At 29.1% G+C, this 57,671-nt stretch carries 41 protein-coding genes, 2 riboswitches and 2 other annotated features (2 of these 45 running past the window's edge); of the genes, 28 read left to right on the top strand and 13 right to left on the bottom strand.

Annotated features, from left to right (window positions below):
• The 5 genes from clpB to B3B03_RS16765 all read left to right on the top strand — a co-directional run.
• Positions 1-1,990 carry the 3' portion of an ATP-dependent chaperone ClpB gene (gene clpB, locus B3B03_RS16785; protein WP_346848917.1) on the top strand. The gene continues 626 nt to the left of window position 1, outside the view, so 1,990 of the gene's 2,616 nt are visible here — the last part of the coding sequence; the start codon falls outside the window, past its left edge; its stop codon occupies positions 1,988-1,990.
• Between the two features lie 177 nt (positions 1,991-2,167).
• The gene (locus tag B3B03_RS16780; RefSeq protein WP_035132601.1) at positions 2,168-2,323 is read left to right on the top strand and encodes a zinc-ribbon domain-containing protein; all 156 of its coding nucleotides are present in this window, start codon (positions 2,168-2,170) and stop codon (positions 2,321-2,323) included.
• A gap of 197 nt (positions 2,324-2,520) precedes the next feature.
• Positions 2,521-3,963 carry a DEAD/DEAH box helicase gene (locus B3B03_RS16775; protein ID WP_346877860.1) on the top strand — a complete coding sequence of 481 codons (1,443 nt, stop codon included), beginning with the start codon at positions 2,521-2,523 and terminating at the stop codon, positions 3,961-3,963.
• 158 nt (positions 3,964-4,121) lie between these two features.
• A complete protein-coding gene (locus B3B03_RS16770; RefSeq protein ID WP_035132599.1) occupies positions 4,122-4,277 on the top strand; it encodes a zinc-ribbon domain-containing protein in 156 nt (51 codons plus the stop codon).
• 304 nt (positions 4,278-4,581) lie between these two features.
• The gene (locus tag B3B03_RS16765; protein WP_035132598.1) at positions 4,582-4,737 is read left to right on the top strand and encodes a zinc-ribbon domain-containing protein; all 156 of its coding nucleotides are present in this window, start codon (positions 4,582-4,584) and stop codon (positions 4,735-4,737) included.
• Between the two features lie 128 nt (positions 4,738-4,865).
• On the opposite strand, the gene mgtE is transcribed toward B3B03_RS16765, so the two are convergent.
• Both mgtE and B3B03_RS16755 read right to left on the bottom strand, forming a co-directional pair.
• Positions 4,866-6,203, bottom strand: a complete 1,338-nt coding sequence (mgtE, locus tag B3B03_RS16760) for a magnesium transporter (protein ID WP_346877859.1) — start codon at positions 6,201-6,203, stop codon at positions 4,866-4,868.
• A gap of 407 nt (positions 6,204-6,610) precedes the next feature.
• A riboswitch (M-box (ykoK) riboswitch) is annotated at positions 6,611-6,770 on the bottom strand.
• A 142-nt stretch (positions 6,771-6,912) separates the two neighbouring features.
• A complete protein-coding gene (locus B3B03_RS16755; RefSeq protein WP_346848920.1) occupies positions 6,913-8,097 on the bottom strand; it encodes a cation:proton antiporter in 1,185 nt (394 codons plus the stop codon).
• A 145-nt stretch (positions 8,098-8,242) separates the two neighbouring features.
• A riboswitch (Fluoride riboswitch) is annotated at positions 8,243-8,300 on the bottom strand.
• A gap of 161 nt (positions 8,301-8,461) precedes the next feature.
• Between B3B03_RS16755 and B3B03_RS16750 the strand changes: the two genes are divergently transcribed.
• From B3B03_RS16750 to B3B03_RS16740, 3 genes are all read left to right on the top strand, one after another.
• Complete coding sequence (locus B3B03_RS16750; protein WP_035132595.1) at positions 8,462-9,466, top strand: M42 family metallopeptidase; 1,005 nt, start codon at positions 8,462-8,464, stop codon at positions 9,464-9,466.
• Positions 9,467-9,550: 84 nt separating this feature from the next.
• Positions 9,551-10,714 (top strand): iron-containing alcohol dehydrogenase, encoded by a 1,164-nt coding sequence (locus B3B03_RS16745; RefSeq protein WP_346848922.1) that lies wholly within the window; start codon positions 9,551-9,553, stop codon positions 10,712-10,714.
• Positions 10,715-10,958: 244 nt separating this feature from the next.
• Complete coding sequence (locus B3B03_RS16740; protein WP_346877858.1) at positions 10,959-11,720, top strand: hypothetical protein; 762 nt, start codon at positions 10,959-10,961, stop codon at positions 11,718-11,720.
• Between the two features lie 47 nt (positions 11,721-11,767).
• Here B3B03_RS16740 and B3B03_RS16735 read toward each other — a convergent pair whose 3' ends face one another.
• Positions 11,768-12,580, bottom strand: a complete 813-nt coding sequence (locus B3B03_RS16735) for a DUF368 domain-containing protein (RefSeq protein ID WP_346848924.1) — start codon at positions 12,578-12,580, stop codon at positions 11,768-11,770.
• Between the two features lie 235 nt (positions 12,581-12,815).
• Between B3B03_RS16735 and B3B03_RS16730 the strand changes: the two genes are divergently transcribed.
• Positions 12,816-13,988 (top strand): AI-2E family transporter, encoded by a 1,173-nt coding sequence (locus tag B3B03_RS16730; RefSeq protein ID WP_346848925.1) that lies wholly within the window; start codon positions 12,816-12,818, stop codon positions 13,986-13,988.
• A gap of 73 nt (positions 13,989-14,061) precedes the next feature.
• Positions 14,062-14,367, top strand: a complete 306-nt coding sequence (locus tag B3B03_RS16725; RefSeq protein ID WP_051824021.1) for a rhodanese-like domain-containing protein — start codon at positions 14,062-14,064, stop codon at positions 14,365-14,367.
• A 71-nt stretch (positions 14,368-14,438) separates the two neighbouring features.
• On the opposite strand, the gene B3B03_RS16720 is transcribed toward B3B03_RS16725, so the two are convergent.
• From B3B03_RS16720 to B3B03_RS16710, 3 genes are all read right to left on the bottom strand, one after another.
• Positions 14,439-15,491, bottom strand: a complete 1,053-nt coding sequence (locus B3B03_RS16720; protein ID WP_346848997.1) for a flavodoxin family protein — start codon at positions 15,489-15,491, stop codon at positions 14,439-14,441.
• Between the two features lie 78 nt (positions 15,492-15,569).
• The gene (locus B3B03_RS16715; RefSeq protein WP_346848926.1) at positions 15,570-16,829 is read right to left on the bottom strand and encodes a lactate/malate family dehydrogenase; all 1,260 of its coding nucleotides are present in this window, start codon (positions 16,827-16,829) and stop codon (positions 15,570-15,572) included.
• A 14-nt stretch (positions 16,830-16,843) separates the two neighbouring features.
• Positions 16,844-21,697 (bottom strand): cytidyltransferase, encoded by a 4,854-nt coding sequence (locus B3B03_RS16710; protein WP_346877857.1) that lies wholly within the window; start codon positions 21,695-21,697, stop codon positions 16,844-16,846.
• 231 nt (positions 21,698-21,928) lie between these two features.
• Between B3B03_RS16710 and B3B03_RS16705 the strand changes: the two genes are divergently transcribed.
• On the top strand, positions 21,929-22,444 hold the full coding sequence (locus tag B3B03_RS16705) for a phosphatase PAP2 family protein (RefSeq protein WP_346848928.1): 516 nt from the start codon (positions 21,929-21,931) through the stop codon (positions 22,442-22,444).
• Between the two features lie 72 nt (positions 22,445-22,516).
• Here B3B03_RS16705 and B3B03_RS16700 read toward each other — a convergent pair whose 3' ends face one another.
• Positions 22,517-23,818 (bottom strand): ectonucleotide pyrophosphatase/phosphodiesterase, encoded by a 1,302-nt coding sequence (locus B3B03_RS16700; protein WP_346848929.1) that lies wholly within the window; start codon positions 23,816-23,818, stop codon positions 22,517-22,519.
• Between the two features lie 124 nt (positions 23,819-23,942).
• Here B3B03_RS16700 and B3B03_RS16695 point away from each other — a divergent pair, with 124 nt between their 5' ends.
• Both B3B03_RS16695 and B3B03_RS16690 read left to right on the top strand, forming a co-directional pair.
• Positions 23,943-24,677, top strand: a complete 735-nt coding sequence (locus B3B03_RS16695; protein ID WP_346848930.1) for an acyl-[acyl-carrier-protein] thioesterase — start codon at positions 23,943-23,945, stop codon at positions 24,675-24,677.
• Positions 24,678-24,999: 322 nt separating this feature from the next.
• On the top strand, positions 25,000-26,169 hold the full coding sequence (locus tag B3B03_RS16690) for a CD0519/CD1768 family membrane protein (RefSeq protein ID WP_346848931.1): 1,170 nt from the start codon (positions 25,000-25,002) through the stop codon (positions 26,167-26,169).
• 38 nt (positions 26,170-26,207) lie between these two features.
• On the opposite strand, the gene B3B03_RS16685 is transcribed toward B3B03_RS16690, so the two are convergent.
• Both B3B03_RS16685 and B3B03_RS16680 read right to left on the bottom strand, forming a co-directional pair.
• A complete protein-coding gene (locus tag B3B03_RS16685; RefSeq protein WP_346848932.1) occupies positions 26,208-27,173 on the bottom strand; it encodes a hypothetical protein in 966 nt (321 codons plus the stop codon).
• A gap of 205 nt (positions 27,174-27,378) precedes the next feature.
• Positions 27,379-28,098: a hypothetical protein gene (locus tag B3B03_RS16680; RefSeq protein WP_346877856.1), complete on the bottom strand. Its 720-nt coding sequence runs from the start codon at positions 28,096-28,098 to the stop codon at positions 27,379-27,381.
• Between the two features lie 255 nt (positions 28,099-28,353).
• Here B3B03_RS16680 and lepB point away from each other — a divergent pair, with 255 nt between their 5' ends.
• The 5 genes from lepB to B3B03_RS16655 all read left to right on the top strand — a co-directional run bounded on the left by lepB (position 28,354) and on the right by B3B03_RS16655 (position 35,152).
• Positions 28,354-28,860 (top strand): signal peptidase I, encoded by a 507-nt coding sequence (gene lepB, locus B3B03_RS16675; RefSeq protein WP_346848934.1) that lies wholly within the window; start codon positions 28,354-28,356, stop codon positions 28,858-28,860.
• A gap of 287 nt (positions 28,861-29,147) precedes the next feature.
• Positions 29,148-31,073 (top strand): OPT family oligopeptide transporter, encoded by a 1,926-nt coding sequence (locus B3B03_RS16670; RefSeq protein WP_346848935.1) that lies wholly within the window; start codon positions 29,148-29,150, stop codon positions 31,071-31,073.
• 117 nt (positions 31,074-31,190) lie between these two features.
• Positions 31,191-31,565, top strand: a complete 375-nt coding sequence (locus B3B03_RS16665) for a PqqD family protein (RefSeq protein WP_346848936.1) — start codon at positions 31,191-31,193, stop codon at positions 31,563-31,565.
• Positions 31,566-31,812: 247 nt separating this feature from the next.
• Positions 31,813-32,904, top strand: a complete 1,092-nt coding sequence (locus B3B03_RS16660) for a dipeptide epimerase (protein ID WP_035132568.1) — start codon at positions 31,813-31,815, stop codon at positions 32,902-32,904.
• Between the two features lie 127 nt (positions 32,905-33,031).
• Positions 33,032-35,152, top strand: coding sequence for a HelD family protein (locus B3B03_RS16655; RefSeq protein WP_346877855.1), 2,121 nt, complete (start codon positions 33,032-33,034; stop codon positions 35,150-35,152).
• Positions 35,153-35,198: 46 nt separating this feature from the next.
• Here B3B03_RS16655 and B3B03_RS16650 read toward each other — a convergent pair whose 3' ends face one another.
• Positions 35,199-36,287, bottom strand: a complete 1,089-nt coding sequence (locus B3B03_RS16650) for a PRK06851 family protein (protein WP_346848938.1) — start codon at positions 36,285-36,287, stop codon at positions 35,199-35,201.
• 75 nt (positions 36,288-36,362) lie between these two features.
• Complete coding sequence (locus tag B3B03_RS16645; RefSeq protein ID WP_035132558.1) at positions 36,363-37,541, bottom strand: cation diffusion facilitator family transporter; 1,179 nt, start codon at positions 37,539-37,541, stop codon at positions 36,363-36,365.
• A 153-nt stretch (positions 37,542-37,694) separates the two neighbouring features.
• On the opposite strand from B3B03_RS16645, the gene B3B03_RS16640 reads away from it, so the two are divergent.
• Together B3B03_RS16640 and B3B03_RS16635 are read left to right on the top strand one after the other, a co-directional pair.
• Complete coding sequence (locus tag B3B03_RS16640; protein ID WP_346877854.1) at positions 37,695-38,996, top strand: M18 family aminopeptidase; 1,302 nt, start codon at positions 37,695-37,697, stop codon at positions 38,994-38,996.
• Between the two features lie 294 nt (positions 38,997-39,290).
• Positions 39,291-47,906, top strand: coding sequence for a GH36-type glycosyl hydrolase domain-containing protein (locus B3B03_RS16635; protein ID WP_346877853.1), 8,616 nt, complete (start codon positions 39,291-39,293; stop codon positions 47,904-47,906).
• 45 nt (positions 47,907-47,951) lie between these two features.
• Here B3B03_RS16635 and B3B03_RS16630 read toward each other — a convergent pair whose 3' ends face one another.
• Complete coding sequence (locus tag B3B03_RS16630) at positions 47,952-48,218, bottom strand: hypothetical protein (RefSeq protein ID WP_051824017.1); 267 nt, start codon at positions 48,216-48,218, stop codon at positions 47,952-47,954.
• A 268-nt stretch (positions 48,219-48,486) separates the two neighbouring features.
• Positions 48,487-48,717 (top strand) — a binding site (T-box leader).
• 67 nt (positions 48,718-48,784) lie between these two features.
• Between B3B03_RS16630 and trpS the strand changes: the two genes are divergently transcribed.
• From trpS to B3B03_RS16615, 3 genes are all read left to right on the top strand, one after another.
• Positions 48,785-49,783: a tryptophan--tRNA ligase gene (trpS, locus tag B3B03_RS16625; RefSeq protein ID WP_346848941.1), complete on the top strand. Its 999-nt coding sequence runs from the start codon at positions 48,785-48,787 to the stop codon at positions 49,781-49,783.
• A gap of 381 nt (positions 49,784-50,164) precedes the next feature.
• Positions 50,165-50,695: a hypothetical protein gene (locus B3B03_RS16620; RefSeq protein ID WP_346848942.1), complete on the top strand. Its 531-nt coding sequence runs from the start codon at positions 50,165-50,167 to the stop codon at positions 50,693-50,695.
• A 290-nt stretch (positions 50,696-50,985) separates the two neighbouring features.
• Positions 50,986-52,581 (top strand): peptide chain release factor 3, encoded by a 1,596-nt coding sequence (locus B3B03_RS16615; RefSeq protein WP_346848943.1) that lies wholly within the window; start codon positions 50,986-50,988, stop codon positions 52,579-52,581.
• 39 nt (positions 52,582-52,620) lie between these two features.
• On the opposite strand, the gene B3B03_RS16610 is transcribed toward B3B03_RS16615, so the two are convergent.
• Positions 52,621-52,791, bottom strand: a complete 171-nt coding sequence (locus B3B03_RS16610) for a hypothetical protein (RefSeq protein WP_156964319.1) — start codon at positions 52,789-52,791, stop codon at positions 52,621-52,623.
• A gap of 248 nt (positions 52,792-53,039) precedes the next feature.
• Between B3B03_RS16610 and B3B03_RS16605 the strand changes: the two genes are divergently transcribed.
• The 5 genes from B3B03_RS16605 (at position 53,040) to B3B03_RS16585 (ending at position 57,536) form a co-directional block, all read left to right on the top strand.
• Positions 53,040-53,609, top strand: a complete 570-nt coding sequence (locus tag B3B03_RS16605; protein WP_346877852.1) for an ECF transporter S component — start codon at positions 53,040-53,042, stop codon at positions 53,607-53,609.
• A gap of 145 nt (positions 53,610-53,754) precedes the next feature.
• Positions 53,755-54,021, top strand: a complete 267-nt coding sequence (locus B3B03_RS16600) for a metal-sensing transcriptional repressor (protein ID WP_035132480.1) — start codon at positions 53,755-53,757, stop codon at positions 54,019-54,021.
• Positions 54,022-54,034: 13 nt separating this feature from the next.
• Positions 54,035-56,470, top strand: a complete 2,436-nt coding sequence (locus B3B03_RS16595) for a heavy metal translocating P-type ATPase (RefSeq protein WP_346848945.1) — start codon at positions 54,035-54,037, stop codon at positions 56,468-56,470.
• Positions 56,471-56,634: 164 nt separating this feature from the next.
• On the top strand, positions 56,635-56,838 hold the full coding sequence (locus tag B3B03_RS16590) for a heavy-metal-associated domain-containing protein (RefSeq protein WP_035132469.1): 204 nt from the start codon (positions 56,635-56,637) through the stop codon (positions 56,836-56,838).
• 287 nt (positions 56,839-57,125) lie between these two features.
• On the top strand, positions 57,126-57,536 hold the full coding sequence (locus B3B03_RS16585) for a hypothetical protein (protein ID WP_346848946.1): 411 nt from the start codon (positions 57,126-57,128) through the stop codon (positions 57,534-57,536).
• Positions 57,537-57,604: 68 nt separating this feature from the next.
• Positions 57,605-57,671 (top strand) — a binding site (T-box leader) (it continues 158 nt past the right edge of the window).

The following is a 57,671-nucleotide window of genomic DNA, read 5'->3' as shown; positions in this document are numbered from 1 at the left end:
TATTGGTGAGCCTGGAGTAGGTAAGACTGCCATAGTTGAAGGTTTGGCAGAAAGAATTGTACGTGGAGATGTACCAGAAGGATTAAAAGACAGGATGATTTTTTCTTTAGATATGGGAGCTTTAATTGCAGGAGCTAAGTATAGAGGTGAATTTGAAGAAAGACTTAAAGCTGTACTAAAGGAAGTTAAGAGTTCTGATGGGAAGATAATATTATTTATAGATGAAATTCATACTATTGTAGGTGCTGGAAAAGCTGATGGAGCTATGGATGCAGGAAATCTTATAAAGCCTATGCTAGCAAGAGGAGAATTACATTGTATTGGAGCTACTACTTTTGATGAATATAGACAATATATAGAAAAAGATAAAGCATTAGAGAGAAGATTTCAACCAGTTATTGCAGAAGAGCCTACAGTACAAGATACAATTTCAATATTAAGAGGACTTAAGGAAAGATTTGAAATACACCATGGAGTTAGAATTCATGATTCAGCTATAGTAACAGCAGCCAAATTATCTAATAGGTATATTCAAGATAGGTTTTTACCAGACAAAGCCATAGATTTAATTGATGAAGCTGGGGCTATGATAAGAAGTGAAATAGATTCTCTTCCTACAGAACTTGATATGGTTAGAAGAAAGCTATTTACATTAGAAACTGAAAGAGAAGCTCTGATTAAAGAAAGTGATGAAGCATCTCAAAAGAGACTTGAACAACTTCAAAAGGAGTTAGCAGAATTAAAAGAAAAAAATGATGAAATGACTGCTAAATATGAACAAGAAAAAAGCAAGATTCTTGAAGTTAGAACTTTGAAAGAGCAATTGGATGAAGCTAGAGGTAAGGTTGAAAGGTATGAGAGAGAATATGATTTAAATAGTGCTGCAGAACTAAAATATGGGGTTATACCACGTCTTGAAGAAGAAATAAAGGAAAAAGAAGAAAGCATGCACAATAATTATGAAACAGCCCTTCTCAAAGAAGAGGTTACAGAAGAAGAAATTTCTCAAATTGTATCTAAGTGGACTGGAATTCCAGTAACACGATTAGTAGAAGGGGAAAGAGAAAAACTATTAAGATTAGAGGAGGAACTTAGCAATAGGGTAATAGGTCAAGATGAAGCAGTAACAGCTGTTGCTAATGCCGTAATTAGGGCTAGAGCAGGGATGAAAGATGAAAATAAGCCTATTGGTTCATTCATTTTCCTAGGGCCTACAGGGGTAGGTAAAACAGAACTGGCTAAAACTTTAGCGAGAAATTTATTTGATAGTGAAGAAAATATTATAAGAATTGATATGTCAGAGTACATGGAAAAATATTCAGTATCAAGACTTATAGGAGCGCCTCCAGGATATGTAGGTTATGAAGAAGGGGGACAATTAACTGAAGCGGTAAGAAGAAATCCATATTCAGTAGTTTTATTTGATGAGATAGAAAAGGCTCATGAAGATGTATTTAACGTATTTCTACAAATATTAGATGATGGAAGACTCACTGATAATAAGGGCAAAACTATAGACTTTAAAAATACTATAATAATTATGACTTCTAATATAGGTAGTAGTCATCTACTAGAGGATAGTGGTGTGATTACTGAAAAAACTAAAGCTTTAGTAATGAGTGAAATGAAGAGTAGGTTCAAGCCAGAATTTTTAAACCGTGTAGATGACATTATAATGTTTAAACCACTAAATATTGAAGGTATAAAGAAAATTATAGATATATTTATTGACCATGTTAGAAGAAGATTATATGATAAAAATATAGGTTTAGAAATTACTGACGTAGCTAAGGAGATTTTAGCAACAGAAGGCTATGATCCAGTTTATGGGGCAAGACCACTAAAAAGATATATTGGAAATGTTTTAGAAACCATGATTGCAAAAAAAATTATAGCTGGGGAAGTTTACGATGGATGTAATATTTTAGTAGATGGTAAGGATGAACAAATAGTATTTGAAATAAGTAATAAAGGGATTACTACTGTATAAATAAAGATAAAATAAAATATTTATATAATTACTTGCATTATACGTAAAGTGTATGTTATACTGAGTAAGTGGTTAAACACAAATAAAATTGAAATAAAGATTTAACATATATAATAATTTTCTCCAATTCGAGGATTTGTTAATAATAGGTGGATCTTTAAAATGGAGGAATTGTAAATGGCAGATAGAACATTAACATGCAGAGATTGCGGAAACGAATTCGTATTCACAGAGGGAGAGCAAGCTTTCTACGCTGAAAAAGGATTCGAAAATGAGCCAACTAGATGTGCTGATTGCAGAAGAGCAAGAAAAGCAGAAAGAAATAGAAGATAATTAATATTTAATATTTCAATGAAAGCTATAAGAAGTGATTCTTATAGCTTTTATTTTTGAGCTATATAGAATTAACTATTTATATAAAAAGTATTAATGTATAAAATTTTAAAAATAAGTAGAAATATATATATAAGTCTAATATGATGTGAAATAGGAATAATGATTAGATATTAATTAGATACAAGGAGAAAGTTATGGAAAGTGGATTTAACAAATATAATTTAAATGAAAACATATTACAGGCTCTAAACAATCTAGGGTTTGAAAATCCTTCTGAAGTTCAAGATAAAACAATACCAAGTCTTTTGGATGGAGAAGATATTATAGTAAAATCACAAACTGGAAGTGGGAAAACAGCGAGCTTTGGAGTTCCTATTTGTAATGAAGTTAGGGTAGAAGAGGGAAAAATAACAGCATTAGTTCTAGTTCCCACAAGAGAACTTGCATTACAGGTTAAAGATGATATATCCAATATAGGGAGAATAAAAAAAGTTAGATGTGCTGCTGTTTTTGGAAAGCAGCCTTTTAATGAGCAGGTTAGAGAACTTAAGCAGAGGGTACATATAGTAATAGGAACACCTGGGAGGATAAGTGACCATATGAATAGAGGAAACTTAAACTTTAAGGATTTAACATATGTAATCATTGATGAAGCAGATAAAATGCTAAATATGGGTTTTATAGATCAGATAAGTGATATACTAGATAGAATACCGAAAAAAAGGACAACAGCTCTATTTTCTGCAACAATACCAGAAAGTATCGAGGAGCTATGCACTAATTATATGATAAACCCTAGATTTTTAGAAATAGAATCCAAGATATTTAATCGCGATAAAATAAAAGAATCATATTTAAATGTTGAACATAAAGATAAGTTTAAAGCCTTATGGAAGAACTTATATGCATGCACACCGGATGCAGCTATAATATTTTGTAATACCAAAGATAAAGTTAAAAAAGTGTATGAAGAATTAAAGTCAGAGGGAATTTCAGTAGAACAACTACATGGAGATATGGAACAAAAAATAAGGATTGAAACTATGGAAAGGTTCAAGAATGAGGAATTTAAAGTACTGGTTGCTACGGATATTGCAGCAAGAGGGATTCATGTAGATAATATAACTCATGTATTTAATTATGAAGTTCCAATGGAAAGGGAAAGTTATGTTCATAGAATAGGTAGAACAGGAAGAGCAGGACGGGAAGGAACAGCTATAACTTTAGTTTCTGAATATGAAAAGAAGTATTTGACTTCTATAGAAGAATACTTAGGGTATAGTATTAAAAAGGGGAATTTCCCAAGTGATTTAGAGATTAAAGAAGGTAAGAGTGTATTTAAGGAGAGTCAGAAAGAACTTAAAGTAGGACAGAGAAATAAAAAGAAAGTAATTCATAAAGATATCTTAAAAGTATACATTGGAGCTGGTAAAAAAAAGAAAATAAGGAATATAGATATAGTGGGAGCTCTTAGTAATCTTCCAGATTTGAATGGAGACGATATTGGTATAATAGATATACAAGATAATATTTCTTATGTAGATATACTGAATAATAAAGGTGAGAACTTCTTAAAAAAATATGGAGAGATAATTATTAAAGGTAAAAAAGTTAAAGTGCAAAAATCTAGGAAATAAAATTAAAATATATATTGAATTATTATTATCGCCATGATATACTAAAAGAGTAGTAAATACAAAAATATATTATAAAGATTTAAGATTAATAACACTTTTCTCCAGTTTTAGAGAATCAGTTAGTTAAAAGTAAATCTTTAAAAATGGAGGAATGAAAAATGGCAGATAGAACATTAACATGTAAAGATTGCGGAAATGAATTCATATTCACAGAAGGAGAGCAAGCTTTCTACGCTGAAAAAGGATTCGAAAATGACCCAGTAAGATGTGCTGATTGCAGAAGAGCAAGAAAATCAGAAAGAAATAGAAGATAGTAATATTTAATATTTCAATAGAAGCTATAAGAATTAATCTTATAGCTTTATTTTTATATAAAATTATAATAATTTATTAAAATATAAGGATTGATTTTATATATAGTATATGAGTTATTTAAAAATAAAATAATCCTATAATTGGTATAAAAATGGATATAAGTATTCAAAAAATACTTGAAATTTAACTAGCAAAGTGATAAACTGAAACCATAAAATAAAAAGATTCACATCTATTATAACTTTCTCCGTTTTTAGGGAATTGGTTAATTGAATGTAAATCTTTAAAAATGGAGGAATTAAAATGGCAGATAAAACAATATTATGCAAAGACTGTGGTAAAGAATTTATATTTACAGAGGGAGAGCAAGCTTTCTACGCTGAAAAAGGATTCGAAAATGAGCCAGTAAGATGCCCAGATTGCAGAAGAGCAAGAAAAGCAGAAAGAAATAGAAGATAATAATCTATTTTCTATAGAACTACAGACTAAGGTCTTGTAGTTCTTTTTTTTAGTTAAAGGACTATTCTAAGGCAATTAAAAGATAATAGATTGCCTTAGAATAGTCCTTTATTATATTAAAATATAAATTAAACTGCTAGGTGTAGTAGATTTACGGATAATGTAAAGTATAGAGTTAGTGCAACCGCATCTACTATAGTTGTGATTAATGGGCTTGCCATAATAGCAGGATCTAATTTTAATTTTTTTGCTAAGATGGGTAGTATACCACCTACTATTTTAGCTACAACAACAGTACAGAATAAGCTTATACATACAGTGAAAGAAATTAAAAGGTTAATTTTTTCAAAATAATATATTCTTATAAAATTTACTATGGCAAGAACGGAACCTGTAATGATACTAACTCTTAGTTCTTTAAATATAACTTTAAATCCATCAGATAATTTTATATCTCCTAAGGCAAGACCTCTTATGATAAGAGTTGAAGATTGAGATCCGGCATTGCCGCCTGTATCCATTAACATTGGAATGAAGGAAGCAAGAATAACTACTGAGGATAGGACATCTTCGAATTTTCTTATAATGTTTCCTGTAAAAGTTGCTGAAATCATTAATACAAGAAGCCAAACTATTCTATGCTTAGAAAGAGTCCAAACACTGGTCTTTAAGTATTCTTCTTCATTTGGCTCCATAGCGGCCATTTTTTGGAAGTCTTCTGTGTTTTCTTGGTCTATAATATCTACTATATCATCTATGGTGATTATTCCAACTAATTTTTTTTCATTATCAGTAACTGGGATAGATAACAAGTCATACTTTTTAAATAGTTGAGCTACATTCTCTTGATCATCTAAAGTATTAACATGTATAAATTCAGTTTTCATTAAATTTTCTATTAGCATATTTTCATCACTTAAAATAAGTTTTCTTAAAGAAACAATACCTTCTAGCTCTCTGTTATCGCCTAAAACATAGCAAGTGTGAATAGTTTCCTTATCTATGCCTGTTTTCTTTATATGAGCAATAGCTCCATTTACAGACATATGCTTTTTTAAATCAGCAAATTCTATAGTCATTATACTTCCAGCTGAACTTTCAGGATATTTTAAGAATTGATTTATAATCTTACGAGTATTTTCATCTGTATTTTTTAAAACTTTTTTAACCACATTAGCAGGTAGTTCTTCTAGAAAGTCTATAGTATCATCAATGAATAAATCATCTATAATATTTGAAATTTCACTATCGGTAATAGAGTCAATTATAAATAGTCTTTCCTCGTGGTCTAGATAAGAAAATACATGTGCAGCTTTGTCTTTAGGAAGTACTCTAAAAATTTTAACTACAGATTCTTTATCCATTTCACCTAATAAAGTAGCTATATCTACTACATTCTTTTTTTCAAGAGTTTTTCTTGCATCAATGAATTTTTTTTCATTGATTAGTTTTATTGTGTTTTCCATTGTTACCCCTCCTATTAATTCAATACATTATGAACGTTCAAAATAAGTATTGACTAAAATTGAAAAATTATAATTTCTAGGTTGTAGTGGGTAAAAAACAATGAAGACATAAAAAAAGCATTAAACCTCATGTTTAATGCCTTGATAAATAACTATGTAATATTTCTATCTGTTTATGGACATAAAATTCTTAATGATAGATTTAACTTTGAAAAAGTTAAAGTAAAATTAAATTATGCCATAAAGAGGGTAAGAAGTTACATAGAGTTTTATTTTTGGATTAAACAATAAACTTATTAAATCTTCATTGTCAATATTACTACTACCATCGTCCATGCTTCTTACACCTCCTAAAGTTTATCAAATAAAAAAACCTCCGTAAACTAAAACGCAGGCAAATACTAATAATAGTATGTCTCGTTCAAGTTTTAGCTCTGCAAGGCAATGAAATTGCGTTAGATTAAGCCTTCTTTGTTCGGCAAAATCTGCTAACCAGTTAAGAGTGTTTCCACTCTTTTACGGTAGCAACCCGTATCCTTGTAGTAACCTCACCTACCGAGGTATATAAAATTTTCCACTAAATAATTATATTACTTTATTTAAAATAAGTCAACAGTAAAAGGTGAATTTTTTTAAATCATTTCATTTGATAAAATATAGGACTATTTATTTTAAAAGAAATAGTCCTATATTATGTATTATTGCATTTTTAGTTCTCAACGTGTAATAAGAATTTACTTGAAACCTTTATTCCAATAGCACCTAAAGGTGCAGTTATTAAAATGGATAATACAGATATTGCTAGAATAAAATCTCCAGAAACAACACCTAGAGACAGAGGCAAGGCCCCCATGGCTGCTTGAACTGTAGCTTTAGGTATATAGGAGATGACACAGAAAATCCTTTCCTTTACGTTTAAATTAGTACCTATAAGTGAAATTATAACTCCAATACTTCTACCTACTAGTCCTATAAAAATAATTATTATACCTATTGCGCCTGAGGTGAATGCTACAGATATGTTTACTTGAGCCCCCACTAAAACAAAGAGTAGAATTTCAGCAAATATCCATAATGTATTAAGTCCTTGAGAAAGGGGAGCAGCAACATTAGGAAGTTTCTCAGTAAGAACAAAGCCAATAGTCATAACACCTAAAAGGCTTGCAATTAATAATTTATCTTTAAAGATAGTTTCTAAGGTAGTTAAAAGTATAGAAATAGCTAGCACAATTAGTATCTTTTTTACATCATTAATACTACACTTTTTAAATAAATATATAATTACAAAGCCTAATATTAATCCTAGTACTATTCCTAATATTATGGAAAGTGGTATTTGTAAAAGTTGGGAAGCGATATTAACGTTCTTACCAGAATATAAGGCAAGAAAGCTAGTTAATATTGTAATTGCAAATACATCATCAATAGAAGCACCAGCTAATATTAAAGTAGGGATGCTCTTATTAGTGCCAATTTTTTTATCTATAAGGCTAATCATTTGAGGTACAACTACAGCAGGAGATACGGCAGCAATTATAAATCCAAGGATTCCTCCCTGGATAAAGGTGAATCCTAGTAATTTAGTAGAAATAAAGGCTATAAAAAAACCTTCTAATATTCCAGGTATACAACTCATTTTTATTGCAGGTTTTCCAATTTTCTTTAAATCGGACGTTTTTATACCCATCCCAGCTCTTAATAAGATAACAATAAGTGCTATTTTACGCAAATCAGAAGAGATATTTAGTAAATCTCCATGAACCAAATTAAATCCATAGGGACCTATAGTGATTCCTAAAATTAACATACCTAAAAGTCCAGGAAGTTTAATTTTTTCAAATATAAAGTTAGAAACAATAGCAAGTAATATAATAATTGCTATACTTGTAGCCATAAAATAGCCCTCCTTTTAAATTAAAGCTTTACAATGCCAAGATTAAGACCATAAATTATTAACACAAAATATTGAAAGAATTTATTTGGTGTTAATAATTTAGTTATTTTACACATAAAAATCTCCTACAGACATACTCATAGCGTTGTCTGTAGGAGTCATTAGCAATTGCGATTAAGGTGAACTCCATCACCATAAATTATATTTTGAGTATATCAATGTTTAAAAATAAAATCAATATTTAAAAGTTTAAAATTTTATGGGAATTAAAATTTCGATATACGAAATTATTATAGAATTTCATAGAATATTATGATAACATAATAAATATAGAATAAATTTACATATATAAGGAGGAAATATTATGTTATTAGAAAAATTAATCAGTGCCTTTGGTGTTAGTGGATATGAAAAAGACATAAGAAGCGTAATAAGAGAAGAGATTAAGGAGTTAGCAGATGAAATTACTGTAGACGCCCTTGGAAATTTAATAGTTTATAAATCAGGAGTTGGAGAAAATAAGAAGAAAATTATGGCCTCTGCTCACATGGATGAGATAGGATTTCAAGTTGTAAAAATAGAAGATAAGGGGAATATTAGAGTTAGAGCATTAGGTGGAATCCCGGTTATTGGTACATCTATGAATAGAGTTAAGTTTAGAAATGGAATAATTGGACTAGTAGCTAGCACAATTAAGGAAAAAGAATTAACCACAGATACTAAAAAATTGTATATCGATATTGGAGCTAGTAGTAAGGAAGAAGCAGAAAAATATCTTAAAGTTGGAGATGTAGCAGCATATGTTGGAGATTATGCAGAGCTTAAGGAAAACAATATAACAGGTAAAGCGCTAGATGATAGAATTGGATGCTATATATTAGTGGAAGCTTTAAAGAAAATCAATAAGCCGTATAATGATTTATACTTTGTATTTTCAACACAAGAAGAAGTTGGTCTTAGAGGAGCTACTGTTGCAGCTAATAGAATTAATCCAGACTTAGGAATAGCTCTAGATGTTACAACTGCGCATGATTTTCCTAATTGCCCAGAAGGTAGCAATAAAGTTGGGGAAGGAACTGCGATTAAGGTTTCAGATGGTTCAGTTATATGCAATGAATATTTAGTAGAAGAGATGGTCAATTGTGCTAAGGAAAATAACATTAAATATCAATTGGATGTTATTGATGGTGGTGGTACAGATGCAGGAGCTATCAATAAATCCAACTTTGGAGTTAGGGCCACAGGTATATCAGTAGCAACTAGATATGTACATGGACCTAATGCGTTACTAAGTATGGATGATACAAATGCATCCATAGATCTTTTAGTGAATTATGTAAATAGAGAATTTAACTTTGACGAAGAATAGAATTAAATATAAATTTAATTTACGATAGAATTAAATAAAGAGATGTTTGTTATAAACAATATAAGTATAAGAGGAGGAAAGCATATGTTAAACTTTACACTTTATAATCCAACTAAATTAGTATTTGGAGAAAGTACAATAGAAACTATAGGAGAACATTTAGTTAAGAGTGGAATTAGAAAGGTATTAATAGTATATGGAAAAGGCTCCATAATGAAAAATGGAGTTTATGATACTGTTGTAGAATCTTTAGAGAATAATAACATAGATTATATTAAATTATCAGGAGTTAAGCCTAATCCAGTATTATCAAAGGTTCAAGAAGGCATAAAGTTAGCTAAAGAAAATGAGGTAGATGGAGTTTTAGCTGTAGGTGGAGGAAGTGTAATAGATTCGTCTAAAGCTATAGCTGCGGGAGTATGCTATGAGGGCAATGTATGGGAGTTATTTGAAGGTAAAGGAAGTGTTAAAAAAGCACTACCTCTATTTACTATATTGACTCTATCAGCAACAGGATCTGAGATGAATTCAGGTGGTGTAGTAACTAATGAAGATGAAGGTAAAAAGTGGAGCTTTGGTTCACCTTTATTATATCCTAAAGTATCTATTTTAGATCCTTCAGTTCAAAGATCTCTTCCATCCAATCAAACGGCTAATGGAGCAATAGATGCTATAAGTCACGTATTTGAAGCTTATTATGGTGGAACAGAAAGTACTGATATGCTTGATGAACTTTCAGAAGGTATTATAAGAACTGTAATTACACATACTAGAGAGTTATTAAAAGATAGCAACAATTATAAATCACGAAGTGAACTTGCTTTTGCAGCAACTTTAGCCTTAAATGGATTGAATGGAGTTGGAAGGAAAGGTGATTGGGCATCTCATTCTATAGAACATTCTCTTTCAGTACTTAATGATATTGCCCATGGTTCAGGTCTTGCTATTATAATGCCAGCATGGATGAAATATGTTTATAAAGAAGATGCTAAGAAATTTGCGAAATTTGCATGTCATGTATTTACTATAAATGAAGGTAGTGACGAAGAAAAGGCCCTAAAAGGTATTGAGGCGCTGAGAGATTTCTATAAGGAGATAGGAGCACCTATAACTTTAAAAGAAGTGGGAGTTAAGAGAGAAGAATTAGATTTTATAGCTGATAATGCTGCAATCCTTGCACCTATTGGAACACTTAAACCTTTAAAAAGAGATGATATCTATAATATATTAGAAATTGCTTTTGAATAAGCTTATAAGAATACAATATTATTAACTTAAAGTAAACATCACATTAAATAAATCTTAGTTTATTTAATGTGATGTTTTTTATTTTATATTATAAAATATTTTAAAAGAATTATAAGTATATCAGAAGATAGTTTACAAAATTAAAGTATAATTTAATGTTAATAAATTTAATAATATACTAATTAAAGATATTTTATAAAAATAAAAAGGAATAGTAACGTATTTATAGAATATATAAGAAAAAATGGGGTATATTACTGGAGTTTGGGGGAGTAGATTAATGTTAGAAAGTTATAGGTATGTACAAAATGAAAATATAACGGTTTATTATATTGGAAATGATATGAGATTTGTAGTAGAAGTTAAAGAGGAAATACTTTATGCATATAAAGAATTAGAAAATTATTTTCATTTAATAGATAAAGGATTTTCTATAAGGGCTATTATAGCTATGAACAGAAGAGAATATAATTATATAAGTAAAATGATTTTAAAACTTAGGGGGAATAATGAATCTAAGAAAAGTCAAGTAGCTATTACATCTAAAAATGATCTGTTGATATTATCACCTTTTGCATATGAAGAAGAATCTACTTATACTTATGATGAGTATAAGCTTAAAAAAGTAATTTACAGTCAGGTAGTTCATATATTTCATGAATTTCTATCTTTAAATTCAGAAGTTTCATCTACATGGATAGGACAAGGAATAGCTATGTATTTATCTGAATTATGGAAAGAGGGTGAAGTAAAAAAAGTAATAAATGAAGCTATAAAGAAAGACATGATACCACAATTAAATGAAATTCAAGAAAATGAAAGTCTATATAAGATATGGGCATGGACTATAGTCAAGTATATAGAAGAAAACTATGGTAAGGAAACAATAAATAAAATTATAAGAAACTATGATGTAGATGATATTTTTAATATATTAAAGTGTTCTATTGATGACTTTGAAGTTCAATGGAAAATTTGGTTAAAGGACGAAAATAATCTATCATAGAAAATAAAGACCGTTTCAATTTAGAAACAGTCTTTACTTTTTATGTTCTAATTATTTTCTTTTTTCCCAAGTATATATGTAAGTATAAAACCAATTAAAAAAGTTATAATTGATAGCATTCCTGATAAATTAAAAGTAAAACCAGGATATACTGGAAAGACAGAACCTAAAATTAATCCACAAATAGCAAAATATGCAGGTTGAGGATATTTACTCATAAAGGATTCTATGAGCTTTGTCATAGTCAATATACCGACAAGAACACCCAAACCACCAGGAATAAGTAAAGGAATATTAAAGGTAGAAACTGCATTAGTAAAAGTAGTATATAGTCCAATAATCAAAAGTACTAAAGAACCACTTACCCCTGGAAGAATCATAGTGGCAGCTGCAATGAATCCTGCTAGGAATAGGGATATAAAAGATTTTACACTTAAACTAGTCATAGCTATAGTGCTAACTTCTACATCACTAAATATAGACATAATTACCATTAATGTGAAAGTTAAGAGAAACCAAAGATAATTTATTTTTTTTACTTTTCCCTTTGTTGCTCTTTTATATAGCATAGGAAATGAACCTAAAATCAATCCTATAAAAAAGAAATTGGTTGGCTCAGGGTGATTTGTTAATAGATTTGTAATTAATTTACTAAATAGTATTATACCTAAGCCTGCACCTATAGCTATTTCACCAAGAAAGAAAATATTTTTTTTCCAATCTTTAAAAAAGCTATTTACAGCAGATATAAGTTTATCATAAATACCTAGAACTACCGCCATAGTTCCTCCGCTAACACCAGGAATAACATTGGAGACACCAATAACCATTCCTTTTAAAATAACAAATATATTTTCCATACTTTATCTCCTCATATAATTAAATTTGTAGTTAATTTAAACTAAGGTTATAAATAACTACTCTAATTATATTGAGAACTCTTTTAATTTGCAAATTAATTATTTAAAAGTTAATAATATATTTATTTTTTGTTAATTTTAGGTTATTCGTGTTATAATGCAGATATGATGGATTATTTAAATTTTAATATTATTAAATCAACATAAAAACAAGCTTTATAAAGGAGCAAATCATATGTGGGATAGGTTTAGAATAGATAAAAAGTTAGATATAGATAGAAAGTATATAAATATTGGAGTTGTAGCTGTTATTGCTGGAATTGCCTTATTTATAGGCTATGAAATAGTAAGTAGAAGTGGTACTTTTATTAATATAATTAAAAATGCAATATTAGGATTTTTAAGTGTAATAAGACCCATAATAATAGGAGCTATAATTTCATATTTATTATTTCCTTTAGTAAGACGTATTGAAATCTTTATTAAGAAATGTGTTAGTGTAAAGGAAAATAATAAATTTAATTGGATATATAGAATTATAAGTATCGTATTAGTTTTTTTTATAATAATACTATCAGTAGTATTAATATTTAATTTTATAATTCCACCTCTTTTAGAGAATGCAAAATCATTAATAAATAATATTCCACAATATGAGAGTGTAGTAAGGAATGGAATAAATAACTTGAATTCGTATTTTGCTACTTTAGATATAAATTATCAGCAAATTAGTACTTATATTGATAAGGTAACAGCAGCATTTGCAGTTATTGGTCAAGAGATAGTTAATATAATTACAAATAGCATTTATGGATTTGGTTCATTTATGATAGATTTTGTTTTAAGTATAATATTTACATTTTATTTCTTAAAAGATAAAGAGATGTTATTTAAAACTATTAGGAGATTTGGGAGAGCTTTTATACCAGGAAAGTTAGGAACAGTACTTAAGCAATTTATTATAGATTTAGATGAAGTTGTAGGAGGATTTGTAAGAGGAGTTTTACTTGATGCCCTTATTGTAGGTATAGTTTCATCTATACTTATGTTAATGATTCATCATCCATTTGCTGTACTTGTTGGAGTAATTGCAGGTATAAGCAATGTAATTCCTTATATAGGACCCGCTATAGGAGCAGTAGTAGCATTTATATTGGGGATGTTTTCTAGTATTACACTTGGAATTTGGGGATTCATACTTTTAATTATATATCAACAAATTGATGGTAATATTATACAACCTAAGGTGGTAGGTGGTAGTGTAGGACTTCCAGCTGTTTGGACTTTAATTGCTTTAACCATTGGAGGAGGGTACGCAGGAGCTATTGGAATGATAGTGGCAGTACCTATTGCAGCTATACTAAGTGTATATGTTCACAGAATTTATAAAAAAAAGTCAATTATATAGTATAATAAAACTGATTTAGTTATGAATATAAGGGTAGGTACTGTAAATAGAAGCAAAAGAGAGGATAATAAGTATGGGAAAAATTTCAGCAGAAGAATTAAGGAGAAAAATGGATGGCAATGAGAAATTAGTTATACTAGATTTAAGAGATGAACAGGCTTACAGAGAAGGACATATAGAAGGGGCCATATTGATTTCTTTAAGTGATATTTCTCATGACATTGAAGATATAGTTCAGAATAAAGATGAAACTGTATGTGTATATTGCTATAGCGGCAATAAAAGTGCTAGAGCTGCAATGATGCTAGAATATTTAGATTATTCTAATGTGTGTGATTTAGGTGGTATTACAAATTGGAGTTATGATCTTAAAAAATAGCTTCAATTTATTTAAAGTAGCTAGTAAGTAAATAAAAATAATAATAATATAAAGGTGTATGAGAGCAATCTCTACACCTTTATATTATTTATAATTATTTTACCGAAATCTTCACTTTTCATCTTTATATTTTCTACATAAAAAATCGTTTTAGGATCATTAGCTATGGCACGAATAGAGAAATAAGGTGGAAGCCTAAATCCTTTATTTATATTAAGAGCACCTATTAATTGTTTAGCAATAGAATCACTACCAGAATTTCCAGATACTATTACAGCAAAGATGGATTTATTATAAAAGTTACATCTTCTATATAGTGCTGTAAGACGGTTTATTACAGCTGTTAAATTAGCTGCTATAGCATCGTTATAGTTAGGGCATAGCCAAATTACTGCATCACTTTCTTCAATGGCGGGAAGAACATTTTCTGTCATAATACCTCCATAGAAACAACCTTTTTTCTTTCCATAATGAAGACAAAGTTTATAAGGACATCCTATACAATCTAGCACTTCTCCTCTTTCAATTTGTATTTCATTAATTTGAAAATAATTAATATGATCAGATACTAGGTGCCATAGGTCTAAGGTATTAGATGATTTATGTGGACTAGAGTATATAACAGAAATCTTTCCACTTTGAAGAGTCTTAGGATTATCCTTTACAAGGCGATTGACTAGTTTCCTACAGAGATCATAACAAATATCATTCAATGACATATCCATAGTCTTTTGCCACGTTAAAAAATTTTTTAAAGAACTAGTGGCTTCTACTAGAGGATGGCCTATAAAAGCACATCCCATATTATTAGCAATATATACAATATCTTGAGCAAAACGTTTTGTACCATGGTCATCAATACTATATATAAGAATAGCACCGGTAGATCCAAGTAAGGTGTCTTTACCTTTCTCTAGAAGTTTTGATAGAAGGTTAATCATAGGGATATCAAAACCAACATCCTCAACCTGAGCTACAAAAAGTAATTTTTTATAGGATAAATCAGGAAGATTACATACATCATCTATTATTACATGATGTATATTTTTAAGTGAATGAGACACCATAGTATTCAATATAGGAGATGTATTTTTATTTGGTAATATCACATATAAAGTTTCTATTATTATCCCTCCTAACAAAGTATTATTAATAACATTTTTGTTATAAAAAATATTAGATATATAAACAGTTTATTCTTATTATTTTTTATTATACAATTCATTTAAAAGATTATAGGTATTTTTTAATCTATTCATTAATTCTAAAGGTAAATCTAATGTTTCGTTTTCTGTACATCCATTTAGAAATTTATTTTTGCACCCCATATAGGTACCACCAATAAAGTTTGAAGAATAGTGGAAGTTACCTTTAATTGTATCAAGGATGCTGAGAGCACCAGAAGATAGGGCTGGAGCTATATATGGTTTAAATCCGGTAGCACGAACTTCCAAATTTGCAGTTTTAGCCTTTTCAGTAAGAAAATCCGAGGCAGACTCATTGAAGTTTTCAATACTATTAGCAATTATTAATCCTTCACCATGGGGACCAAAAGCTCTACCTTCTTGTAAATAATTCGCAGTATCTTCCCTTAAACTACTATAATAAGCTGCTCTACCATTCATAACCCCCAATCCATATCCGCGAATCTGCTCTGGAGCAAGACCTTGAAAATCAAGGGTATTATCCTTATTTTTATTGCTATCAATAAAAAGAGATTTGCATAATAAATCTACAGGATCAGATACTACTGCAAAGATTCCTTTGAATTTTGCATCTCTTGCCATTTGTCCATATACTTTAAGGATTTTTCTGTTACCATCAAACTGAACAAGTCTTACATCTTTTTCTTCTTTTCCTATAGGAGGAATACCTACAGATACACAAAATACAAACATATCACAGTTGAACAAATCTTCTTCCCTTAAGGGAAGAATTTGTAGATTGTTTTCTTTACCATCGCAAGATAAAATTTGAGATAATTCAAGGTTAAGTCGATTCACTTTTTTAAAATCCTTATCATAAATACCTAAACTAGATATTACATCATTACCTAGAAGTTTAAGGCCGGTTAAAAGAGTTGCACCTACATCTCCTAAACCAACTACATTTACTTTCCACTTTAGAGGGGTAGAATAGACTATCACATCTAGAAAGTTTGGATAATTAGTATTTAAGGAAATAACTCTTTTTTCATTAATGGCATTTTTAAGCCAGATAGGTATTGTTTTATTTATTTTATAAGAGGAGTTAAGTATACTTAAATCCTCTTTTTCTAAAAACAAAAGATTTTCAGTAGAGACTATAAAGGATCTTCTAGAATTTTCACAATTTATAGAAGTTAAAGCAAAGATCTTACCAGTATAGTTTTTACAGAAATTTTCATCTGTAGAGATAAAGTCATCTCGTGTTATAAATTCATTAGTTATAATTAAATTATTATTAAATATATAGTAAAACATGTATAGTTCTCCTTTTATAGCATATTTTCAAGTCTGGTAAGTAGTTCTAAATCCTTTTCAACTAGGGCTGATGGAGTAGATGATAAATCATATTCAATTCCTTTTCCAATATCTGGACTTCGAGGAGTAGTTATAACTTCGCCTAGTGATGAAAGGGTTAGATTTCTCCCATATATGTTATGATATTCTCTTTCAAGTATTTTTAGTATTTCTATAGAATTTTCAAGACAAACCTTAGAAAAATTATAAACATTTTCGTGGGAAGTATTTTTTATAAATACTGGGTAAGTGTATGGTAATATACTATTAATTGATGGAATTAAGTTTCGTTTAGGAAATTCTCCTCTCCATATAGCATCTCCACCTAAAAATGGATATAAAGAATTCTCATTAAACCAAATTTTGAGTCTAGGTATGAAGTATACGCTAGAAACTTGCCTATTTTGCATATCCATTAAATCTTTTCCTCTACCAGAGAGAATACCACAGTGGATTTTTTTTACATTAATTTCTTGATTAATTAGTATAGGGTCTAAGGCTCTCATTCTATACCCCTTATGGAGAATGTTATCTACTAAAAAAATTGGTCGATTAAAGGACTTTATCATTTTCATCTGGTTATTTAAAGATAGGTAATAGGGAGATTCGCCTATAAAGAAGTTCTTCATATCACCACAATAATATTTTTCTGTATGAAGGGATTTGGTAACAGTATTTGGTACTAAATCTCTATCTAAAATATCACCATAAGGTACACACATAGCTTCACCATATTCCTTAGATGCTTTTACATAAGTAGAAATACTATTTTCATCACAAATATTTCTTATCATTTTTTGATGAAGTACTTCACTATTAAAGCAAAGTAAAAGTTCATTAGGATATAATTTTGAAAGAGCACCTTGCAATAATTTTCTTCTATAATTAATTACATTCTTAATTTTAGAGTTACTTCTAAAAGGTTCTTTTAAAATATTTTCTACATCTAAGTTCAAAATACATGGACTAGTCATATTAACTGCTAATACAGGAGACTCCTTATTTTCAGAGCCAATATTTACAAAACCTTGGGATAGCATTATTTCTACTAAGGTTGAGCTAGATAATGAACTATGGCATGGATTAAAAACAGCGTATTCATAATCTTTAGAAATAGCATAAGCTAAAGCCTCAGTTAAAATAATTTGCTCAAGAAATTTATATTTTTCTCTATCAGTAACATAAATTCCATCTATAAATATCATTCTTCCTGTAGATAGGGAACGAAGTGCTCTAGAAATATTCTCATCTTTAACTTCATCGTAAAGATTATTTGAACGAACCCAATGCATTGCGGCAATAGCTAGAATTTTACTTTTTTTAGAATCTTTAATCATTACTAGTTTAGGAGCTTCCTTATCTTTAAGTTCTGATAAGATAGATTTCATTTCATTACTAAGGTTTAAATGAGAAAATAATTTTAATATTATATTATCAGTAACTTCATCAACAAATTCAAAATCTAAGTGACTTTCATTTAGAGATAGCTTATCTAGGGGTTCTCGTTGGTAAAAACCATTTTCATTAATATATTGAGAAACTAAAGGATCTACTAAGGTTGAAATATCTCTATTTCTATCTATATAGTTTCTGATTTGACTAGAGCTTATGGTAGAGTATTTAGCTGGAAGTTTTAATACTTCTACAGTGCCATTTATGAGAGATTTAGCAGCTAAAAGTTTTTTTGAATTACCTCTTTCAAAAATTATGTGATTAAAAGTATGAATGGAATCCTCTTCCACAGGATTACGATAGCAAGAGGCATTTAAAAGTACATCGCTACCTGAAACAAAGAATATTTGAGAATCTGAAAATGATTCCTTAAGCATTCTTAAATCATCAGTATTAGATATATTCACTTGTATAGTTTCAGGGTATATATAAATATTAAATTCATCACAAATTGATAAATTAATTAATATTTTTCTTAAAAGATTAGGTAAGGTTTTTTTAGACCAAGAAAATTCATCCACGGCTAAGTATACTTCATAACCTAAATCACGAATTGCTTTAGAAATATTCTTATGTCCTAAAGAGAAAGGGTCAAAGGTACCAGGGAAAAATGCTATTTTCTTAGGTATATCTATAAGAATATCGCCATTTAAAAAAGTATAGTCTGCTATGAATCTATAGATGTGATTTAGAGCAGCTGCATTGGTTAGTAAAAGTAATCTATTATTGTCATCATTACCTACAAGAGTAAGAATTTTTTTAGCTACTAATTTGAAAACATATAACTTATCATTTATAGAAATTGTTGAACTTCCAAATATATCCTTGCCAAGAGTGATTATGGCTGCTTGTTTAACCTTATCCTTATAATCACCTATACCATTTAAAATAATAGATAACATTGATTTTAATCTTTCATTATAAATTTTTTCATTTTCATTATAACGAGATTTATATACATCATAGTTAGACAAGGAGATTCCTATAGCTTTAAGAATTAGTATCTTAACATCTTCATTTGAAGTTTTGATTTTGCTTTTTAAATCATCAATAATTTCATCTAATTCATTAGGTGCTAGCCATAAGATTATCTGACCTAAGAAAGGTGATATATATTCTGTGAATTTCTGGCCTTCAATTTCTAGTCCACGTAAAAGCTCTATAGCTACTTCATTTCTTTCTGAATCATTTAGGTTAGGCATAATTTTAAGTATTGAAGAGCCTGCACTATTTCTAACACTTTCCATAGCACTAACTTTTAACATATTACAAAAGTGAATGCAAGTATGAAGTCCTGTAGTTGGCGCAATATAGAGTGTATAATTAAGAAGTATATCTATCTGATGTTTTTTTACTACCCAATTAGTAGCTGTTTTTAAGTTGCTAAGGAGGATATCTGGGATTTTATTATAATCTTCTTTACAGTAAGTTTTAAAAAGAAATATATGGTCATCCATATTAAGAGTTGTGAAAATTTTTAAGTATAAATAATTTTCAGATGAATTTTTCCTTCTAGTTTTAATTTCTCCAAGATTTTTAATCATATAATCAAGTATAGAATGAGTAGGTGGTATTTTAGGAATTATATCGTTTAAACTTTCAAGAGCAGCTAATCTTATAACTACATTTCTTTTTTTTACTTTATCAATAATGAATTCTATGAGTGAATCTAAAGTTTCATCATAGGACTCAAAAGATATATACTTTGCGGTATAGAGTAAATACAGCTGAGTTTCAAAAGAAGTTATGTTTTGAGACATATAATGTTTCAAGAGAATACTTCTATATATTTTCATAAAAATTTTTCTGGAATTTATAAAAACAGAGTTAACCATGATTTTAGTATTATAGCCAATCCAGTTTTTATGAGCATTTACTAGTTTACCGCTAGGATAAAGCATTAATGAAATATACTCTTCAAATAATTGATAACTATTTATGTTAGGTTTATCTATAGATACGTTTTTAGGTAATTCTTTACTATAATCTTCATCAAAAATAGCTATTAATTTTCCTATTAGATATGCACAGTGACGGCGAATGTCATCTTCTCTATGAGCTAAATTGTCATAAAGAAATTCTAGAGTTTGTAGCTTTTGTTTTTGAGTAAAGTAAGTACAATATTCTTCTAATACTCTTATATATTGGCGAAGATTTTTCCAGTTATTCTCACTTCGAGCCTGTTCTAATATAGTATTTAACGAATATTCATCACGTAATAAGTACATAAGATTTATATTGTGATTTATTGCTAAATGTTTCATACTATCAGTTATTTCTTTTCCTCTAAGCAAAGAATATATTGGAGGGTTTGCAGAAGTTAAATTGTCTTCTTTAAAATCTAAATCAACATTTACACCAATACTCTTTATGTAATCTTCGAAGTCTTTTAACTTGCCATATACTTTTTTATAACGAGATTCCTTTTTAGCATCAACATTTTCTAGTTTTTGAAGAATTACTTTAAAAGAGTTTTCTAAAGAAAAAATATGCATAGTAGGATATGAATTAGTAAATACATTTTTAACTCTAAAATCACAATAGATGAGTATTAATGATTCTAAAGATAGATTTTCAAGTTCTAAATCCCAAGTAGAATGATTTATAGCGATATTTCTAATATAATTTATATTGTGGTTTCTAAACCATTGGTCTGTGTAATAGTAGTGGAGATGTGGAACGCGTTTTAGCTCTTCACCTTTACATCCATATTTTCCAATGTCATGTCCGGCAGCAGCTCCAGAGACTCTTCCTAAATCTATAGGTAACCCTTTAGTTTTAAGTTGGCGTGCTAAAAACATAGCTAGGTAATGTACACCACAGATGTGATCTAAAGTATTATACTTAAATATTTCTCCATTAAGCTTCATCATTTCATATACATAGTCACGGTCAAAGGCTTTAATGAATTTTAAATATTCATCTTTTCTTTCTAGTTCTTCAATTTCACTATCTGTTAAAGTTATTAAAGGATAGTTTGCTTGCCAACAATCTGAATCAGATATGGATTTTTCTATATTACATAGAACCTTATAAATTCTAAGGAATATTTCACATCCTGAAGTTAATTTTGAATCTAATTCTATAGTTACTGCATCTTTAAAATTCTTGCTTAAGGCATAATTATATAAATATACTAACCATTCATTAGGACCATCTTCATATAAATCATTTAATAAAGGAGTACATAGATAAAGAACTTTAGATGGAGAAAAATCTTTTTCCACTAAAATGTCTTGGAGTGTGTATAAAAAAACTGGTGAGTTTATATGCTTATCAAGAAATTTTTGTGATATATTTTCAGATTTTAAGAAATGAGAGTTATAAAGCTTTCTTAAAATTTTTTTCTTTATTTCTTTTAATTGTAAAATTTCCATAGAGACCTCCTAAACATCAATATATAACATGTATAAAACATATTTCTTATAAATATTTTATCATTTAAACTGCATTTATCCTAATAAATATACTATAATAATAATCTAAATAATATATTCATAAAATCTAATTATTTATTATAAAAGAGAAATAAGAAAGAATTAAATGAAAAACTTTTATTTTATCTTATTTTTATATATAATCTATTTATGATGTTTTTAGGAGGATCTATGATAGAATTAATAAAAAAAGTGGATATAACACTATTGCAGTTTATAAATAAAAAATTACGATGCAAGTTTTTAGATAAAATTATGCCATATATAACATTTTTAGGATCTGCCACATTTTGTATGGTTTTTGTTGTGATGACTGTTATGTCTAAAAGTAAAGAAATTAAGAACCTAGGATTTCTAGCATCTTTATCAATTATTACTTCTGGCGGTATTACTCACTTTTTAAAGAGAGTAAAAAATAGGATACGACCATATATAAAGTTTCCAACGCTAAACATAAAGAAGATAGGTGTAGATGATTATTCCTTTCCATCGGGTCACACCACTGCAGCTTTTTCAATTGGAGTTAGTATTGCACTAAGCTTTACTGGATTAGCAGTAGTATCTATAGTAATTGCTAGTCTTGTGGGATTTTCAAGGGTTTATCTTGGTGTACATTATCCAACAGATGTAGGTGCAGGAGTTGTAGTTGGAACTTTGAGTGCCCTTTGTATGCATATGATAGTATAATAATTAGGAAAGAGATAAGAATTTAATTTAGATTCTTATCTCTTTATTACATCATAGATTATTCTTAAAGAATTAATGGATAGTCAATATTTCATCAATTACCCTTCCATCACATTTTGGAAATTTAATACCTAAAACTTTTGAGAGGGTAGGGGCTATGTCCACTAAATTCATATTATTCATAAAAAAGTTTTCTTTAAACTCTTCACCACATCCAATAAAGAGAGTATGGATATCAGGACTATTAGGATGATAACCATGATTTCCGTTAGATTTTCCCTCTTTAGGAGTGGTTGAAGTCACTATAGTACCATTAAATTTATCTATAAAAATAAAACCTCTTTTAGCTTCAATCATAAATGTAGCCTTAGGATCACCACCTAAATCTATTATCTCATCATTTCTATATATCTTTGCAATTCCCTTAGATTCATCAAGAGATAAGGCTTTTAAAATATTATAAACTTTTGAGGAGAGATTTTTATTAAAGTCATCCTTAACATATACATAGGCACTTCCATCACAAGATTTTACATATACTCTCCAAGAATTAAGTCTGTTATCATCACCCATGCTTATTAACCCTTGATTTTTAAATAGGGTGTTTAAGGTAATAACTTTATTAAAGTCTTGAAATCCATGATCACCTAAAATAACTATAGAAGAATTATTATATATACCAGCTTCTTTCAGAGCTTTTATTACATCAGCTAATCTTCCATCATGGCGATGAAGTGAATCTACAGCTTCTTTAGAATCAGTACCATAACCATGACGTTGACTGTCTAGGTCTAAGAGATGTAGTAAAAGTAAGTTAGGTTTATACTTTTTAATGGTTTCTATAGCACAAGCAGTAGCAAAATTATCTAAGTTAGGCTCCTTTATACCATCAAGGAGATGTTTGAATTTTCTGTTTAAATTGAATTGGTATATAGGGCTTCCACCTAGAAGTGATGCCATTTCTTGAGATATATATTTATTGTTAGAGAAAATTTCAGGCATATTATATTTTATAGAAGATTTACCAGTAACAGGCCAAAATATAGATCCTACAGTAAGCCCTCTACTTTTTGCCATATCATATAGTGTTGGACCATTTACATATTTTCTGAACCAAAACCAATCTGGAGCAGCTTTTTCAGGTTCTAATAATTTATTGTTTACAACCCCATGGTTTTTAGGATACTTACCTGTAACTATGGTAGTGTGAGCTGGATATGTTAATGATGGATATATAGATTTAACATTTCTAACTACTGACCCCTTTTGAATGCATTGTGAAAAAGTTGGTAAGTTACTTATTATATCAAAATCAGCTGCTTTTAATCCATCAATTGAAATAACAACCAAGTGCTTATTTGTTAAATTATTCATAACTTATTCTCCTTAACTTTATGTTATATATAAATTATGATATACTAATTTTGTTATTAAATCTACATAGTAAGATAATATAAATAAGGAATAAAGAAGAAAAGTGGCGTAAGAAGGTGTAATTTTGGAGCTAAATTATAAAGAACAATTCACTATAAAGTTTCATGAAGGAGACTTTAAGGGAAATGTTAAATTATTTACAATAATGGATTATGTTCAACAAGTTTCAGAAAGTCATTCTCAAATTTTGGGGGTGGATTTTCAGTCTATGATGAATAAAGGATTATTTTGGGTAGTATCTAGAGTTGAAATTACAATGGAAAGATATCCTAAGGTTGGAGAAGATATAACAGTAGAAACTTGTTTAGGTGGCCGTGAAAAAGTTTTTATGAAAAGAAGATTTAAGATTAAGGATAAGGATGGACAAGTTATTGGTAGAGTTTTGATATATTATTTAATTGTAGATATTGAAACTAGACTTCCACAAAAGCCGTCCATGTGCCCAGTAGATATAAATATTAATGTAGGGGATGTCATTGATAATAAGCTTAACAAGATAAAGATGCCAGGTGAGGCTATAGAAACTGTCAATAGGAAGTTATATTACAATGATATAGATATAAATAATCATGTTAATAATGCTAAATATATTTCTTTTATAGAAGATTTCTTTTCTTTAGATTGGCATAGAGTAAAGAAAATATCTTATATGCAACTTAACTTTATTAAGGAAATTAAATTTGATGATTCGTTAATAATGAATAAATTTATTGAGGATAAAGAAAGTAATAGTTTTTGCATTAATGGAATTTCAGAAATTTCAGAACAAGAATTTTTTCAATGTAGGTTAAAGTTTTAAACAAATGTGTATTGAAAAGTCATTAAGATAAAGGTATCTAAATAATAAAATTTTTAGATACCTTTTATTTTAAGAAATAACTAATATAGTATAAATAAAAAACTGTAAAGGAATACATAATGTAAGAATATAATTTATTAAAGTGAAAATTAAATTTAGAAAACAATCACATATAAAATTTAATTTAAAAATATTTATAAATATGAAATAAAAAGTGAAAAAATTTACGAATAATAACCATTGACATTAATGGGTAAATAATTCATAATAAATATGGAATATTCATAAAAGATTTAAAATTTAAAATAAGGGGGAGCAATAATTGACGCATAAGAAGGGTTTGAAAAAGGCCGTTAGCAAAGAAGGTATTATATTTCTAATTTTATTTTTAGGTTTTTTCATAGGTATGGGAAGCGTTATGGGAACCATAAATATGTTTAATACCCTAATGGAAACTGCGTATAGCTTATTAATGAAAACAGTTTTTTATATAATGGCTATTGCGGTATTGGCAGGAGCTATATCTGCACTTCTATCAGAATTTGGAGTGGTATCTTTAATTAACAAATTGTTATCACCATTAATGAAGCCACTTTATGATTTGCCTGGTGCTAGTGCTATAGGAGTTTTAACCACCTATCTGTCTGATAATCCTGCTATACTTACTTTAGCAGATGATAAAGGATTTAGAAGATATTTTAAAAAATATCAGTTGCCAGCTTTAACTAATTTAGGAACAGCCTTTGGAATGGGGTTGATTATTACTACCTATATGATGGGACAAAAGTCACCTATAGGAGAAAGTTTTATACTGCCAGCTATAATAGGTAATGTAGGAGCTGTAATAGGAAGTATTATAAGTACTAGATTAATGCTTAGACAAACCGCGAAAATTTATGGAAAAGAAGAAATGTGTGTACAAGACAATGATACTGGTTTTGACATGATGAACTATAGAGAAATTAGAGATGGAAGTGTTGGAGAAAGATTTATTGGTGCTATGCTTGAAGGAGGAGCTTCAGGAGTACAAATGGGACTTGCTATAATTCCAGGAGTTTTAATAATTTGTACTTTAGTTTTAATGCTTACTAATGGACCATCTGCATCTGGAGCTTACACTGGAGCTGCATCAGAAGGTATCGCACTCTTACCTTGGATTGGGGAAAAACTACAATTTATATTAGTTCCGTTATTTGGTTTCCAAAGTCCTGAAGCTATAGCTTTCCCGATAACATCTTTAGGGGCAGCAGGAGCTGCAATTGGTTTAGTACCGGAAATGTTACAAAATGGATTAATAGGTGGTAATGAAATTGCAGTATTTACAGCTATGGGGATGTGTTGGAGTGGATATTTAAGTACTCACGTTGCGATGATGGATGGTTTAAAGTGTAGAGAATTAACAGGTAAAGCTATTGTTAGTCATACCTTTGGTGGATTAATAGCAGGTATGTCAGCTCACTTTATATATTTACTTATATCAAAATTCATATAAAAATAAAAACCACCTTTTTAGAGTGGTTTTTATTTTTATTATAATGGACATACATATGCATTTATATGCGCTTCAATGGGTTGATTAGTGGAATTTAAATAATTATTTAATATACCAGTCCTTAAGCCTTCACTACATATAATAATGTTATAGAAGTTACAATAGTTTACAATATGAGTTATTATTTCACATCCACCTAATATAATATCAGCACGTTTTTTTGAAAGACCTTGTAAGTTTTCTCTCTCTTTTAAACTTATAACTTTAAGGCTTTCACAAAGAGTTTTTAGTTCATGAGGGTTGGAAAATTCTATTGTGTTAGTAGATGAACATGAATTTGTTAAATAATTAGAATATATCTTTCCGAGATTCTTAAAAGTTCCGCCAATGCCAACTAAAGAGCTTCCATAAAAGCTTTCAATCCAAGGTATATTAGAAAATAGCTTATAGAAAAAGTCCTCGTTGTAGTCACAGCTCAAGTATCTGCCACGCTTATTAACTTTTATTTTCTCAGTTATGTTTATAGAACCTAGAGGAATACTAGTGTAATTTGTAAATTTACCCTCTTCTACAAAAATTAATTCTGTACTATTTCCACCAGTGTCCATTATTATACCTTTATCTAGATTACAAGTAGAAAAAACTCCAAGGTAAGATAAATAAGCTTCTTCTTTAGGTGATAAAACCTGAACTAAAATTCCAGTATGAGCTTTTATTAAATCAAGAACATAGTTACTATTTTCAGCTACTCTTAAAGCTTCCGTAGCTACACATATGATTTTAGAAACTTTATTTATAATACAAGAACGTAAAAATTTTTTTAAAACTGTTATTACATGAATGGTTTTTTCAGAACTTACAATTTTATTGGTAGCTAAGGTAGCTCCAAGTCTTAAATGTTCTTTATCTTCATCTATAATCTTTGGATTGGACTTATCATCTATATTAACAATTAGTAGGTGAACCGTATTTGAACCAATATCTATAATAGCAATAATATTCATAATACTTGATACCTCCCCAAAAAACTCTTTTATTATTTATACGATAAAAATAATAAAATATCACATAATAAATATATTAGACTATTGAAATTTAAAGAAAGAGTTTTTAAAGAAGATATGATAAGAAAAAAATATTAAGGCTATGTATAAGAAAAAATCTACAGAGCTAAAATTTCTAATAAATTTCACATAGCCATAATATTTACTAAGTTGCAGTTTCAATGAGAAGTATATTGCTAGGAATATTTGCTTTTACTTCAAAAGTTTCATTGGAAATATAAGCGCTGTCAGAGCCTGTTAAGGTAATATTATCAGAATTACTTGCACAAATTTCAGTTTCTCCATAACATTGAAATAAATAGCCTTGTCTATCTTTGTTAATTGTAAAAGTTAAATCCTTGTTAGGATGTAGTAATGCAAAATAAATATTGATATCACAATTAGATTTAATAGGAGCCAGACCATTTAAAGGACTAATAGCGTATATCCACTGATTTTCAATAGAATTTTTAAAGTCATATTTATTTAATATAGGAGATTTACTATTCTTTTTTTGAATATAAGAGTTATTATTGGTGTATAAGGTTATTTCAATAATATCTAGAAAATCAATACCACTATTAAAAATATCATAAGTTATTCCATCCATAGAATTAATATAAAGAAAATTTCCAGATGAAAGGGTTTCTAAATTTCCTATGTTATCGCTATATAGTAATTCACCGGAGATTACATACATAATAAATTCTTCTCCTATTTTAAAATTATTATGAGTTCCACTTCTAGGAACTAAGGTAATATTTTTTAGTTTTTTGATGCAAGGTTCTGAATCCATATTTTCAATAGAAGTAGAAAGATTAGAAGTAGTTTTTAAATAAGAAAAATCTTCTTCTTGATTATAAGTAACAATTCTTCTATTAATCAAAATATTACCTCCCACTATATAATTAAATGTTTATATGATCAAATAATTTTAATAAATATAAAATTATTCTACGATATTAGTATTTGCAGTTTTTATAATTTAATAGTAGGTATGTTTTTCACCTACTATTAAATAAATTAATAAGTGGGAATAAATTAGATAATAAAAGAATATATGATAAGATGATATTTATTGTTTAAAATGTGGTAATATAGTAATATAAAAAACTTAAAATGACTTTGGGGGGAATAATTAGTGATAAAATTTCTTAAAGAATGGATAATACCAGCATTAATTGCTATAATTTTAGGATTTTTAATAAATAAGTTTATTTTTTTCAATGTAAATGTTCCAACTAAATCTATGTATCCCACTATTACACCAGGAGATAGAATATTTTCATTGAGAACTTATAAACCATCATCTATTAAAAGAGGAGATATTTTAGTATTTCATTCTGATGAGCTAAATAAAGACTTGATTAAAAGAGTAGTAGGTCTTCCAGGAGAGAATGTAGAAATTCAATCAGATGGAAGTGTATATATAAATGGTGAGTTTCTAGAGGAGAGTTATGTAAGTAGTTTTAGTGATACTACAGGTTCTTTTAATGTACCAGAAGGTTGTTATTTATTTTTGGGAGATAATAGAGGAAATTCTATTGATGCACGATTATGGGAAAATCCTTATATATCTTTTGAAGACATACAGGGAGAAGGAAAATTTATTATATTTCCTTTTGATAGGTTTGGTAAACTAAAATAGTGTATAAGTAAGTAAAATGTTAAAGAAGTATTGAAGTGGTGAAATTTATTTCACCATTTTTTTATTTTAATTTATGCTAAATACAATAATAATTAAACTATATTTAGGGAAAGATAAATTCATATCCATAAAATATATTTAAAGGTATAAGGGAATTTAACAATAACTAAAATCAGCAATAAAATAAAGGGGTAAGTAATGGAATGAGGGGAAAAGTAAATATTAAAAATAAGTCAAAAGATGCATAATCAATGTGACTAATATATTTTACAAAGGAGGAATTATAAATGAAAGATAATAAGAGATTATCCCATACTGCCTATGGTGGTATAAAAGGTGATGATTATATGCCTTTTATATCAACTACAACGGCAATGCCTGAATCAAGTGTTTATTCTATTCTAATGGGTGCAGTATTTACAATGATATTTGCTGCTGCAAACACTTATTTAGGATTAAAGGTTGGTCTTACAATTTCAGCAGGTATTCCTGGGGCAATACTTGCCACAGGGATTTTAAAAGGATTGTTTAAAAGAAACAATATATTAGAGGCTAATATGGTTGCTTCAATTGCAGCAGTTGGAGAATCTATAGCAGGTGGAATTATATTTATACTACCAGCAATTATTTTATGGGGAATTACATTAAGGGTTTCTACAATAGTTATTGTTACTCTTCTAGGAGGGATAGTAGGTATATTTTTTGTTACTCCTTTAAGAAAATTTTTAATAGTTGAGGAGCATGGAAATTTAGTATATCCAGAATCTATGGCTGCAGCTGAAGTTTTAGTTAATGGAAGTGAAGGTGGTAGTGGATTTAAAATGGTTTTAATGGGTCTCGGAATTGGTGGAGGTTATAAGTTAGCTTCTGGAGGATTTGCTCTTTGGAGTGAAAGACCAGAATGGGTTATACCTGCATATCAAAATTCCGTATTTGGAATAGATACATTAGCTTCACTTCTAGGGGTCGGCTTTATTGTAGGTACAAAAGCATCGGCATTTATGTTTGGAGGATCTCTTGTAGCTTGGCTTGGATTAATACCACTTATTAAATATATAGGTAGTACAGTTCCAGAACCTTTATTTCCTTCAACTATGTTAATCTCTGAGATGGGAGCTTCAGATATATGGAGTAAGTATATAAGATATATAGGAGCGGGAGCTGTTGCCGCAGGAGGATTTATTTCTTTAGGAAAATCTGCACCAACCATTATTAGATCTTTTAAAGAAGCCATGTCAGGTATAGGTAAAAAGGAAAGTGGTGCAACTACTAGAATAAATGAAGATCCGCCAATTGTTTGGGTGATAGCTTCAGCAATATTGGTATTTGTTCTTGCATGGTTATTGCCACAAATTAGAGTAGGAATAATTGGCTCACTAATGGCAGTAGTATTTTCATTCTTCTTTGCAGTAGTTTCTGCAAGAATGGTTGGTATAATTGGTGCATCAAATAATCCTGTATCGGGTATGACTATTGCTACTTTACTATTTGTTACAGCCATATTAAAGATAACTGGCAATATAGGGCAAGAGGGAATGATTACAGCTGTTATGGTAGGTGGTATAGTATGTGTAGCTATAGCTGTTGCTGGTGGTACAGCTCAAAGTTTAAAGACTACATTTGTAATTGGTGGTTCTCCAAAGAAAGTACAAATTGGAATGTATTTAGGGTTAATATTTGGTGCTGTAGTTTCTGGGTATGTATTATTAATGCTTCATAATACATATGGAATTGGTTCAGAAGCAGTGCCAGCACCACAAGCTACTCTTATGTCAATGGTTATAGAAGGTGTTATGACTGGTGAATTACCTTGGGTACTTGTGTTTGTGGGAGTATCTATAGCTATATTTGCAGAAATATCTGGTCTACCAGTACTACCAGTTGCGCTTGGTTTATACTTACCTATACATTTAAATGCAGGTATATTATCAGGTGGTATAATTAGAATATTTGTTGAGAAGAAATTTAAGAAAAATGAATCCCTTATGAAAGAAAAAGTAGAGAGAGGTATTCTTATATCTTCTGGATTAGTTGCTGGAGATGCATTAATGGGTATAGTAGTTGCAGGGTTTGCTACTTTAGGACTTAATGTGGCCTTTGGACTTAATTTTGAAGGGTTAACCCAAAATTCTATATTCTCAACAGGTATATTTATAATTCTTGGAGTAATTATTTATCTTATTTCTTGTAGTGGAGATAATGAAAGAACTTAAAGGTAAATTATGATTATTGATAATATTTCTTATAATATTAAAAAATATGGATATAATTATGAATAATATTAAAGTTAAGAGCCATTGAGGCTCTTAACTAATTTATAGGTGATTTGTATGAAAGGTAAAAAAACACAAAATAAAGAAGAAAAGAATTTTCTTTTATATATTCCCCAAATTGAACATGATAACTATAAAATTAATGATAATAATATAGTTACTTTATACTTTGAACATAACAAACCTATAGAAAAGTTCGCAAGATGGTTAGTGAAAAAAAATAATCTTAGTGATATAGTTTTTGATGATAAATCATCGCTGGCGTGGGCTTTAATAGATGGTAAAAGAAGTATATATGACATTGCACTTGAGATGGCAAGGAGATTAGGTGATACGGAAGAAGTAGCTATAGAGAGGCTTGTAATGTACATAAGATATATTGCTAAAAAAAGGTGGATAAAATTCATAGGAATAAAACATAACCAGGGTTGATATTAGGAAATATGTAGACATTGAGAGTAATATCTACTATTTAAATAAATAAATTGAACAAAAACAACCTACTATATAGCTTGACTACTTTAGGCTTTGGTGTATAATTATGACTTGACTAGATAGAAATTTTTACGGAAATGTAAAAAATCTATCATATTTTATTTTAAGCATATTTTATATGAATAAAATTCGGATAGATTAATAATATTAAAAATATAAATTTATAAGTAGTAGGGGTATAAAGATGATTATTGCAGATGTTAAAGTTGGTAGAATTACAATGCCATTAAAAAAACCATTCGTAACTAAAAACGGAGTTTATAATTATTCTAACGAAGTAGTTGTAAAGATTTTTACGGAAAATGGAGATGTGGGAATAGGAAGTGCAGCTCCAGCACCAAGAGTGACAGGGGAGACAGAAAGTTCAATTGTAGGTGCTATTAAACATATTACTACATTTATTAAGGGAATGGATCTTACGTGTCTTCAATGCATTTTTAAAGTTATGGATGAATGCATTAAAGGAAATAATAGTGCAAAAGCAGCTGTAGAAATTGCTATATATGATCTTTGGAGTAAAGGAGTAAATACTCCTTTGTATAAGTTATTAGGAGGATTCAATTCAACGGTACTTACAGATATAACTATACAAGATGATGATAAGATGGAAAATATGATAAATGCAGCCTATGAAGCTACTAGAGATGGCTATACTAATATAAAGATAAAACTTGGAAATAATGTAGAATCAGACTTTGAAAAAGTGAAATTTATTAGACGTGCTATTAGAAAAGGAATAAAAGTAAGAGTTGATGGTAATCAAGGCTGGTCACCTAAAGATGCAATAAAGATAATTAAGAAGATAGAGCAATTAGATTTAGACATAGAGTTTGTAGAACAACCAGTTAAAGGTTGGGATATCGAAGGATTAAAATTTATTAAAGATAATGTGGATACTATGATTTTAGCTGACGAATCAGTGTTTGGATCCCCAGAGGCCTTTAAGGTAATTCAGAATAGAGCTTGTGACTTAATCAATATAAAACTGATGAAATGTGGAGGAATACAAAATGCCATAAGAATTTACAATATGGCAGATACCATGGGTATAAGGTGTATGGTTGGTTGTATGTTAGAGAGTAAAATTGGAATCACAGCAGCAGCAAGCTTTGCAGCTTCAAGAGGAAATATGATAACAGCAGATTTAGATACAATGATATACTTTGCAGAGGACCCTATAGTTGGAGGAGCAATCTTTGAAGGAAATAAAATCACTTTGTCCGATGAACCTGGTCTTGGAATTACTGATATAAGAGGTTGGGAAGAAATAGTATAAGTAAACTTTATCCATCTATATATTATATTAATTTTGCATAGATGAAAGGGTTTAAGATTAATATATAGAACTTATAATAAGTTACTATGAAAATTCATTATAAGAATCTAATAAAGGAAGTGGTTTTATGTCAAATGATCTTAAAGACCAATTAAAGAAACAGTTAGAGGTTGCCATAGAAGAAGAAAGATTAGAACATGTTATAAAAATAATAAATGATGAAATTCTTAAGTGTATAGAGAAAAGAAAGCATATAACCAATGCCATATTAGAATACAGAAAAAATATTTTAGAAGAATTTAAAGATGATGAAGATAAGATAATAGAGTATTTTGACCATGAAAACTACGTAAAAGAAGAAAATTTTAAAAGTACTGATAGAAAATTAAAAGAACTAACAGTGTTAAAATCTTCTCCTTATTTTGGTAAGGTTACTTTTAGAGAAGAAGATTATGGGATAGAAGATATATACATTGGAAGGTTTGGAGTAACTTTAGAGGAAACCTTTGAACCACTAATTATAGATTGGAGAGCTCCAATTTCAGCGCTTTTTTATAATAATTCAGGAAATATTGGTCAGTATAATTCACCTGAAGGAGAAATTACAGCTTCTATTTTAGAAAGGGTTCAATATATCATAAAGAGAGGTAAATTAGAGGGATTATTTAATTCTAATATCGATATAAAAGATGATATTCTTCAAATGGTATTAAGCAAAAACTCTTCAGATAAGCTTAAAGACATAGTTATGACTATACAACAAGAACAAAATGAGATTATAAGACAAGATAAGAATAAGATACTAGTTGTAGATGGTGTAGCTGGAAGTGGTAAAACTACTATTGCACTTCATAGAGTTGCTTATTTAATTTATAATTACAGAAATCTTTTAGAAAATAAGGTTTTAATTTTAGGGCCTAATAGAATATTTATAGATTATATTTCAAATGTTCTTCCAACTTTAGGAGAAACAGGAGTGTTTCAAACTACATTTTTAGATTTAGCTTTAGATTTAGTAGATGTAGATGATGTTATAGATATTAAAGATGTTATGGAAAGAATTCTTAATAAAGATAAAGGTTTTGAGAAAAAAATTATTTATAAGAGGTCCTTAAAGTTTATGGAGGATCTAGATAGACTTGTTATTAAACTAGAAGAAGATAGTTATTTTAGCCATGGAGTTTTCTTTAGAGATAAAGTTATAGCAACTAAAGAAGAAATAAAAACCATGTTTACAAAAGACTTTACTTCACTACCGTTATTTAGAAGAAGTAAAAAAATTAAAAGAATTTTATTCTCTAGAATTAGTGATGCGAGAGATGAAGAATTTAGATTTATTGAAATGAAGTATAAAGAGAAAAAGAAAGAGTTTACCCCTGAAGAATTAATACTTCATATAAATGATTTAGAATTCAAAAGAAAATTAGAAATAAGAGAATTAGTAAGAGATGTAATAGAAGTAAAAGCTACATTAAGTTATTTAGATGGAAAAAATATAGAAAATATATATGAAGAATTTAATGGTGATAAAGAATATACAGAAGAAGACTTGGTTGCTATATTATACTTAAAAGCTAAACTCATGGGCTTAAGGCTTAATAGAGAAATTAAACATTTAGTAATCGACGAGGCTCAAGATTATTCACCACTACAATTTATAGTGTTAAAAGAACTTGTAAATACTAAATCGATGACTATAGTTGGAGATAGTAATCAGCAATTAATACCTATTGAAAATAATTCTTCTTTAAGTAGTATTAAAGATATATTTAGTGAGGATTCAGTTGAAATGTTTAAGTTAAATAAAAGTTATCGTTCAACTAAAGAAATCATGGAATATAGTAATAGATATATAGATGATATTTCCATAGTACCTATGGTTAGAACTGGAGATTCTGTTAATGAGATATTAGTAAAGGATGAGAAAGAGATAAAAGAATATATTATAGAGCTAGCAACTAGCTTAAAGAAAAAAAATCTTGAAAATATAGCTATTATAACTAAAAATTTATCGCAATCTAAGTATATATATGATTTGTTAAAAGAAGATATTTCATTAAAGCTTATAGATAAAGAGAATCTTCATATTGCTGAGGGAACTATGATTATGCCTAGTTATTATGCAAAAGGCTTAGAATTTGATGGAGCTATTATAATTGAAGAGGACATCCAAGAAAGATACAAGGACAATCTAATGTATATAATGTGTACAAGAGCACTTCATAATTTAATAGTTATTAAGAAATAAAAAGTAATAGCATCACAGGGTGCTATTACTTTTTATTTTTAATATATTATAAGCTATCTTCATATCCTTGAATTTTATTTAATACTTCTTCATATATTTGGTCAGCCTTATTAAAATCCATATTAGGAACATAGAATTCCTCTAATTCATCATGTAAATCTTTAGCTATTTTTATACAATCAAGACCTTTTTGAAGTAGGATGTAAAAAATGGAAGAAATATCGTCTATATCATCTTGTTTTTTTTCAATATAATTTGCATCTAATAGACTATCCATATCATATTCCTCGCCATGAAATTCTATTTTGGTAATTTCATTTGATGTTACTAGAGCAACCTTTAATTCAGGAATTAATAAATGTTCAATTTTTTCAGGATTTAGTGGAGTGTGTAGAATCTCTACATCTAGACCCCTTCGAGTAGCTTCATCTGCAATATATTCAAGAACACGAGTTTTGCCAGTTCCAGGAGAGCCTTTAAGTACATAAACACTGGACATGTCTTCTACTATATTATGAATATAAGTTATAACTCCCTTTGGAGTAAATCCTGTTGCAAATAAGTGGCGTTTTTTACCCAGTGATGAGAATGTATTAGGAAGAATTCTATTCTTCAAATTTTCTTTTAAAATATTAAGTTCATAAAGATTTAAAGCTTCATTATTAAAGGTATACCAATCATCATAAATAGATTTAGCCGCAGCAAAAAATCTGTAAGCTCTTCTAAAGGAATTTCCAATTTCTTTATTCACAGCTAGAATGTTAAATTTTATGTTCTTAAAATTCTCTTCTTTTAAACATATGCCCATATTTACTATATCATCTACAGCACCAGGAGTAATAGGGTCTATCATATGGGGAGATGTGCCATCAAGCATAGCTACTTTTAATTCTTTAATTAGAACTCCATCTAAAGAATCACTATCAGAAGAACAATGATGAAATTCTACATCATATCCTCTATCAATGTAGTGTTTTCCAATTTTTTTCATAAGGGAAGATTTTCCTGTACCAGGACCTCCCTTTAAGCAAATAATTCTAGTTGCATCCTTTTGGGAAATAATATAATTAAAGTGAGAGTAAAAGCCTTTTCCGGTATTGCCACCTAAAAAATAGTGAGTGGATATTCCAGTCATAATTAATCCTCCAATGATTTCTACACTATCATAATATTATATAAGTTAAAAATGGTTAATAAAAATTCAAATTAATTAGATAAAAGATGCATCTACGGTAATTATTGCGTTGTGATTTGGAGAAACTTTCTTAATTTCCTCATTTATTTGTTTTTGTAATTTAAGTTCTGATTCTTTAGTTATTATAAAATCATCCTTAACTACTACATCAAATATTAGGTTTTTATAGTCACCTTCACCTACTACTCTAAAATCATGAAAAGAAGATATATGAGGAATTTTATTTAAAACTTCTTCCAATTCTCTTTTTGCACTAAGAATCTCTTCATCCTTTGTAGTTACTGGATCCATATGAATTAGCAGATATATACCCAGTTCAGAAGAAATTTCCTTTTCAGCTCTATCTATAACCTCATGAGCAGCAACAACAGAAATATCAAGAGGAACTTCAGCGTGAATAGAAGCAATTATTCTTCCAGGACCATAATTATGAACTAGCAAGTCATGAACACCATCTATATGTTCATAGGATAATAACATTTTTTGAATATCTTCTACTAAATCATTATCAGGAGCAACTCCAAGTAATGGGTTTAAAGTATCTTTAATTAGGTTATATCCTGCATAAAGAATTACTAAGGAAACAACTAAACCAATATATCCGTCTATAGGAAGTGATGTGAATTTTGAGATTAGTAGTGATATAACTACAGTAGAAGAAGATATTACATCACTTATTGAGTCTACAGAAGAAGCTTTAAGAGCGGAAGAATTTATTTTGTTACCTATACCTCTATAGAACCTACTTAACCATACTTTAAATGATATAGATATGATTAAAAGAATAAATGGAAGTAGTGAAAATTCTACAGGAACAGGATTTTTAATTCTCTCAAAAGAGCTTTTTATGAATTCAAAGCCAACTAATATTACTAAAAATGCAACTATAAGACCAGAAATGTACTCAATTCGTCCATGTCCAAAGGGATGTTCTTTATCCGCTGGTTTGCTTGAAAGTTTAAAGCCAAAGATGGTTACTAATGAAGCACCAACATCGGAGAGATTATTAAAAGCATCAGCAATTACAGCAATACTATTAACTAAAAGTCCAGCAGTGATTTTAATTAAAAATAAAACTAGATTTACTAAAATACCAACAACTCCACCAAGATATCCATAGCGTTCTCTGACTTTTTTATTTTTTATATCTTCACTATTTTTAATAAATTTTGTTATAAGTTTTTGAGAAATCAATTATTACACCTCTTTATCAATATATTTTTTCTCATAACTATAGTATAACACGAGAACATGTTATAAATTAGGGAAAATCACAAAATTCATAGGAAATGTAGTAAAAGTTTGGTATACTATTACTAGTATTTCGTTTTAAGGAGGGGATTAATTATGTCAAAAGAATTGAAGTTTGCTAAAGAACTTATAGATTTTTTGTATGAAAGCCCTACTGCTTTTCATGCAGTGAAAAATGTTAAAGATTCTCTTGAAGGTTGTGATTTTAAGGAATTAAATGAAGAGGATAAATGGATATTAGAAAAGGGTGGTAAATATTATACTACTAAAAATGGTTCTGCATTAATTGCATTTACTATAGGTAATGGTGAGGTTGAGAACCATGGATTTAAAATTATAGGTGCTCATACAGATTCACCTACATTTAGAATAAAACCAAATAGTGAAATTATATCAGAAAATAATTATATTAAATTAAATACTGAGGTTTATGGTGGTTTAATAAGAAGTACATGGATGGATAGACCACTAGCTGTAGCAGGAAGAGTTGCTTTAAAAGGTGAAAATTTACTTAATCCAGAGTTAAGGTTAGTTAACATAAAGAAACCAATATTAATAATACCTAGCTTAGCAATTCATATGAATAGGGAAGCCAATTCTGGAGGTGAATTAAATCCACAAAAAGATACTCTTCCACTACTTGCAATGGTAACTGAAGAATTAGAAAAGGATAATGCATTAATAAACATATTAGCTGAGGAAATGAAGGTAAATAAAGAGGATATTATAGATTTTGATTTATTCCTTTATGAATTTGAAAAGGGATGTATTGTTGGATTAAAAGATGAATTTATATCTTCAGGTAGATTAGATGATCTTCAAATGGTTCATGCTGGAATTGAGGCACTAAAAGAAGCTCCAATAACTGAGGGCATAAATGTAATGGTATGTTTTGATAATGAAGAAGTTGGAAGCTCTACAAAACAAGGAGCCGATTCTGATATGTTAGCAAATATTTTAGAAAGAATTGCTCTTTGTCTTGGAAAAGGGAGAGAAGAGTTCTTTAGAACACTTAGCAGATCCTTTATTATTTCGGCAGATAATGCTCACGCAGTTCATCCTAATAGTCCAGAAAAGGCAGATCCGACTAATAGACCAATTGTAAATAAAGGTCCTGTTATAAAGATAAATGCGAATTGTGCATATACTAGTGATTCAGATTCTTCTGCTGTATATGAATCTATTTGTAATAAAGCAGGGGTACCAGTACAAAAGTTTGTGAATCGTTCAGACTTAAGAGGTGGTTCAACCATAGGACCAATTTCTTCAACCCATTTGAATATACGTTCTGTAGATATTGGAAATCCAACCCTTGCTATGCATTCTATAAGAGAGTTTGCAGGAGTTAAGGATCATAGTTATGTAGCAAAATCCTTTGTAGAGTTTTACAAAATATAATATAATTATAGAAACTCCTTGTAACAAAGGAATAATTATTGAAACTAGTGATGGGAAAGAAGTAAAATTTAATGTGCAACCAGGTAGTTATAGAGGATTAACTAAAGGTAGTTCACAATAGCATATATAAAGAAGCCATTTAAGATAAGTAAGATATAAAGTTACTTTTCTTAGATGGTTTTTATTTAGCTATAGGAGAAAGCTAATCTATAGGATAGAAAAATATTTACTATTATAGATTTAAGTTAATTTGGTAATAATAATAGTTGAGCATCATTGAAAGGGGATAGCACCATGGAGCACATATTTATTTTAGTAAATTTAATACTTATACTAAGTATAGTTCTTCTTATGTACGTAATCAAAAATAGAAATAAGAGAAGAGCCTATATTAAGATTAGTGACAATAGTTTTTTAGCAGAAAATAAAGAAAAATTGGAAGATGCTATTGATGATATAGCCAGAGACCATAGAGAAATTGAAAAAATAAGTAGGAATGATTTAATTTCCAATTTAGATAAGCATTTTAATAATATATTGGGGTGCCATAATTTGTTTAAAGTGGATGAAAATAGAGAGTATTTCAAGATAAAAGGAACACAATGGATATTAGATAATATCTATGTTATTGAAAAAGAATATAAATTTATAAAAAAACATTTATCAAAGAAATATTTAAAATCACTACCTATACTAAAAAGTGGAGCATTAAAAGGATATCCTAGAATTTATGCTGTATCAAGAGAAATATTGGGAATTTATAGGGATAAGCTAACTAGGGATAATATTAATAAGTTTTTAAAAAGATATCAAGAAACAACCATATTAACCATGGGAGAATTATGGGCTTTACCTATAATGCTTAAAATAGCCTATTTAGAGATAATAGGAAAAAGCTCAGTATTGATAGTAGATAAAGCTAATGATAGACATAGAGGAGAAAGATTAGCTGATAGGATTATTAAGTATTATAATGAAGAAAATATGAAGAGAGCTATGGATTTCATATCTGAGAACAATATTAAATTTACAGAATACTTTGCGGATGCATTAATAAGAGTTTTAAGAGATAATGGAGTAAATTACGATGAATTAAATTTATGGATAGAAGATAAATTAAGCGAAAATGAAATTACTTTAGATAAAATTATTATAGATTCTAATAAAAGTGATGGTATCTATTCTATAGCCATTAGTAGTAGCATTAATGGCTTAAGAAATTTAGATGATATAAATTGGGAAGAAGTATTTAATATTAGCAATAAAGTAGAAGAAATATTAAGTAAAGATCCTGCTATGGTTTATAGTACTATGGATTTTTATTCCAAGGACTATTATAGACATGTTTTAGAAAAAATAGCTAGACAAAATAAAATTTCTGAGACATTTGTTGCTAGAAAAGTACTACAGTGTGCAGAAGTAAATAATGATAAAGAATTTGAAAATCATGTGGGATATTATCTAACTGATAGTGGTAGAGAAAAGCTAAATCATATTTTGAATATTGATTTTAAAGGATTTGAAAAGTTAAAAAATATGATAAAGGGAAGAGCTGTTGGTATTTATATAGGAACTATTGTTATTCTTACAGGCATACTATCGGGAGGATTTATAACTTGGAGCTATATAAATGATACAAATATATCAATATCTAAATATATTTTATCTGGAATAGTTACTATTATACCGCTCAGTGAGGTTGTGGTATCCATCTTAAATTGGAGTATTACTAATTTAAGCACACCTAATGTATTACCTAAAATTAATATATCCGATAGAATTCCTAAAGAAGGAATCACCTGTGTAGTAGTTCCTACTCTAATAGAAAGTATAGAGAAAGCTAAAAGTTTAATGGGTAATTTAGAAACTTATTATTTAGGAAATAATGATGAAAATCTATATTTTGCTATCTTGGGAGATTTTATAGATAGTCATAGAGAAAAAGAAGCAGAAGACGAAGTGATATCTAAATTTTGTTTAGAAGAAATTAATAAGTTAAATACAAAGTATAATGAAGATAGTGGTCGTTTTTTCTTTTTATGCAGACATAGAAGGTTTAATGAAAAGGAGAATAAGTGGCTAGGTTGGGAGCGAAAAAGAGGAAAACTAGAAGAGTTTAATAAGTTTATAAGAGGAGATAAAAATACCACTTATAGTGTTTTAAGTGAAGGTGTGGAAAAACTTTTTAAAGTAAAGTATGTTATAACTTTAGACGGAGATACCATACTTCCAAGAGAATCAGCAAAGATTTTAATTGGAGCAATGCTTCACCCGTTAAATAGAGCTTATACAAAGGAAGATGGAACTGTTTGGAGAGGGTATGGAGTAATACAACCTAAAGTTGGTATAGATTTAGAAAGTGCTAATAAAACTTATTTTTCTAAAGTATTTTCAGGAGAAGCTGGTATTGATATATATACATTTGCAATATCTGATGTATATCAAGACTTATTTGGAGAGGGTATTTTTACTGGTAAGGCCATATATGATGTGGATGTATTTACAAAGGTAACTCATGGAGTAATTGAAGAAAATCAAGTTCTAAGTCATGATTTATTAGAAGGATCTTTGGCAAGAACGGCTTTGCTTACAGATGTGGAGTTAGTAGATGGATATCCTTCTAACTTTATTGCAAGTTGTAAAAGACTTCATAGATGGGTGAGAGGTGATTGGCAACTATTACCATACATATTAAAGAAAAATAAATTAAATAGATTATCTAAGTGGAAGATGATAGATAATTTAAGAAGAAGCTTAATGGCTCCTTCTATGTTAATTTTATTACTTTGCTCTTTAGCAGGAATCCTTCCTGATGGTATAGATAAGTGGTATATGTCAGCTTTCATTGCTTTAATAACACCTATTCTATTTAATATGTCAGAAAATATAGTTTCGCCTATAAATGGAATAAGTCTAAGTGGAAAAGTTCAGAATTTCCAAATGGCTTTAAAGCAAGTATTTTTTATATATGCTTTTCTTCCTTTTAAAGCATATTTAATGGTAGATGCTATTATAAGAACACTATACAGATTAATAATAAGTAAAAAAAACTTATTACAATGGCAAACGGCTGAGGAAGCAGAAAGGTCTTCAGGAAAAGACTTTATAAGTTATTTTAAATACATGTGGCAAGAGATAGTAATAGCTTTATGTATTATGGTGGTAGCATGGAGAAGTGGCTTGGATACCTTTTATGTAATGATACCAAGTTGTATTATATGGGTTATTAGTCCAATAATAGCTTATATTATAGGTCAGAATATTAATGATGAAACAGTAAAATTAAGTGAATACGATAATAAGGTTTTAAAAAGGTTAACTAGAAGGATTTGGGCATATTTTGAAGACTTTGTCACTGAGGATACTAACTATCTTGGCGGGGATAATTATCAGGAAGAACCATATAGAGGATTAGCTATGAGAACTTCTCCTACTAATATTGGTATGACTTTAATTTCCAATATTGTTGCTATAGATATGGGGTACATTGGGACGGTTAAAGGTATAGAAAACTTGGGTAAAACCATAGATACTTTGAAAAGGCTAGAAACCTGTAAAGGGCATTTTTATAATTGGTATGATGTGGAGACACTTAGTCCTCTATTACCTAAATATGTTTCTACAGTAGATAGTGGAAATCTAGTATCTTATTTATATACCATAGAAGAAGCACTAAAAGAATTAAGAAACACACCTTACTTTAATAATAGAGTTGAAGGCATAGAGGATACTGTTTATCTTGCCATGGAAGAGCTGGAAGATGAAAGAAAAAAATATATGTACCTTAATGTTATTGAAAGAATAAAAAGAGAAGGAAAAGATATATTAACTTTTTATAATATGTTAAATAACTTTGAAGATATTGTACAGGAAGATATAGAAAATATAGATAGTACTTATTGGAATAAAAAACTATTAGATAATATAAAAGACTATTTAAGTGAAATTAATTTTTTATTTCCATTCATAGATGATATAAAGCTATTACCTAGAAGCAAGTATGAAAATATAATTAGAATTATTAGTAGTGATAGTTTAGGGCATATATATGATATTATAAAAGGGTTTAATTTTATATCTAATAATTTAAATGAATTTCAATTAGAAAGAATAAATAAGAATATAGATTTATGTAAAGAAAGAGTAGGAACACTATTAAAACAATTTACAAAAATTGAAGCCGAAATAAATAGAATTATAGATAATACAGATTTTAAATTTTTGTATAATGATGAAAGAAAGTTATTTCATATAGGCTATGATGTAGACAATGAATCATTAAGTAGTAATTACTATGACTTATTGGCATCAGAAGCTAGAACAACAAGTTTTATTGCAGTGGCTAAGGGAATAGTTCCAACATCTCATTGGTTTGCTTTAAATAGATCATTAACTTTAATGTATGGTAGAAAAGGATTGGCTAGCTGGAGTGGAACCATGTTTGAATACTTTATGCCAAGGATTTTAATGAAAAATTATAGGAATTCTATGTTAGATGAAACTTATAGGTCTGTAATGGAAGGTCAAATAAGATATGGAGATAAGAGGAAGGTTCCTTTTGGTATTTCAGAAAGTGCCTACTATAAATTTGATGTAGATTTAAATTATCAATATAAAGCCTTCGGTGTACCTAAAATTGGTATAAAAAGAGGATTAGAAGAAGAGTTAGTAGTATCACCATATTCTACTATCATGGGGCTTATGGAAAATATACCTAAGTCTATGGCAAATATAAGAAGTCTATTAAAACTTGAATGTTATGGAAAATATGGATTTTATGAAGCTATAGATTATACAGATAAAAGGATAAAAAATAAAAAGTTTGAAATAGTAAAATGCTATATGATACATCATTTAGGAATGAGTTTGTTGGCTTTAGATAATGTTATGAATAATAATATTATTCAAAGAAGATTTCATAGAATTCCCATGATCAGAGCTGTAGATATATTGCTTCAAGAGAAGATAAGTAAGAATGTGGTCTATGATAGAAAAGAAGATAATTTACAAGAAGTGAAAGAAGTGCAAAGGCAATATTCCATCCATAGAACATTTAAATTTGGAGAAAGTAAGTATCCCCAAACCATACTTCTGGGGAATAAAAATTATAACATCCTATTAAATACGGCAGGTGGTGGCTACTCTAAGTTTAAAAATGTAATGGTATATAGATGGAAAGAAGATTTGATTCGTAGTAGTTGGGGAAAGTTTTTTTATATTAAAGACACTAATTCTAATGAATATACATCTTCTACCTATGAACCTTGTAAAGAGCAAGGAGATAAATATGAAGTTAATTTCTATTTGTATAAGGCAGAATTCATAAAATACTGGAGAGATCTAGAAATAAATACTATAGTTCAAGTAATTCCTGAAGATAATTGTGAAATTAGGACTATTGATATAAAAAATAATGGTAGTGAAGAAAAAATCATAGAAGTTATTAGCTATAGTGAAGTAGTTTTACAAGGATACAGTGGAGATATATCACATCCTACTTTTGGGAATTTATTTATTACTACAGAATATATAGATGAATTAAGTGGAATACTTGCAAAACGCAGACCTCGTAGCGAAAAAGACAGGGACATATATACTCTTGAAAGTACACTAGGTGAAGAGGGATTTAAAACAGAGTATGATACGGCAAGGCTAAGTTTTATAGGAAGAAATCATTCAAAAGAAAATCCTATAGCTTTAGAAGAAAATGAACCTTTAAAAAATAATGTAGGCAATGTATTAGATCCTATAATTGCAATTAAGAGAATAATAAAAATTCCTAAAGGTGAAAGCAAATCTATAAAATATATAACAATTACAGGAAACTCTAGGGAGGATGTATTAAATAAGTCAAGAAATTATCAAGATAGTAATATTCTAGAGGAAAGTGTCCTAAGATCTGCTTTAAGTGTAGAAAAAAGTCTTATTAATAAAGGAATAAAACCAACACAAGAGATTATTTATGAGCGGTTTGCAAGTAGTATATTATTTAATAACTTTAGTTATACAAAGAGAATAAACAACCTAATTAATCTAAGTAGAAGTCAAAGAAATCTCTGGGCCTATGGAATTTCAGGAGATTTACCTATTGTATTGTTAACTATTAACAAGGAAAAGGAAAGTGATATCTTAAGACAGCTTATAAATTGCCATGGATATTTAGAAGAAAAGGGATTAAAGTTTGATATTGTAGTCATTAATGAAGAGGAAATAAGCTATGAAAAGCCTCTAGATAATGCACTAAAAAGAATAATATTGAATAGCTCTTTAAATGGACGAGAAAATACTTCAGGTGGCATATTTATAATTAATAATGAAAAAATGTCTAAAGAAGATTTGAATTTGCTTTATTCTATTGCAGCAATAATCGTAGACGGATCAGAAGGGCCTTTATTAAAACAAATTGAAAAAGCCATGAAAAATGAAGATTATCCATATGACTCAAGAAAGTATATCTGGGAAATGAGTGAACTAAAAGAAGCTAATTTAAGTTATAGTGATAGTAATATCCCTAAAGTAGAAACTTCAGAGTTAAGTTTTTTTAATGGATATGGAGGTTTTAATAATGAGGGAGAATATACAATTATACTAAAGGACGGAATGTCTACACCAGCTCCTTGGATAAATGTTATAGCCAATAATAATAGATTTGGATTTAATATAAGTGAGTCTGGTAGTAGCTATACTTGGTATAAAAATAGTAGAGAATTTAAAATTACTCCTTGGAATAATGATTTCATTGAAGATACCCCTAGTGAAGTTTTATACCTAGAAGAAGGGGATAAACTTTGGTCAATAACTCCTGAACCAATAAGAGATAAAGGAGAGTATGTAATAACTCATGGATTTGGATATTCCAAATTTACTCATTGTAAAAGTGGAATACTGGGGGAAATTACTGTATTTCCTTCAAAGGAGAGAAGTGCAAAGCTTATTAAGGTTAGCTTAAATAACTTAGTAGATAAGGAGAGAAATATAGCAATTACTTATATTGCAAGATTGTGTCTAGGAGATTTAAGAGAAAACAATTATAAGAAGATTTACACTGTAATAGATAAAGAAAACAAATACATATATGGAATCAATCCATATAGTAGTGATTTTTCATCTAGTCATGTTTATTTAAAAATAAGTGGAGGAAAAAATGAAAGTTTTAGTGGAGATGAAAGAGATTTTATTGTAAGTAAAGAATATATGGATTCTTTACCTGAACAGAACACTATAAGCTTATCAGGAAGGTGTGGTTCAGGATTAGAACCAGTACTTAGTGAGAAAGTTTACTTAAGATTAGGAGCTAATGAAGAAAAATCACTGGTAATTGTCTTAGGAGCAGAAGACAGTATTGAAGGAATTCAAAATTCCCTTGAAGAGTTTTCAGATATAACTAGAGTTGAGAAAGAGTTAGAAATGGTAAAAGGCTATTGGGAAAGGCTTTTAACTAAGATAAAGATAAAAACAGAGGATAAAGCTTTAGATTTCATGATTAATGGTTGGCTTCCTTATGAAACTATCAGTTGTAGATTATTTTCAAGAACAGCATTTTATCAATGTGGAGGAGCTTATGGATTTAGAGATCAATTACAAGACTCCATTCCAATGATTTATATACAGCCTGAAATTGCTAGAAATCAAATTCTTTATAGTGCTACTAGACAATTTGAAGAAGGAGATGTGCAACATTGGTGGCATCCAGTTGTAAATAGTGGAATAAGAACTAGATTTAGTGATGATTTATTATGGTTACCTTATGTTACTTGTATATATGTTAAAACCACTGGAGATTATAAGATTTTAGATGAAGAGATTGGATATTTAAAGGATGAGCCTTTAAGAGAAGGAGAAGATGAAAGGTATAATTTATCATCAAAATCAGATTTAAAAGAGTCCTTATACAATCACTGTATAAGAGCTATAAATAGAAGCTTAAAGTTTGGTTCCCATAATATTCCTCTCATGGGAAGTGGAGATTGGAATGATGGAATGAGCACTGTAGGAAATAAGGGTAAGGGAGAGAGTATCTGGCTTGGCTGGTTCCTATATGCTATATTAAAAGATTTTAAGGATCTATGCATATATAAAAGGGATGAGGATAATTATGAAAAATATATTAAGACTATGGATTTTATTAAAGAAAATCTAGAGATTCATGGATGGGATGGAAGTTGGTATAAACGTGCTTACTTTGATGATGGCACTCCACTAGGATCTCATGAAAATCAGGAATGTAAAATAGATGCCCTATCACAATGTTGGTCTGTAATATCAGAAGCAGGAGATAAGGAAAGAGCTAATATAGCTATGAGTTCTTTAGAAAAATATTTAGTAAAGCCTAAAGAAAAAATTATATTACTATTGAGCCCACCTTTTGATAAATCAGATTTAAAACCAGGATATATAAAAGGATATGTACCTGGAGTAAGGGAAAATGGAGGACAATATACCCATGGAGTTGCGTGGGTAGCTTTAGCTCTTGCAAAACTAGGAAGAGGAGAAGAAGCATATAACATATATTCCATGCTAAATCCTATAAATCATAGTTTAAACATAGAGGAAGCAAATGTATTTAAGACAGAGCCTTATGTTATGGCTGCAGATATATATTCGGTGGAACCTCATGAAGGAAGAGGCGGATGGAGTTGGTATACTGGAAGCTCAGGTTGGATGTATACTATCGCATTAGAACACATATTGGGTTTTAGATTAATAGAGGGAAAAGGGTTTAAAATTAAACCATGTGTACCTAAAGACTTTAAAGAATACTCTATAGACTATGTATATGGAAATGCTGTATATCATATCAAAGTAATTAGAAGTGGTAATTCTACCATAACTTTAGATGGAAATGTTATAGAAGGAGATATAATACCTGTTACCTCTGATGGAGAACATGAAGTAAAAATAAATATTTAATAAAAAATATAGGAATTGCCATTAAAGCAATTCCTATATTTTTTACTATTTAGTTGGAGTGTTTTTATTTATTGATGCTAAGGGTTGATCTTCAAAACCTAGAAGATCCGATTCCTCGTTATAGGTATAATCAAATTCTGCATTAGAGATGTTGTTTGCCACAATTGGATCTACAACATGATTTGGAAGCAGTACATAGTCTTCAAGAGAATGTGCTTTTACAGGTTTGGTACTAGCATCTAAAAAGTCTCTTTCATTAGGACCATAAGGTTTTGCACCATTAGACTTACTAGAATTGTTTTTTGAATCCATATAAAATACCTCCTTAAAGTAAGTGGTGATATATTTTAAAATTATATTAAAATACTGAAATGTATTTAATATGTTTAGTTTGCTTCAATACAGTAAATAAATACTAGAAATTTATGGGCTTTTATATAGTTCTAATTTAAATAAAAATAATCATATAGTAAGGTTAGAGATAGATAAACTAAAAAATAGAATAACAATTTCTAATATTGACATAATATAATATTAGAATTATAATAACTTTAATGTAATATTAAACAACTTTATTATTAATTGATCGGTGAGGCGAAGTAAGTAGTATTAAAAACAGATTTTCAGAGAGTGATAGATGGTGAGATTATCGCAATTATGCTTGATATGAATGGGTCGCTGAGATGTTGGGTGAATTTAAAGTAGTCTAGCACGGATGCTCACGTTATAGAGCTAGGATATGTTTGTATCTGAAAGAGGTGAGATTTTATTATCTCAAAATAGGTGGTACCGCGTGATTTATGCCCTATGGATTTATTCCATAGGGCTTTTATTTATAACTAAATGGAATAATTTTACGGATTGAAAGGAGAAAAAACATGGAAGATAAGAAAAAAGTTATGTTAAGTGGAATTAAGCCTTCTGGGGATTTAACACTAGGAAATTATTTAGGAGCTATAAAAAATTGGGTGAAACTACAAAATGAATATGAATGTTATTTCTTTATTGCAGATTTGCATGCAATTACAGTAAGACAGATACCAACTGAACTTAGAAAGAGAACTTTAGAAGTACTAGCAATTTATATTGCTGCAGGAATAGATACAGAAAAAAATACTCTATTCGTACAATCTCATGTACCAGCTCATTCTGAAGCTGCATGGCTTTTAACTTGCCATAGCTATATGGGAGAACTAAGTAGAATGACTCAGTATAAGGATAAATCTAAAAATAGTGGAGAAAGTATAGGGGCAGGATTATTTAGTTATCCAGTTATAATGGCTGCTGATGTATTATTATATCAAACAGATGTAGTGCCAGTTGGAATAGATCAAGTACAGCATTTAGAATTAGCTAGAGATATAGCTGACAGATTTAATAAATTATACAGTCCAACCTTTAAAATACCTGAACCATACGTAGGTAAGGCTGGAGCAAAAATAATGGACCTTCAAAATCCAGAAAAGAAGATGTCTAAGTCGGAAGAAAATCCTAATGGATATATCTTAATATTAGATCCACCAGAAGTCATAAGAAAAAAAATATCCAGAGCTGTAACTGATAGTGTAGGAGAAGTTAAATTCTGTGATGAACAACCAGGAGTTAAAAATTTAATGACAATTTTAAGCACTATTGAGGGCATATCTATGGAAGAAATAGAAGAAAGATATAAGGGGCAAGGTTATGCCCAATTTAAATTAGATGTAGCAGAGGCTGTAGTTAAGGAGCTTGAACCAGTTCAAAAGAGAGTTAAAGAGCTTTTAGATAATAAAGGTAAGCTAGAAGAAATCTTCAAAGCTGGGGCAGAAAAGGCAAATTATGTAGCTACAAAGACTTTAAGAAAGATGCAAAAGAAAATAGGATTAGTTCAGTATTAATATTATCAGTATTAATACTAAAGGTACTTTATATAAACTATTATTTATTAGTTTATATAAAGTATCTTTTAATTTTTTTGAAGTTAATATCTGTTACTACATCAGTATTTATGGTTAAGATAGTAGAAGCTTGTCTATGTATATCCTTTGTAAAATCTTAAGAAGCATCCTCTTTTTCAAAGGAACAAAAGATTGGATTATCATATATGGTTAAAATGAAATAAAGGAAAAATGTATAAATTGTAATAATTTCTTAATGAAATTGTAAGGTTTTTAAATTATAATATATCTATAGTATATTTTTTAAATATAGTATACTTATTAAATAATTTAATTTATAATGAATTAATACATTATTATAATAATAATTGGGGTGATTAAGTGGATAGAAAAATCTATGTTGTATTGACACAGACAGGAACTTTTTTTTCAAGAGCTATAAAGCTATATACTAGATATAATTATAATCATACATCTATAGCCTTAGATAAAGAATTAAAGCAATTATATAGCTTTGGAAGAAGAAAAATATATTTTCCACTTCATGCTGGTTTTGTTAGAGAACAAATTGATGGAGGAATATTTAAGCTATATAAAAGTACATCCTGTAGAGTTTATGAATTAAGTGTTACAGAAGATGAATATAATGAAGTTAAAGAGATTATAGATCGATTTGAAAGTGAACATGATAGATATAAATATAATTTTTTAGGCATTTTAGCTATAATGTTACACATACCTTATCAAAGAAGATATCATTTTTTATGCTCACAATTTGTGGCTTACGTACTAAAAGAAGGTAAAATCATAAACTTTGATAAAGATGTTTCTTTAGTGAAACCAGAGGATTTCGATGGAATAGAAAAGGGACAAGTAGTTTATAGTGGCTTATTAAGCCATTATGCATACTAAAATTATAATTATATATTTGTGGAATTATATTTTATTATTTTAATATTTATTACAATGGCAGTAAGATACAAATATCTTACTGCTTTATTTTGGTATAATTGAATTGAAAATGATAAATTTAGTATGATATTTAAACTAAAATTTTAGTGTTAATTTTAAATGTGATATACATAAAAACATTAATAATATTTGTGTTTATATTAATTAATATGGTATTATATAAAATGTGCTAAAAAGAGATACTATATAAATTGAAGATAATTTTAAATTTAAATAAAGGAGTTAAGGTAATGAGTGATTATATAAAGGAGATAGAGAAAAGAAGAACCTTTGCTATAATTTCCCACCCAGATGCAGGTAAAACTACACTTACTGAAAAATTACTTTTATATGGGGGAGCAATAAGACTAGCAGGATCTGTTAAAGCAAGAAAGACATCTAAGCATGCTGTTTCTGACTGGATGGAAATTGAGAAGAAGAGAGGAATTTCTGTTACATCTTCAGTAATGCAGTTTGGATATGAGGGATATTGTATAAACATATTAGATACTCCAGGACACCAGGACTTTAGTGAAGATACATATAGAACACTTATGGCTGCAGATAGTGCAGTAATGGTTATTGATGGAGCAAAAGGGGTAGAGGATCAAACTAGAAAGCTATTTCATGTTTGTAGTATGAGAGATATTCCAATATTTACTTTTGTAAATAAGATGGATAGAGAAACAAGAGACCCTTTTGAACTTATGGAAGAGATAGAAAATGAATTGGGTATAAAATCATATCCAATAAACTGGCCTATAGGTACAGGTATGCACTTTAAAGGTGTTTATGATAGAAATAATAAACAAATTCATATTTTTAAAGCTGGAGATCATGGACAGTTAGAAGTAAGTGAGACTGTTATAGATTTAGAGGATGAATCAGCAGCTAGAGAGGCTATAACCGATAGTCTATATGAAAAATTACTTGAGGACATAGAATTATTAGATATAGCTGGAGATGCCTTTGATGAAGAAAAGGTGAGAGTTGGAGAACTTACCCCTGTATTTTTCGGTAGTGCTTTAACTAATTTTGGTGTAGAACCATTTTTAGAGAACTTCTTAAAGTTAACTACAGCGCCATTAGGAAGAAATTCTGATATAGGAAAGATAGAGGCAACAGATGATAACTTTTCTGCTTTTGTATTTAAGATTCAAGCTAATATGAATAAGGCTCATAGAGATAGAATTGCTTTTATGAGAATATGTTCAGGTCAATTTGAAAAAGGTATGGAAGTTTATCATGTTCAAGGTGGAAATAAAATAAAGCTAGCACAACCTCAACAATTTTTAGCTCAAGATAGAGAAATTGTTGATAATGCTTATGCTGGAGATATTATAGGAGTATTTGACCCAGGTATATTTAGTATAGGTGATACCCTTTGTTCACCAAGCAAGAAGTTTAAGTTTGAAGGAATTCCAACCTTCGCACCAGAACACTTTGCAAGGGTTAGAACTGTAGATACTATGAAGAGAAAACAGTTTATAAAGGGTGTAACACAGATAGCTCAAGAGGGAGCAATTCAAGTATTTAAAGAGCTTCACATAGGAACAGAACAAATTATAGTAGGAGTTGTAGGAGTTCTTCAATTTGAAGTTTTAGAATTTAGATTAAAAAATGAATATAATGTAGATATAAAAATGGATATGCTTCCATATAGAAATATTAGATGGATTGAAGCTTTAGAAGGTAAAGTTGATGATTTAAGTTTAACAAGTGATTCTAAAGTTGTTAAGGATATTAAAGATAGAGACTTACTTATATTCCAAAATGATTGGGGGATTAGTTGGGCACTAGATCACAATAAGGGCTTAGTTTTATCTAATATTAGTAAAGGTGAATAATAGAAAAATTCCTCAAGTTTCTTTGAGGAATTTTTTTATTTAACTATTAAATTTATTTTTTACAGTTAGGTATTCTTCTATGTAGTCCATGGCAATAGTTAGAAGAGCTACTGCAATTATTAAATTAATTAAATTTCCTCCCATAACAAAAAATAAACCAATTAAAACTACCAATAGTAAAAAGCTACCAAACCAACGAAGATACATCATATATGTCAATCCTTTCTACATCCAAGTAAAGTAATAAGTTAGATCTTTTGACTATTTTCTCAAAAATATATAGGATTATAAGATCTGAAAATCATAGGTAAAATTATTTTGTGTAAAATATTTAATATTATTCTTTTATATTAAAAAATAAGGTTGAAATTCTATAGATTTAATGTATAATTTAATTGTATGGATACTGAATTTGTTGTATGGGTACAATATTGTATAATCATAAAGGGGGACTTTAAATGAAAGAAAAGGCATCAATAAAAGCATCGAGAAATAGTTTTAGAATCATTGAAATAGTTCAAATAGGACTTATGGCAGCGTTAACATATATAGCAACTGTAGTTATAGCTATACCAGTGGGAGATAATGCAGTTTTACATATAGGTGATGCAGTACTATTTTTATGTGCCATCTTACTAGGAAAAAAAAGAGGAGCTGTGGCTGCTGCTATAGGTATGACATTTTTTGATTTGTTTTCTCCATACTATATATGGGCGCCATTTACCTTTATTATAAAAGGAGTTATGGCATATATAGCAGGAGCTATAGCCTATAGAGGTGATTATCAAGGAGATAAATTTTGGAATAACTTATTTGCATTCATTGTAGCAGGAATAGTTATGATTTTTGGATATTTTCTTGCTGGAGGTTGCTTAAATCACTTTGTATATGGAATACCAACTATTGGACAAGGATTTATAGTGGCTTTAAAGGATATACCAGCTAATATACTTCAAGTATCAGGGGGAATTGCTATAGCATTACCACTTTCTATACCGTTAAAAAAATATTTAGCTAAATATTTATAATAGATAGAGCATCACTAAAGGTGGTGCTTTATTTTTTTATATTTTGGGGCAAACTAAATTAAAATAAAAAATTAACCTATTGACAATATATAAATGGAGTACTATTATGTAGATATACCCCCTGAGGGGGGAGGGGAGGTAAATGATGAGTGAAGAAAGAAAAAAAGCTTTGCAATTGTTAAAAACAGCAAGGGGTCAGATAGATGGGATTATCAAAATGATAGAAGAGGGGAGGTATTGTATCGATATTTCTAATCAAATCTTAGCATCACAAGCTTTATTAAAGAAATCAAACTTAGAAATTTTAAAAGGACACTTAAATCATTGTGTTAAGGATGCAGCAATAAATAATAATATGGATGAAAAGATTGTGGAAATAAATAATATATTAGAAAAGATAATTACAAAATAAAGAAGGTGAAAACATGGATAATAAATCATTTAAAATAGAAGGTATGACTTGTTCTGCTTGTGCAAATAGAGTAGAGAGAGCAATTAGTAAGTTAGAGGGGGTTGAAAAAGCAAATGTAAATTTTGCTACAGAAACTTTAACTGTAGATTTTAATAAGGAAAATTTAAATTCTCATAAGATTGAGGAAGCTGTAGTTAAAGCTGGGTATGGCGTAAAGAAAAATGTAAAAACCTACAATTTTAAAGTAGAAGGCATGACTTGTTCTGCCTGTGCTAATAGAGTAGAAAGAGTAACTAAAAAACTAGATGGAGTAGAAAATGCTACGGTAAATTTTGCCACAGAAAAGCTTACTATAAAAGTAAATGAAGATGAGATATCCTATGGTGATATAAAAGCAGCAGTAGATAAAGCTGGGTATAAGTTAATTAAAGAGGAAGTAAAAGATAAGGAAAAACAAGGAGAGGAAAAAAGTGAAGCTAGTAAATTACTTACAAGGTTCATATCTTCCCTAATTTTTACAGTTCCACTACTAATTATAACAATGGGTCACATGGTAGGGATGCATCTTCCATCTATAATAGATCCTATGACAAATCCGTTAAACTTTGCATTAATTCAGTTGATACTAACCTTACCAGTAATGATAGCTGGATATAAGTTTTATAAGGTAGGACTTAAAAATTTAGTTAAACTAAGTCCTAATATGGACTCACTAATATCCATAGGAACTTTGGCTGCTTTTATATACGGTATATTTGCTATATATAAAATAATGCAAGGGGATCATGAGTATGCAATGCATCTATATTTTGAATCTGCTGCAGTAATACTAACCTTAATAACCTTAGGTAAATATTTAGAAGCGGTATCTAAAGGTAAAACCTCTCAAGCTATAAAGGCTTTAATGGGTTTAGCTCCTAAAACAGCAACTATAATTAGAGATAACAAAGAAATTGTAGTACCTGTAGAAGAGGTTATAGTTGGGGATATAGTACTAGTAAAACCAGGTGAAAAGTTACCAGTAGATGGAGAAGTTATAGAAGGAAATACATCTATAGATGAATCAATGCTTACAGGAGAGAGCATACCCGTTGAAAAATCTATGGGAAGTAGTGTAATAGGGGCTAGTATTAATAAAACAGGATTTATTAAGTATAAGGCCACTAGAGTTGGTAGAGATACTGCTCTTGCACAAATAGTTAAGCTAGTAGAAGATGCTCAAGGTTCAAAAGCACCTATTGCTAAACTAGCAGATGTTATATCAGCCTACTTTGTACCTGTAGTTATAGGGCTTGCTGTAATTGCTTCAGTGGGTTGGTTGATTGCTGGTGAAACACCTATATTTTCTCTTACTATATTTATTGCAGTACTGGTTATTGCCTGCCCATGTGCTTTAGGTCTTGCTACTCCAACTGCCATTATGGTGGGAACAGGAAAGGGTGCTGAAAATGGTGTTTTAATTAAAGGTGGAGAACCATTAGAGACTACTTATAAATTAAAAACCATAGTATTTGATAAAACAGGAACTATAACAGAGGGAAAACCTAAGGTTACAGATATTATAACTAATGGTGAATCAGAGGAAGAAATTCTAATTTTAGCAGCTAGTGCAGAGAAGGGATCAGAGCATCCACTTGGTGAAGCCATTGTTAAAGATGCAGAGGAAAAAGGGTTGAGCCTTAAAGTAATCGATAAATTTAATGCTATTCCAGGACATGGTATAGAAGTAGAAATAGATAAAAAATCTATTCTTCTAGGAAACAAAAAACTTATGATGGAAAAAAACATTAATATTTCAAGTTTAGATGAAACTTCTGATAGATTAGCTTCAGAGGGAAAAACACCAATGTATATAGCTATAGATGGAAATGCTGCTGGAATTATAGCTGTAGCAGATACTGTTAAAGCAAGTAGTAAAAATGCTATAGAAAGTCTGCACAAAATGGGCATAAAAGTAGCTATGATAACTGGAGATAATAAGAGAACGGCGGATGCCATTGCAAAACAAGTTGGTATAGATATAGTATTATCAGAGGTTTTACCAGAGGATAAAGCAAATGAAGTGAAAAAGCTTCAAGTTGATGGAAATAGAGTAGGCATGGTTGGTGATGGTATTAATGATGCTCCAGCCCTTGCCCAGGCTGATATAGGAATAGCAATAGGATCTGGAACAGATGTAGCCATTGAATCAGCAGATATAGTTCTTATGAGAAGTGATTTAATGGATGTAATATCAGCCATAAAACTAAGCAAAGCAACTATTAAAAATATAAAGGAAAATTTATTCTGGGCCTTTGGTTATAACGTATTAGGAATACCGGTGGCTATGGGAGTATTACACATTTTTGGTGGCCCATTATTAAATCCTATGATAGCTGCAGGAGCTATGAGTCTAAGTTCAGTATCAGTATTATTAAATGCATTGAGACTTAGAAGATTTAAAGCTTAATATTCCTATTTATATAGGAAACTATATAAATATTAAGCTATATAAATAGGAAACTATATAAATAGTTAACTATTTGTTCTGTTTATCAGGGTTTAAAGGCATTTGATAATTTTAATGATAATATTAAATTATCATACTAATATATATTTTAGGAGGAGAAAGCGATGAAAAAGAAAATATTAATTGAAGGAATGAGCTGTAAAAACTGTGTAGCTCACGTAAAAAATGCTCTAGAAGAGTTAGCTGGAGTTTCAGAAGTAGAAGTTAATTTAGAGGGGAAATATGCTTTAGTAGAAGCTACTGAAAGTAATGATGTTTTAAAAGCTACTATAGAAGAAGAAGGATATGATGTAGTAGGCATAGAATAAAATTACCATAAATTATATAACAGAAAAATAATTAAATGTCTTAAAGGTTACTAGATTTTTATGAAAGTAAACTTTAAGGCATTTTTATTACCTATGGTTTTAAGAAGGTATATTTAAGAATAATCTATTATGTATATAAAATAATAATAATGTGATAATTATTCACATATAATTAAAATAACAGAAATATATAAGTTAATAGGAACTATTGATTAAATATTCTGAATATTATATAATATAACTATTAAAGTTAATGTATTTTATTAAAAAGTTTGGGGGCGTTTAAAATGATTCAAGTATTTTGTAAAGAAAAAGGCTCTGGGAAAACAAAAGCATTAATGAATTTAGCTAATTCAAAGGTAAGTAGCTCAAAAGGAAATCTAGTGTATATCGATGATGACACAAGAGGACTCCTACGTATTCATAAGAACATAAGGTTTATATGTTCTAAAGACTTTAATATTCATAATTACAAAGATTTTTACGGTTTTATATGTGGCATAATATCTAAAGACTATGATGTGGAAAGTATATTTATAGACGGTATTTTGAGTGACATATGTAATGATGCGGATGATTTTGGTTCAATACTAAATAAATTAGAATATTTATCAGAAAAATTTAAAGTTGACTTTTATGCCAACGTTAGTTGTGAAGAAAATAATATACCAGATACTATTAAAAAATATGTTGTTTAGAGAAAATTAGTATTTACTCTTGAAAAATGATAATAATAATAGTAATATGTATTTAAAATAGAATATAGTAAGAGACGATGAAGAAAAGAAGTAATTAAATGAATTTTAAAGAGAGCTGATGAGTGGTGTAAATCA

Source organism: Clostridium sp. UBA5712 (assembly GCF_002419845.1).
GTDB lineage: Bacteria > Bacillota > Clostridia > Clostridiales > Clostridiaceae > Clostridium_J > Clostridium_J sulfidigenes.
Note: the sequence above shows the minus strand (reverse complement) of the source record. Positions and strands in the feature narration are given on the sequence as shown.

Excerpts from the sequence above, each read along its gene's own strand:
- B3B03_RS16780 (WP_035132601.1), top strand. The coding sequence starts at position 2,168 with ATGGCAGATAGAACATTAACATGCAGAGATTGCGGAAACGAATTCGTA.
- B3B03_RS16775 (WP_346877860.1), top strand. The coding sequence starts at position 2,521 with ATGGAAAGTGGATTTAACAAATATAATTTAAATGAAAACATATTACAG.
- B3B03_RS16770 (WP_035132599.1), top strand. The coding sequence starts at position 4,122 with ATGGCAGATAGAACATTAACATGTAAAGATTGCGGAAATGAATTCATA.
- B3B03_RS16765 (WP_035132598.1), top strand. The coding sequence starts at position 4,582 with ATGGCAGATAAAACAATATTATGCAAAGACTGTGGTAAAGAATTTATA.
- mgtE (WP_346877859.1), bottom strand. The coding sequence starts at position 6,203 with ATGGAAAACACAATAAAACTAATCAATGAAAAAAAATTCATTGATGCA.
- B3B03_RS16755 (WP_346848920.1), bottom strand. The coding sequence starts at position 8,097 with ATGGCTACAAGTATAGCAATTATTATATTACTTGCTATTGTTTCTAAC.
- B3B03_RS16750 (WP_035132595.1), top strand. The coding sequence starts at position 8,462 with ATGTTATTAGAAAAATTAATCAGTGCCTTTGGTGTTAGTGGATATGAA.
- B3B03_RS16745 (WP_346848922.1), top strand. The coding sequence starts at position 9,551 with ATGTTAAACTTTACACTTTATAATCCAACTAAATTAGTATTTGGAGAA.
- B3B03_RS16740 (WP_346877858.1), top strand. The coding sequence starts at position 10,959 with ATGGGGTATATTACTGGAGTTTGGGGGAGTAGATTAATGTTAGAAAGT.
- B3B03_RS16735 (WP_346848924.1), bottom strand. The coding sequence starts at position 12,580 with ATGGAAAATATATTTGTTATTTTAAAAGGAATGGTTATTGGTGTCTCC.
- B3B03_RS16730 (WP_346848925.1), top strand. The coding sequence starts at position 12,816 with ATGTGGGATAGGTTTAGAATAGATAAAAAGTTAGATATAGATAGAAAG.
- B3B03_RS16725 (WP_051824021.1), top strand. The coding sequence starts at position 14,062 with ATGGGAAAAATTTCAGCAGAAGAATTAAGGAGAAAAATGGATGGCAAT.
- B3B03_RS16715 (WP_346848926.1), bottom strand. The coding sequence starts at position 16,829 with ATGTTTTACTATATATTTAATAATAATTTAATTATAACTAATGAATTT.
- B3B03_RS16710 (WP_346877857.1), bottom strand. The coding sequence starts at position 21,697 with ATGGAAATTTTACAATTAAAAGAAATAAAGAAAAAAATTTTAAGAAAG.
- B3B03_RS16705 (WP_346848928.1), top strand. The coding sequence starts at position 21,929 with ATGATAGAATTAATAAAAAAAGTGGATATAACACTATTGCAGTTTATA.
- B3B03_RS16700 (WP_346848929.1), bottom strand. The coding sequence starts at position 23,818 with ATGAATAATTTAACAAATAAGCACTTGGTTGTTATTTCAATTGATGGA.
- B3B03_RS16685 (WP_346848932.1), bottom strand. The coding sequence starts at position 27,173 with ATGAATATTATTGCTATTATAGATATTGGTTCAAATACGGTTCACCTA.
- B3B03_RS16670 (WP_346848935.1), top strand. The coding sequence starts at position 29,148 with ATGAAAGATAATAAGAGATTATCCCATACTGCCTATGGTGGTATAAAA.
- B3B03_RS16665 (WP_346848936.1), top strand. The coding sequence starts at position 31,191 with ATGAAAGGTAAAAAAACACAAAATAAAGAAGAAAAGAATTTTCTTTTA.
- B3B03_RS16660 (WP_035132568.1), top strand. The coding sequence starts at position 31,813 with ATGATTATTGCAGATGTTAAAGTTGGTAGAATTACAATGCCATTAAAA.
- B3B03_RS16655 (WP_346877855.1), top strand. The coding sequence starts at position 33,032 with ATGTCAAATGATCTTAAAGACCAATTAAAGAAACAGTTAGAGGTTGCC.
- B3B03_RS16650 (WP_346848938.1), bottom strand. The coding sequence starts at position 36,287 with ATGACTGGAATATCCACTCACTATTTTTTAGGTGGCAATACCGGAAAA.
- B3B03_RS16640 (WP_346877854.1), top strand. The coding sequence starts at position 37,695 with ATGTCAAAAGAATTGAAGTTTGCTAAAGAACTTATAGATTTTTTGTAT.
- B3B03_RS16635 (WP_346877853.1), top strand. The coding sequence starts at position 39,291 with ATGGAGCACATATTTATTTTAGTAAATTTAATACTTATACTAAGTATA.
- B3B03_RS16630 (WP_051824017.1), bottom strand. The coding sequence starts at position 48,218 with ATGGATTCAAAAAACAATTCTAGTAAGTCTAATGGTGCAAAACCTTAT.
- trpS (WP_346848941.1), top strand. The coding sequence starts at position 48,785 with ATGGAAGATAAGAAAAAAGTTATGTTAAGTGGAATTAAGCCTTCTGGG.
- B3B03_RS16615 (WP_346848943.1), top strand. The coding sequence starts at position 50,986 with ATGAGTGATTATATAAAGGAGATAGAGAAAAGAAGAACCTTTGCTATA.
- B3B03_RS16610 (WP_156964319.1), bottom strand. The coding sequence starts at position 52,791 with ATGATGTATCTTCGTTGGTTTGGTAGCTTTTTACTATTGGTAGTTTTA.
- B3B03_RS16605 (WP_346877852.1), top strand. The coding sequence starts at position 53,040 with ATGAAAGAAAAGGCATCAATAAAAGCATCGAGAAATAGTTTTAGAATC.
- B3B03_RS16600 (WP_035132480.1), top strand. The coding sequence starts at position 53,755 with ATGAGTGAAGAAAGAAAAAAAGCTTTGCAATTGTTAAAAACAGCAAGG.
- B3B03_RS16595 (WP_346848945.1), top strand. The coding sequence starts at position 54,035 with ATGGATAATAAATCATTTAAAATAGAAGGTATGACTTGTTCTGCTTGT.
- B3B03_RS16590 (WP_035132469.1), top strand. The coding sequence starts at position 56,635 with ATGAAAAAGAAAATATTAATTGAAGGAATGAGCTGTAAAAACTGTGTA.
- B3B03_RS16585 (WP_346848946.1), top strand. The coding sequence starts at position 57,126 with ATGATTCAAGTATTTTGTAAAGAAAAAGGCTCTGGGAAAACAAAAGCA.